Source organism: Streptomyces sp. CC208A (assembly GCF_030010625.1).
GTDB lineage: Bacteria > Actinomycetota > Actinomycetes > Streptomycetales > Streptomycetaceae > Streptomyces.
This window is the reverse complement of the sequence record NZ_JASCXN010000034.1, coordinates 1-55,917: the sequence shown is the minus strand read 5'-3', so window position 1 is coordinate 55,917 and position 55,917 is coordinate 1. Positions and strand designations below refer to the sequence as shown.

55 protein-coding genes and 3 pseudogenes (1 of these 58 only partly in view) are annotated in these 55,917 nt (G+C 71.6%); 35 read left to right on the top strand and 23 right to left on the bottom strand.

Annotation, left to right across the window (positions count from 1 at the left end):
- A protein-coding gene (locus QK442_RS29465; protein WP_282697132.1) for a thioredoxin domain-containing protein crosses the window boundary here: on the bottom strand, positions 1-2,050 show its 5' portion. 11 nt of this gene lie to the left of the window's left edge; only the first 2,050 of its 2,061 coding nucleotides appear in the window; it begins with the start codon at positions 2,048-2,050; its stop codon lies off the left edge, out of view.
- 188 nt (positions 2,051-2,238) lie between these two features.
- Here QK442_RS29465 and QK442_RS29460 point away from each other — a divergent pair, with 188 nt between their 5' ends.
- Positions 2,239-2,805: a Uma2 family endonuclease gene (locus QK442_RS29460; protein ID WP_282697131.1), complete on the top strand. Its 567-nt coding sequence runs from the start codon at positions 2,239-2,241 to the stop codon at positions 2,803-2,805.
- Positions 2,806-2,870: 65 nt separating this feature from the next.
- Here QK442_RS29460 and QK442_RS29455 read toward each other — a convergent pair whose 3' ends face one another.
- Complete coding sequence (locus tag QK442_RS29455; RefSeq protein WP_282697130.1) at positions 2,871-4,523, bottom strand: hypothetical protein; 1,653 nt, start codon at positions 4,521-4,523, stop codon at positions 2,871-2,873.
- 216 nt (positions 4,524-4,739) lie between these two features.
- Between QK442_RS29455 and QK442_RS29450 the strand changes: the two genes are divergently transcribed.
- Genes QK442_RS29450 through QK442_RS29440 form a run of 3 tightly spaced genes read left to right on the top strand, consistent with a single transcriptional unit; the run spans position 4,740 to position 7,374 of the window.
- A complete protein-coding gene (locus QK442_RS29450) occupies positions 4,740-5,831 on the top strand; it encodes an NAD-dependent epimerase/dehydratase family protein (protein ID WP_282697129.1) in 1,092 nt (363 codons plus the stop codon).
- A gap of 59 nt (positions 5,832-5,890) precedes the next feature.
- Positions 5,891-6,385, top strand: a complete 495-nt coding sequence (locus QK442_RS29445) for an NUDIX domain-containing protein (protein WP_282697128.1) — start codon at positions 5,891-5,893, stop codon at positions 6,383-6,385.
- A complete protein-coding gene (locus QK442_RS29440) occupies positions 6,382-7,374 on the top strand; it encodes a galactokinase (protein ID WP_282697127.1) in 993 nt (330 codons plus the stop codon). The genes QK442_RS29445 and QK442_RS29440 overlap by 4 nt, the downstream gene beginning before the upstream one ends.
- Here the strand turns inward: QK442_RS29440 and QK442_RS29435 are convergent.
- From QK442_RS29435 to QK442_RS29420, 4 genes are all read right to left on the bottom strand, one after another.
- Positions 7,356-8,453 carry a radical SAM protein gene (locus tag QK442_RS29435; RefSeq protein ID WP_282697126.1) on the bottom strand — a complete coding sequence of 366 codons (1,098 nt, stop codon included), beginning with the start codon at positions 8,451-8,453 and terminating at the stop codon, positions 7,356-7,358. The genes QK442_RS29440 and QK442_RS29435 overlap by 19 nt on opposite strands.
- 82 nt (positions 8,454-8,535) lie before the next feature.
- A complete protein-coding gene (locus QK442_RS29430) occupies positions 8,536-9,402 on the bottom strand; it encodes a carbohydrate ABC transporter permease (RefSeq protein ID WP_282697125.1) in 867 nt (288 codons plus the stop codon).
- A complete protein-coding gene (locus QK442_RS29425) occupies positions 9,399-10,265 on the bottom strand; it encodes a sugar ABC transporter permease (protein ID WP_282697124.1) in 867 nt (288 codons plus the stop codon). The genes QK442_RS29430 and QK442_RS29425 overlap by 4 nt, the downstream gene beginning before the upstream one ends.
- A gap of 67 nt (positions 10,266-10,332) precedes the next feature.
- The gene (locus QK442_RS29420; RefSeq protein WP_282697123.1) at positions 10,333-11,631 is read right to left on the bottom strand and encodes an extracellular solute-binding protein; all 1,299 of its coding nucleotides are present in this window, start codon (positions 11,629-11,631) and stop codon (positions 10,333-10,335) included.
- 313 nt (positions 11,632-11,944) lie between these two features.
- Between QK442_RS29420 and QK442_RS29415 the strand changes: the two genes are divergently transcribed.
- Positions 11,945-13,135 (top strand): serine/threonine protein kinase, encoded by a 1,191-nt coding sequence (locus tag QK442_RS29415; protein WP_282697122.1) that lies wholly within the window; start codon positions 11,945-11,947, stop codon positions 13,133-13,135.
- A 14-nt stretch (positions 13,136-13,149) separates the two neighbouring features.
- Positions 13,150-13,875 (top strand): HAD family hydrolase, encoded by a 726-nt coding sequence (locus tag QK442_RS29410; RefSeq protein WP_282697121.1) that lies wholly within the window; start codon positions 13,150-13,152, stop codon positions 13,873-13,875.
- On the opposite strand, the gene QK442_RS29405 is transcribed toward QK442_RS29410, so the two are convergent.
- Positions 13,844-15,286 (bottom strand): N,N-dimethylformamidase beta subunit family domain-containing protein, encoded by a 1,443-nt coding sequence (locus QK442_RS29405; RefSeq protein WP_282697120.1) that lies wholly within the window; start codon positions 15,284-15,286, stop codon positions 13,844-13,846. The genes QK442_RS29410 and QK442_RS29405 overlap by 32 nt on opposite strands.
- A gap of 207 nt (positions 15,287-15,493) precedes the next feature.
- On the opposite strand from QK442_RS29405, the gene QK442_RS29400 reads away from it, so the two are divergent.
- Both QK442_RS29400 and QK442_RS29395 read left to right on the top strand, forming a co-directional pair.
- Positions 15,494-16,363, top strand: coding sequence for a class I SAM-dependent methyltransferase (locus QK442_RS29400; RefSeq protein WP_282697119.1), 870 nt, complete (start codon positions 15,494-15,496; stop codon positions 16,361-16,363).
- On the top strand, positions 16,363-17,106 hold the full coding sequence (locus tag QK442_RS29395; RefSeq protein ID WP_282697118.1) for a GNAT family N-acetyltransferase: 744 nt from the start codon (positions 16,363-16,365) through the stop codon (positions 17,104-17,106). Before QK442_RS29400 ends, QK442_RS29395 begins: the two co-directional genes overlap by 1 nt.
- 5 nt (positions 17,107-17,111) lie before the next feature.
- Here the strand turns inward: QK442_RS29395 and QK442_RS29390 are convergent, their stop codons facing one another.
- Positions 17,112-18,233, bottom strand: coding sequence for a hypothetical protein (locus QK442_RS29390; protein WP_282697117.1), 1,122 nt, complete (start codon positions 18,231-18,233; stop codon positions 17,112-17,114).
- Between the two features lie 112 nt (positions 18,234-18,345).
- A complete protein-coding gene (locus tag QK442_RS29385; RefSeq protein WP_282697116.1) occupies positions 18,346-18,633 on the bottom strand; it encodes a hypothetical protein in 288 nt (95 codons plus the stop codon).
- Between the two features lie 157 nt (positions 18,634-18,790).
- On the opposite strand from QK442_RS29385, the gene QK442_RS29380 reads away from it, so the two are divergent.
- From QK442_RS29380 to QK442_RS29360, 5 genes and pseudogenes are all read left to right on the top strand, one after another.
- Positions 18,791-18,967 carry a hypothetical protein gene (locus tag QK442_RS29380; RefSeq protein ID WP_282697115.1) on the top strand — a complete coding sequence of 59 codons (177 nt, stop codon included), beginning with the start codon at positions 18,791-18,793 and terminating at the stop codon, positions 18,965-18,967.
- A gap of 137 nt (positions 18,968-19,104) precedes the next feature.
- A pseudogene (locus QK442_RS29375) lies at positions 19,105-19,323 on the top strand (helix-turn-helix domain-containing protein); the annotation flags it as partial.
- 836 nt (positions 19,324-20,159) lie between these two features.
- The gene (locus tag QK442_RS29370; RefSeq protein WP_282697114.1) at positions 20,160-20,753 is read left to right on the top strand and encodes a hypothetical protein; all 594 of its coding nucleotides are present in this window, start codon (positions 20,160-20,162) and stop codon (positions 20,751-20,753) included.
- Positions 20,754-20,779: 26 nt separating this feature from the next.
- The gene (locus QK442_RS29365) at positions 20,780-21,178 is read left to right on the top strand and encodes a hypothetical protein (RefSeq protein ID WP_282697113.1); all 399 of its coding nucleotides are present in this window, start codon (positions 20,780-20,782) and stop codon (positions 21,176-21,178) included.
- A gap of 64 nt (positions 21,179-21,242) precedes the next feature.
- Entirely contained in the window at positions 21,243-22,031 is a 789-nt protein-coding gene (locus QK442_RS29360; protein ID WP_282697155.1) for a DUF4239 domain-containing protein, read from the top strand.
- A gap of 63 nt (positions 22,032-22,094) precedes the next feature.
- On the opposite strand, the gene QK442_RS29355 is transcribed toward QK442_RS29360, so the two are convergent.
- On the bottom strand, positions 22,095-22,376 hold the full coding sequence (locus tag QK442_RS29355) for a hypothetical protein (RefSeq protein ID WP_282697112.1): 282 nt from the start codon (positions 22,374-22,376) through the stop codon (positions 22,095-22,097).
- 53 nt (positions 22,377-22,429) lie between these two features.
- On the bottom strand, positions 22,430-22,705 hold the full coding sequence (locus QK442_RS29350) for a hypothetical protein (protein ID WP_282697111.1): 276 nt from the start codon (positions 22,703-22,705) through the stop codon (positions 22,430-22,432).
- 225 nt (positions 22,706-22,930) lie between these two features.
- On the opposite strand from QK442_RS29350, the gene QK442_RS29345 reads away from it, so the two are divergent.
- The 5 genes from QK442_RS29345 to QK442_RS29325 all read left to right on the top strand — a co-directional run bounded on the left by QK442_RS29345 (position 22,931) and on the right by QK442_RS29325 (position 26,196).
- Positions 22,931-23,245 (top strand): M20/M25/M40 family metallo-hydrolase, encoded by a 315-nt coding sequence (locus QK442_RS29345; RefSeq protein ID WP_282697154.1) that lies wholly within the window; start codon positions 22,931-22,933, stop codon positions 23,243-23,245.
- Positions 23,230-23,847: a peptidase dimerization domain-containing protein gene (locus QK442_RS29340; RefSeq protein WP_282697153.1), complete on the top strand. Its 618-nt coding sequence runs from the start codon at positions 23,230-23,232 to the stop codon at positions 23,845-23,847. The genes QK442_RS29345 and QK442_RS29340 overlap by 16 nt, the downstream gene beginning before the upstream one ends.
- On the top strand, positions 23,844-24,530 hold the full coding sequence (locus QK442_RS29335; RefSeq protein WP_282697110.1) for an urea transporter: 687 nt from the start codon (positions 23,844-23,846) through the stop codon (positions 24,528-24,530). Before QK442_RS29340 ends, QK442_RS29335 begins: the two co-directional genes overlap by 4 nt.
- On the top strand, positions 24,497-24,907 hold the full coding sequence (locus tag QK442_RS29330; RefSeq protein ID WP_282697109.1) for an urea transporter: 411 nt from the start codon (positions 24,497-24,499) through the stop codon (positions 24,905-24,907). The genes QK442_RS29335 and QK442_RS29330 overlap by 34 nt, the downstream gene beginning before the upstream one ends.
- 125 nt (positions 24,908-25,032) lie before the next feature.
- A complete protein-coding gene (locus QK442_RS29325; protein ID WP_282697108.1) occupies positions 25,033-26,196 on the top strand; it encodes a S8 family peptidase in 1,164 nt (387 codons plus the stop codon).
- 408 nt (positions 26,197-26,604) lie between these two features.
- On the opposite strand, the gene QK442_RS36425 is transcribed toward QK442_RS29325, so the two are convergent.
- The 6 genes and pseudogenes from QK442_RS36425 to QK442_RS29290 form a co-directional block, all read right to left on the bottom strand.
- Positions 26,605-27,708, bottom strand: a complete 1,104-nt coding sequence (locus QK442_RS36425) for an STAS domain-containing protein (RefSeq protein WP_349239691.1) — start codon at positions 27,706-27,708, stop codon at positions 26,605-26,607.
- 118 nt (positions 27,709-27,826) lie between these two features.
- Positions 27,827-28,903, bottom strand: coding sequence for a LacI family DNA-binding transcriptional regulator (locus QK442_RS29310; protein ID WP_282697107.1), 1,077 nt, complete (start codon positions 28,901-28,903; stop codon positions 27,827-27,829).
- Positions 28,904-28,963: 60 nt separating this feature from the next.
- Complete coding sequence (locus QK442_RS29305) at positions 28,964-29,758, bottom strand: helix-turn-helix domain-containing protein (protein WP_282697106.1); 795 nt, start codon at positions 29,756-29,758, stop codon at positions 28,964-28,966.
- 146 nt (positions 29,759-29,904) lie between these two features.
- Positions 29,905-31,410 (bottom strand): SpoIIE family protein phosphatase, encoded by a 1,506-nt coding sequence (locus QK442_RS29300; protein WP_282697105.1) that lies wholly within the window; start codon positions 31,408-31,410, stop codon positions 29,905-29,907.
- A gap of 345 nt (positions 31,411-31,755) precedes the next feature.
- A complete protein-coding gene (locus QK442_RS29295) occupies positions 31,756-32,100 on the bottom strand; it encodes an alkyl sulfatase C-terminal domain-containing protein (protein WP_282697104.1) in 345 nt (114 codons plus the stop codon).
- Positions 32,101-32,246: 146 nt separating this feature from the next.
- A pseudogene (locus tag QK442_RS29290) lies at positions 32,247-32,330 on the bottom strand (hypothetical protein); the annotation flags it as partial.
- 222 nt (positions 32,331-32,552) lie between these two features.
- Here QK442_RS29290 and QK442_RS29285 point away from each other — a divergent pair.
- From QK442_RS29285 to QK442_RS29265, 5 genes are all read left to right on the top strand, one after another.
- Positions 32,553-33,110, top strand: coding sequence for a DM13 domain-containing protein (locus QK442_RS29285; RefSeq protein WP_282697103.1), 558 nt, complete (start codon positions 32,553-32,555; stop codon positions 33,108-33,110).
- 717 nt (positions 33,111-33,827) lie between these two features.
- Positions 33,828-34,208, top strand: a complete 381-nt coding sequence (locus QK442_RS29280; protein WP_236240235.1) for a hypothetical protein — start codon at positions 33,828-33,830, stop codon at positions 34,206-34,208.
- 181 nt (positions 34,209-34,389) lie between these two features.
- The gene (locus QK442_RS29275; RefSeq protein WP_236240236.1) at positions 34,390-34,632 is read left to right on the top strand and encodes a hypothetical protein; all 243 of its coding nucleotides are present in this window, start codon (positions 34,390-34,392) and stop codon (positions 34,630-34,632) included.
- Between the two features lie 83 nt (positions 34,633-34,715).
- Complete coding sequence (locus QK442_RS29270; RefSeq protein ID WP_236240237.1) at positions 34,716-35,150, top strand: hypothetical protein; 435 nt, start codon at positions 34,716-34,718, stop codon at positions 35,148-35,150.
- A gap of 36 nt (positions 35,151-35,186) precedes the next feature.
- Positions 35,187-35,609 carry a hypothetical protein gene (locus QK442_RS29265; protein WP_236240238.1) on the top strand — a complete coding sequence of 141 codons (423 nt, stop codon included), beginning with the start codon at positions 35,187-35,189 and terminating at the stop codon, positions 35,607-35,609.
- 559 nt (positions 35,610-36,168) lie between these two features.
- On the opposite strand, the gene QK442_RS29260 is transcribed toward QK442_RS29265, so the two are convergent.
- Positions 36,169-36,318 carry a hypothetical protein gene (locus QK442_RS29260; protein ID WP_236240239.1) on the bottom strand — a complete coding sequence of 50 codons (150 nt, stop codon included), beginning with the start codon at positions 36,316-36,318 and terminating at the stop codon, positions 36,169-36,171.
- A 57-nt stretch (positions 36,319-36,375) separates the two neighbouring features.
- A pseudogene (locus QK442_RS29255) lies at positions 36,376-36,534 on the bottom strand (DUF255 domain-containing protein); the annotation flags it as partial.
- Between the two features lie 442 nt (positions 36,535-36,976).
- On the opposite strand from QK442_RS29255, the gene QK442_RS29250 reads away from it, so the two are divergent.
- Positions 36,977-38,179, top strand: a complete 1,203-nt coding sequence (locus tag QK442_RS29250; RefSeq protein ID WP_282697102.1) for a transposase — start codon at positions 36,977-36,979, stop codon at positions 38,177-38,179.
- Positions 38,180-38,209: 30 nt separating this feature from the next.
- Entirely contained in the window at positions 38,210-39,730 is a 1,521-nt protein-coding gene (locus QK442_RS29245; RefSeq protein ID WP_282697101.1) for an FAD-dependent monooxygenase, read from the top strand.
- 56 nt (positions 39,731-39,786) lie between these two features.
- Here QK442_RS29245 and QK442_RS29240 read toward each other — a convergent pair whose 3' ends face one another.
- The 4 genes from QK442_RS29240 to QK442_RS29225 form a co-directional block, all read right to left on the bottom strand.
- A complete protein-coding gene (locus tag QK442_RS29240; RefSeq protein ID WP_282697100.1) occupies positions 39,787-40,368 on the bottom strand; it encodes a TetR/AcrR family transcriptional regulator in 582 nt (193 codons plus the stop codon).
- Positions 40,369-40,492: 124 nt separating this feature from the next.
- Positions 40,493-42,160, bottom strand: a complete 1,668-nt coding sequence (locus QK442_RS29235) for an FAD-binding protein (RefSeq protein ID WP_282697152.1) — start codon at positions 42,158-42,160, stop codon at positions 40,493-40,495.
- Between the two features lie 89 nt (positions 42,161-42,249).
- The gene (locus QK442_RS29230; RefSeq protein WP_282697099.1) at positions 42,250-43,893 is read right to left on the bottom strand and encodes an FAD-binding protein; all 1,644 of its coding nucleotides are present in this window, start codon (positions 43,891-43,893) and stop codon (positions 42,250-42,252) included.
- A 131-nt stretch (positions 43,894-44,024) separates the two neighbouring features.
- Positions 44,025-44,483 (bottom strand): AtaL-like protein, encoded by a 459-nt coding sequence (locus tag QK442_RS29225; protein ID WP_282697098.1) that lies wholly within the window; start codon positions 44,481-44,483, stop codon positions 44,025-44,027.
- Positions 44,484-44,783: 300 nt separating this feature from the next.
- Between QK442_RS29225 and QK442_RS29220 the strand changes: the two genes are divergently transcribed.
- The 10 genes from QK442_RS29220 to QK442_RS29175 all read left to right on the top strand — a co-directional run.
- Positions 44,784-46,193 carry an MFS transporter gene (locus QK442_RS29220; RefSeq protein WP_282697097.1) on the top strand — a complete coding sequence of 470 codons (1,410 nt, stop codon included), beginning with the start codon at positions 44,784-44,786 and terminating at the stop codon, positions 46,191-46,193.
- A 47-nt stretch (positions 46,194-46,240) separates the two neighbouring features.
- Complete coding sequence (locus QK442_RS29215) at positions 46,241-47,002, top strand: SDR family oxidoreductase (RefSeq protein WP_282697096.1); 762 nt, start codon at positions 46,241-46,243, stop codon at positions 47,000-47,002.
- A 360-nt stretch (positions 47,003-47,362) separates the two neighbouring features.
- Positions 47,363-47,617 (top strand): helix-turn-helix transcriptional regulator, encoded by a 255-nt coding sequence (locus QK442_RS29210; RefSeq protein ID WP_282697095.1) that lies wholly within the window; start codon positions 47,363-47,365, stop codon positions 47,615-47,617.
- Between the two features lie 37 nt (positions 47,618-47,654).
- A complete protein-coding gene (gene asnB, locus QK442_RS29205) occupies positions 47,655-49,505 on the top strand; it encodes an asparagine synthase (glutamine-hydrolyzing) (protein ID WP_282697094.1) in 1,851 nt (616 codons plus the stop codon).
- 187 nt (positions 49,506-49,692) lie between these two features.
- Positions 49,693-50,853: a 3-deoxy-7-phosphoheptulonate synthase gene (locus tag QK442_RS29200; protein ID WP_282697093.1), complete on the top strand. Its 1,161-nt coding sequence runs from the start codon at positions 49,693-49,695 to the stop codon at positions 50,851-50,853.
- Positions 50,854-50,914: 61 nt separating this feature from the next.
- Positions 50,915-51,688, top strand: coding sequence for a 2,3-dihydro-2,3-dihydroxybenzoate dehydrogenase (locus QK442_RS29195; protein WP_282697092.1), 774 nt, complete (start codon positions 50,915-50,917; stop codon positions 51,686-51,688).
- A 55-nt stretch (positions 51,689-51,743) separates the two neighbouring features.
- Positions 51,744-52,358 carry an isochorismatase family protein gene (locus QK442_RS29190; RefSeq protein WP_282697151.1) on the top strand — a complete coding sequence of 205 codons (615 nt, stop codon included), beginning with the start codon at positions 51,744-51,746 and terminating at the stop codon, positions 52,356-52,358.
- A gap of 62 nt (positions 52,359-52,420) precedes the next feature.
- On the top strand, positions 52,421-54,307 hold the full coding sequence (locus QK442_RS29185; RefSeq protein ID WP_282697150.1) for an anthranilate synthase family protein: 1,887 nt from the start codon (positions 52,421-52,423) through the stop codon (positions 54,305-54,307).
- Positions 54,295-54,627: a hypothetical protein gene (locus tag QK442_RS29180; RefSeq protein ID WP_282697091.1), complete on the top strand. Its 333-nt coding sequence runs from the start codon at positions 54,295-54,297 to the stop codon at positions 54,625-54,627. The genes QK442_RS29185 and QK442_RS29180 overlap by 13 nt, the downstream gene beginning before the upstream one ends.
- 102 nt (positions 54,628-54,729) lie before the next feature.
- A partial coding sequence (locus tag QK442_RS29175; RefSeq protein ID WP_282697090.1) for a 3-hydroxybenzoate 6-monooxygenase occupies positions 54,730-55,917 on the top strand: 1,188 nt, incomplete at its 3' end.

The window sequence follows — 55,917 nt, the reverse complement described above, 5'->3', positions numbered from 1 at the left end:
CGCGGAGTTCGGCCGGGTCGGTGACCGGTGCGTCGCAGGTGAAGTGACGGCAGACGTACGCGGCGGCCGAGCCGGCCACCAGGGGGCGGTCGCGCAGGAGCGGGAACTCCTCGCTGTCGGGGGCTCCGGCGGCGAGGACCGCTCCGGGGGTGGTCGCCCTCAGGGCCGTACGGCGCAGCTCCTGGAAGACCGGGTCGGCGGTGTTGCCGACGACGGCGATCTCGCGGGGGCCGTCGAGCAGGGCCTCGGCGACGGCCAGGCCCCAGCCGATGAAGCGGGGGGCGCGCGGCCCGAGCGCCGCGACCACGCCGAGGGCTCCCTCGGCGGCGGCCCGGTGGGCCCCCGAGCCGGTGTGGGCCGCGTACGAGAGCAGTGCTCCGGCGGCGGCGGTCCAGCCGGAGGGGGCGGCGTTGTCGGTGGGGTCCTGGGGGCGCCGGATGAGGGCTTCGGCGTCGTGGGCCGTGTCGTACAGCGCCCCGTCCTCGGCGGTGAAGCGGTCGAGGACGTGGTCCAGGAGGATGCCGGCGAAGTCCAGCCAGGCGCCTTCGCCGGTGACGGCGGCGAGGGCGAGGAAGCCTTCGGCGACGTCGGCGTAGTCCTCCAGGACGCCCGCGTTGGCGCCGGCCCGCCCGTCCTTCGAGGTGCGGGTGAGCCGGCCGCCGTCGTCGAGGTGGAGGCGGACCAGGAGGTCGGCGGCCTCGGTGGCGCGCTCGACCAGGTCGGGCCGGTCGAAGAGGGCTCCGGTCTCGGCGAGGGCGGCGATGGCGAGCCCGTTCCAGGCGGCGACGACCTTGTCGTCCCGGCCGGGCCGCGCGCGTCGCTCGCGGGCGGCGTGCAGCCGGGTGCGGACGGAGGCGATCCGCCCGGCGTCGGCCGGGCCCGCCTCCTGCGGCAGCTGGAGGACCGAGGCACCGTGCTCGAAGGTGCCCTCCTCGGTGACGCCGTAGTGGGCGGCGGCGAGGGCCGCGTCCTCCGCGCCGAGGGCCTCCTCCAGCTGGGCGGGGGTCCAGACGTAGTAGGCGCCCTCGACGTGCTTGCCGGTCCCTCCCCCAAGGCCTTCGGCCAGGGGGTGCCCCCATCCGTCTTCGACGGCGGAGTCCGCGTCGAGGGCTGAGGCGAAGCCGCCCTCGGGGGTGCGCAGCTCGCGGACCATGAAGTCGGCGGTCTCCAGGGCGACCCGGCGGGCGAGTTCGCTGCCGGTGGCCTTCCACAGGTGGGCGTAGACGCGGCAGAGCAGCGCGTTGTCGTACAGCATCTTCTCGAAGTGGGGGACGATCCAGGCGCGGTCGACGGAGTAGCGGGCGAAGCCGCCGCCGAGCTGGTCGTAGATGCCGCCGCGGGCCATCGCCTCGCAGGTGTCGGCGGCCATCTGGAGGGCGCCCTCGGAGCCCGTACGGGCGTGGTGGCGGAGCAGGAACTCCAGGACCATCGACGGCGGGAACTTGGGGGCACCGCCGAAGCCGCCGCGGGTGGCGTCGTACTCGCGGGTGAGCCCGAGGAGCGCGGCGGCCAGTTCCTCCTCGCCGGGCAGCCCGTCGCCGGCGAGGGCGAGGGAGCGGCTCGCGAGGTCCTTCACGATCCGGTCCGCGACCTCGTCGACCTCGCCGCGGCGGTCGGCCCAGGCGGCCCGGACGCCGTCGAGGACCTCGGGGAAGGACGGCATGCCGTGGCGGGGCTCCGGCGGGAAGTAGGTGCCGAAGTAGAAGGGGGCCGCGTCGGGGGTGAGGAAGACGGTCATGGGCCAGCCGCCCTGGCCGGTGGCGGCCTGGACGGCCTCCATGTAGACGGCGTCGACGTCGGGCCGCTCCTCGCGGTCGACCTTGACGGCGACGAAGTGCTCGTTGACCAGCGCGGCGACGGCCTCGTCCTCGAAGGACTCGTGGGCCATGACGTGGCACCAATGACACGCAGAGTAACCGACCGACAACAGAACGGGTACATCGCGCCGTTTCGCTTCCTCGAACGCCTCCGGCCCCCACGGCCACCAGTCGACCGGATTGTCAGCGTGCTGAAGCAGATAAGGCGAGGTCACACCAGCTAGCCGGTTCATGCGACCAGCCTCTCACGCTGCCCTGCCCTTGCGGCCCGGCCCGCAGTCCTCTGCCCCCGCTTGGCTCATTTACTCTCATGTGCCATCACGTGGTGGACACGGATCGCCCCATTTGCACCCGGATCGCCCTTGTGGACGCCGGGGCTTCTGGCGCCGGACCTGACGAGCGTCCCCGGAGGAGGTACACCATGTCCGCCGAAATGGTGGCGCCCGCGTGGATGCATTCGCAGATCAGCGCGGAACAGTACGACTCCTGGTCCGAGGAGCAGTGCGCCGGCATCGAGATCGTGGACGGCATGGTCGTCGTGACCCCGAGCGCCTCCAAGCGGCACAGCCGGCTGGCGCGGATCCTGGCCAATGCCCTGGAGGCGGCCGCGGGCCCGGACTGGAACGCGGACACGGACTTCGACGTCCGCTTGCAGGACGTTCCGCTCACCAACCGCCGTCCGGACGTCATCGTCTACCGGGCGGACACCATCGACCTCACACCTACCCGTCCCAAGCACGTGCTATTGGTGGTCGAGGTCGTGTCGCCCGGTTCGGAGACCACTGACCGGGTCGTGAAGGTGGACCAGTACGCCAAGGCCGGCATCCCCTTCTACTGGCGGGTCGAGCAGACCACCACCGGGGTCCCGATCGTCTACAGCTACGTTCTCGATCCCGCCACCAGGACCTATCGGGACGGCGAGGCGTTCACCGGCACGGTGAAGGCCACCGCGCCCTTCCCTGTCACGGTCGATCTTGGGGCCCTGTAAGCAACGAGGAAGCCCTACCTCCGCACGCAGCCCGTCCGTGACGAGGTCCAGAAGCCGCGCGACGGTCAGCTGTCCGAGGTCAGCAGAACACCCTCGTAGGCGAGCCACTGGGCGTGGGCGTGCAGACCGCGGCGGAGAGACGTGGCCGGTGTCCAGCCGGGCGGGCGGGCGCCGTTCGGTGGAGCTGCAGGTCCGGACGTGGCGGTGGGGTCCCCGTGTACGGGCACGGGGCGGACGGCCTCGTGAACGGCCTGCGCCAGTTCGGCGGTCGTGCACGGCTTCTCGGGCGCCACGACGAAGTCGCGCCGCCGGGGCCGGGTGCGCAGGACGGTCTCGATGGCGTCGGCGAGGTCGTGGACGTACAACGGGTACCTCTCGGTGGCCGGGGCGCCCTCGACCGTGACGGGCAGGCTGCGCAGGGCGTCCCATACCAGGCGGCCGATCGGGGTGTGGTGCGGGCAGCCGGGGCCGTACAGCTCACCGATGTACAGAACGTTTGGCGCGGGCTCTCCCGCCCAGCTGATCGTCACCCGCGGCCGGTCGGGGTCCTCAAGCCTGGTGAGGTCGATCTCTGCCTCGACGGCCACGCCCCGGTCCGCGAGCCTCCGCAGGAGGTGTTCGCCGAGCGGGGTCGTCTCCTGGCGCGGCATGCGGGTGCGGCGGCCCGTGCCCGGGGTGCGGTGCTCTGCGGCGGCCTCGCGCCCGGATCGGAGTGCCCGTCGCGCCAGCGCGGCGAGGGGAGCGCGGCGGCGTGCCAGGTGCTCCTCCGTGGAGTCGTTGCTGATGCCGCCGGTTCCGATGGTCGCGAGGGCTTCTTCGTACGCCCGCGTGCCGGCGGGCGGGCCGGCGGGGAGTCCGGCGCGGGCCGCCTCGAAGCCCATCGCGAGGGCGGTGAGCCAGGTGCCGCGCTCGTCAGACTCGGCGCGGCGCGGCCCGGGTGGGCGGAGCAGTGATTCCGGGAGTCCGGCTCCGACGAGGTACTGGTCGGCGTCGAGGTGGAGGCGCCGTTCGGGGCCGGGACCGGGGAGGCGTACGGCGACCTGGGCGACACCGTGCTTGAAGAAGGGGACGACGGGCAGGTTGGTGAGGGCGGGGGCTTCGGAGGTGACGGGGTCGTGCGGCAGGAAGCAGACGGAGCGGCGCGGCCCTCGGAAGGCGTTCCCGGAGATCGAGCCGCGGTCCTGGTGCTCGGCGAGGTTCGGCACGGCGACGTACCGGGGCACACCCTCGGCCCTCAGGTAGCGGTGCATCAGGATGTCGTCGGGCCAGCCCCCGAGCCGTTCACGGCCGTACGTGACGAAGCCCTCGGCGACCCGGCGCGGGAGCACGATCGCCACGCAGGGGAAGTACTCGTTGACGGCACCGACCCAGCGGGCACCGGCCATCGCGCCGAACCGTACGGCCGCGCCGTTGCGGGAGTCCCAGAGCGCGAAGAGGGCGAGGGCGGCGTCGGGGCGTTCCTCGATGGCGGCACGGACCCGGTCGAAGAAGGATTCGGACAACACCATGTCGTCCTGGACCACCAGTTGATGCGTGGCCCCGTCCTCGATCGCCGACCAGGCGGCGAGCGCGGTGCGCAGCACCGACGGAGTGCCTGTGGGGTCGGGGTCCATGACGACCCGCAGCAGGCCGGACGGCGCGCTCAGAGACAGTTTTTCCGCCGCCTCGCGGCGCCGGGGATGGGTCATGACGACCGCGCTGAGCCGTTGCCGCGCCATGCGTTCTCCTTCGCTCGCGGGCCGCCCGGCCCCCGGTGAGGGAGGCCCGGGGTCCGTGCCGACCAGCCGGATCCGGACAGTACGGAGCGCCCAGGCGGCCCGCAAGAGTGCCGAAATGGCCCCCTGGCAGGGGGACGACGGATCCGAGGATGCTGGAGCCCGACACCCGGTAGAGCCGAGTGCCGCGTGCTTCTTCGATGCCGGAAAGAGGCCTCCATGCCCGGATTACCCCGCCCCGCCGTCACCTCCGCGCCCGCCGAGGAGACCGTACGGTCGCGCCTCGACAAGCTGCGCGACGCCCGGATCGTCGTGACCGGCGGCGGCGGTCTCGTCGGCAGCCGGCTGGTCGCGCTGCTCCTCGACGCCGGCGCGGCGGTCACCGTACTGGACCGCATGGACGCCTATCCGGAGTCCGGTCACGAGACGTTCGGGGTGGCGCGGGGCGGGGCCCGGCTGGTCGTGGGCGACGTCCGGGACGCCGACACCGTCGGCGCGCTGCTCGGCGAGGCCGACTACGTGGTCCACGCCGCCGCGTACGCGGATGTCGCCGCCTGCACGCGCCGCCCGGACATCGCGTTCCGCGCCAACGTCGAGGGCACGCAGATCGTCCTGGAGCAGGCGACCCGCCACCCGGTGCGCCGCCTCGTACTGGTCTCCTCCGCCTCGGTGTACGGGGACGGGGCGCCGGGCATCGAGGGGCCCCAGGTGTTCCACGAGGACCAGCCGCTGTTCCCGATGTCGGTGTACGCCAACGCGAAGCTGTGGGCGGAGCACCAGACGCGGCTGATGCTGGGCGCGTCCAGCGGAACCGAGTACGCGGTGGTGCGCTACTTCTCCGTGTACGGCGAGCCGCAGATCCCCAAGCCCGGCAGCCACTCCTGGATGGTTCCCTGGCTCTCGCTCCAGGCACGGCTCGGCCGGCCGATGCGGCTCAACGGCGGCGGGGTCCAGGTCCGCGACCTCGTCCACGTCGACGACATCGCCGAGGCCACCGCGCTCGCGCTGATCGAGGAGCAGATGGCCGAGCAGACCGTCAACATCGGCACCGGCCGTCCCACGTCGGTCCGCGAGGTCGCCGATCTGATCGCCCCGTACTTCCCCGGTGCCCGACGGATCGTCACTCCTCGCCCCGAGGGCGACCCTCTGGGCGGGTACGCCTCCACCGAGCGCTCCCGCGACCTGCTGCGCTGGCGGGCCCGCATCCCGGTCGAGGAGGGCGTTGACCGGTACGTACGGTGGCTGCTCGCGACGCCGGACGCCACGCCGCGCTGGCTGGCCGAGGAGCACGACCAGGCGGCCGGGGCGTGACACGCTGCGCCGCGAGAGGCCCGAGGGGCACGGACGGCGGCGAAGGCGGTACGCGCGCGATGGCATACACCGGTTCCTACATCTGGTCGCTGCGACAGCGGGTCGGCCCGCGCAAGCTGCTCGTGCCCGGCGCGCAGGTGCTGCTGCTCGACGAGGCCGGGCGGGGGCTGTTCCAGCAGCGGGTGGACACCGGGGTCTGGGAGCTGCCGGCCGGGTCCTGTGAGGAGGACGGCGACTTCGCCGACGCGGCCGTCCGGGAACTGGCCGAGGAGACGGGGCTCCGGGTGGAGCGGGAGGATCTGGAGGCGTTCGCCTCGCTGTCCGATCCGGGTGTGCACACGCTGACGTACCCGAACGGGGACGTGACGCACTGCTTCGCGCTCTGCTTCGTCGCCCGGCGCTGGTCCGGGGCGCTCGCGCCGGGCGCCGACGAGGTGCGGCGGGCCCGGTTCCTGCCGCTGGACGCGCCGCCCCGGCCGCTGCACCCGCCGACTGCCGTGGTGCTGTCCTTGTTCGAGCGGTTCCGTACGGAGGGAAGGTTCCAGGCACGGTGAACCCGACACATGGCATACGGGCGGCGGTGCCCTGCCGGGCGTGCCTGTCCGGTGAGGATCTGGACTGGCTCGGCGGCGGCCGTTCGGTGAGCCTGGCGCTCGGCCTGATGACGACTGTGGAGGTCGTCCCGGACGCGGAGCGCGGCGCGGCAGGGTCCGTGCCGCCGGCGGCCGAGGGCTGGCAGCGGGAGGTGTGGGCGTTCTTGCGGGAGCGGCTGCCGCATCTCGCCGCCCGCCCGCCGGCGGTGACCGTACGCAGCGAGGCTCCGGAGGCCAGCGGCCTGTCCTCGTCGACGGCGCGGATCGTGGCCCTTTTCCGGGCGTACACGCGGGCGGCGCACGAGCGGCCGCTCACGGACGAGACGCTGACGCAGTGGGCGTACGAGTTCGAGTTCGCCGTCTTCCGCGGAGGCGGCATGGACCACCGGGCGGTCGTGGAGGGCGGGGCACTGCTCCTCGACGGCCGAGAGCGCGGGCTTCCCGTCGTACGGGACCGGCTGGAGTTCCCGGCGGAGTGGCGGGTCCTCGTGGTGGACTCCGGGACGCGGAAGGACACCGGGCATCACATCCGGGACGTGCGGGGGCGGCTCGCGGCGGGTGACCCCGCGCTGGCGGCGTACCGGGCCGAGGCCGACGAGGCGTCGGGGCGGGTGTGGGAGGCGCTGCTCGGCCGGGACCTGGAGGCGCTCGGGGCGGCGATGACCGCCGCCCACGTGGCCATGCGGGACCACCAGCGGATGTCGACGCCGGTCCTGGAGGAACTGAGGGAGGCCGCGCTGCGCTCCGCCGGTCTGCCACTGAAGCTCAGCGGGGCCGGCGGAGGCGGTGCGCTGGTCGGCGTCTGCCCGACGGCGGAGGTGACCGCGACCGTGGCGCGGCTCTCTCGGAGCCTGCGTGTCTCCCATCCGGCGGCCAGGGTCGTTCCCACGTCAGCCGCGCCCGGCGCCCGGCGGGAGCCGGTGGCCGGGGGTCAGAGGAAGGGGTCGTAGTCCTCGGCGAGCGGGAGGGCGCCGGTTCCCTCGGCGATGCGCTCCAGCTCCAGGTTGGAGCGGTGGCGCGCGCAGTGGAACCGGCAGTCCCGGCTCGGGTCGACGATGCCGCGGTCGGACTTCTCCCAGATGGTGGCGAGGTCGTCGGTGACGGCATCACCGATCCGGGCGAGCGGGTTGCCCCGATGGTAGGCGCAGACGTACACCCCGGACGGGGTGATGAGGGTGCGGAGTTCGGCGACCCGGCAGCGGTCGTACTCCTTGGGCTGGACGGGGCCCACGTGGCCGCGCAGGGAGGTGAGGGTGGAGGAGTTGACCAGCTGGAAGCGGTCGCTCTCCAGCCGGGCGGCCTCGGCGAGCTGTGCGTCGACGGAGTCCAGCATCGCGCGGGGCACCTGCACGATGTGGTGGTCGTCGTCGAACATCGCCTTGGTCTCGAAGTAGTCGCAGCCGATGTCGTGGGCGAGCTCGGCGGCCCGCAGCACCTCGTGGTGGTTGGTGACGGTGGCGCCGTCGGGCTCCTGACGGGACATCACGAGGAAGGAGTAGCCGAGGGCTCCCTTCTTCTCGGCGGCCAGCAGCCGCATGTTCTCGATCACCTTGTCGAAGACGCTGCGGCCCTTGCGGTCGGGGCGGAACCGGCCGTACGTCTCGGCGGTGCCCGCGTCGACGGAGACACGGACCCAGGAGGCGTACCGGGCGAGCTCGGCGAGGTTCTGCCTGATCATCGTGCCGTTGGTGACGACTCCGACGGCCAGGCCCGCTTCGCCGAGGATGCGTAAGACCCTGCGCGTGCCGCGATGGGCGAGGGGTTCCCCGCCGCCGATGAGGACGACGCCGCGTACGGAGAGGGTGACGAGTTCCTCGGCGAGCTCGGCCAGGCGCTCGGGCGTGAAGCGGCCCTGGTTGAGGAGCTTGCCGCTGATGCACTCGGGGCAGGCCAGGTCGCAGAAGGTGGTCGGGTCGAGGTCGACGACGAGCGGGGCGCGGGAGGGCGAGCCGGAGGCGGCCTGGAGGATCCGGGGCCAGCCGGAGGGCTGGTACAGCTTGGAGACGAGGTCGAGGCGGTCGTGCGTCACGAGGCGCTCCTGAGATGTCGTGGACATGAGTGGTGGAGGCCGTGCCCCTTCGTCGGGTCACGGCCGTTCGGGCCGGGCATGGTCAGCCCTTGACCGCGCCGGTGGCGAGACCGGCGGCGATCTTGCGCTGGACGGCGAGGAAGAAGACGACCACGGGCAGGGCGGTGAGCGTGGCGCCCGCCATCAGTCCGCCGTAGTCGGTGCCGAAGCTGGTCTGGAAGGAGACCAGCCAGATGCTGAGGGTCTGCCTCTCCGGGGTGGAGAGCAGGACGTAGACGAGGACGTACTCGTTCCATGCCTGGACCATCGCGAAGACGGAGGCGGCGACGAGGCCGGGGGCGAGGAGCGGCAGGACGACGCGGACGAAGGCGCCGAGCCGGCCGCAGCCGTCGACCATGGCGGCCTCTTCGAGCTCGACCGGGATCGCGGTGATGAAGCCACGCAGCATCCAGACGGTGAAGGGGAGGGTGAAGGCGAGGTAGACGAGGATGACGCCGCCGAGGCTGTCGGTGAGCCCCGCCTCGTTGAGGAGGAGGTACACGGGGATGACGAGGGCGGCGAGCGGGATCATCTGCACGGTGAGGATGACCAGGACGAACGCCTTGCGGCCGGCGAAGCGGAAGCGGGCCAGGGCGAAGGCGGCGAGAGTGCCGACGACGAGGGAGACGAGGACGGTGCCGAGGCCGATGACGGCGCTGGACCGGACGTTGGCCCAGAAGGTCTCGGTGCCCATCGCACGGCGGAAGTTGCCCAGGGTGGGGCTGCTCGGCCAGAACTCGGGCGGCAGGCTGAGGATCTCGCTGGCCGGGCGGAAGGCGGTGAGGACCATCCAGTAGACGGGGAAGCCGACGGCGGCGGCGACCAGGAGTCCGAGGACGTCGTACCTCCACCGCGGTGTGCGGCGGGGCCTCCGCCGTGTCGGTGGAGCCGTACCGCGCGACCGGCTCATCCGACCTCCCCCGTCCGCAGCATCTGCCTCAGGTACACCACGGCCCCGGCGAGGAGGAGCAGGACGGTGACGACGGCGATCGCCGCGCCGGTGCTGTAGCGGTTGACGGCGAAGGACTCGGTGAAGGAGTAGACACCGAGGAGGTAGTACTCGCGTTCGGGCTGGCCGCCGCGCATCAGCCAGATCTGGTTGAAGACGCCGAAGTCCCAGATCGCCATGAGGGTGGTGACCATCACGAACACCGCCCTGATGCCGGGGAACGTGACATGGCGGAAGACCTGCGAGGGGCGTGCTCCGTCGATGCGGGCGGCCTCCTCCAGTTCCGGCGGGATCTGGGCGAGCGCCGCGCGCAGGGTGATGGCGGCGAACGGCAGCGAGCCCCACACCACGACGGCGGCGATGACGGCGAATCCCTGCCAGGGGTCGGTGAACCAGTTGTGCCGGGCGAGGTCGATCCCGGGCAGGGTGGACAGCAGCCAGTTGACGACGCCGTAGTCCGCGTCGAAGAGCCAGCGGAAGACGGCCGCGGCGACCATGACGGGCATCGCCCAGACGGCGACCAGTACGCCGGCGAGGACGGCCCGCACCCAGGGGGACGTGCGGCGCAGCAGCAGGGCGACGAGCAGCCCGAGGACCATGGTGAACAGGACGCAGACGGCGGTGAAGAGGGCCGTGCGGGCCACCACCTGCCAGAAGAACGGGTCGCCGAGGATGGTCCGGAACTGGTGGAGGCCGGCCCAGGGCGGGGCGGTGCCGCTGAACAGCTCCTTGCGGGTCATGTCCTGGAACGAGAGGGTCACCATGTCGACCAGGGGATAGCCGAGGACGGCGACGAGGGTGAGCAGCGCGGGCGCGATCAGCACAAGGGGCAGCAGGGACCTCGGCCGTCGCCCTCGTACGCCCCGGCCGCCGCCGGCCCTCGCGGACGGTTCAGCGCTCATTGATCACGGCGTCGATCCTGCGGTCCGCCTCGCGCGCCGCGTCCTCGACGGATGCCTTGCCGGTGGCGATCCGTTCCAGCATCTCGGGGAGGATGTTGGACTTCTCGACGGAGGTCCAGCCGGGGGCGAGGGGGGTGACCCAGCCGCGGGTGGCGGCCTGGGCGGCCGGTCCGTTGATGCCTCCGGCGGCGACGTCGGCGAGCTGGACGGTGTTGTTGGGGAGGGTGTTGGCGGCGATGAGCTGCCGCTGGGACTCCCGGTCCGTGAAGAGCCGGATCCAGTCGGCCGCGAGGTCCTGGCGGGGTGATTTGGCGGGGACGGCGAGGGTGGATCCGCCGAGGAACGGTGGGAGGAGCTGCCCGGAGGGCCCGGGGAAGGCGAAGGTGGCGAACTTCCCCTTGAGGCGGGGGTCACCGCCGGACCGGGCGTCGGCGGCGGCCTCGGCCTCCCAGGTGTTGCCGTAGAAGACGCCGACCTTGCCCTGGCCGACGACGGCCGGCTGGTCGCCGTTGTCCTTGGCGCGGTCGCCGACGTAGTAGTCGTCCAGGAGCTTCTTCCAGGCGGTGAGCCCGGCGACGGACTTCGGCGACGAGAGAGCGCCGTGCCAGCGGCCGTCCTGCTCGACGGCCATCTCCCCGCCGGTGTCCTTCACGAAGCCCATGGCCGCGTACCAGTACCGGCCGGGCATGTAGAAGGCGGAGAACCCCGGGTCCTTCGCTCCGTACCGCTTCTTCAGCCGGTCGAGGACAGTGACCAGCTCGGGGTAGGTGCGGGGGGCGGTGGTGAGCCCGGCGTCGGCGAAGAGGTCGGTGCGGTAGACACCGACGCGCGCTCCCGCGTAGTAGGGCACGCAGTAGGTCCGGCCGTTCAGGCGGCAGGCGTCGGCGAGGGCGGGCAGCCACTCGGCGGACCGGTCGAAGCTCGCCGGGTCGAGGGGGGCGAAGGCGTCGTTGACGAGGTAGTTGGTGGTCTCGCTGTTGCCCATCTCGACGACGTCCGGGACGTTCCGGCCGGCGAGGACGGCGTCGAGCTTCTGGTTCTTCGTCGTCCACTGCTGGTACTGGACGTCGACCGTCACCCCCGGGTGCTGTTTCGCGAACCGGGCGTTGGCGGAGGCGACCAGCTCCGGCCAGCTCTCCCGGGCGTCCACCGTCAGCCACACCGTCAGCCGGTCGCCCCGCCCGCCGTCCGGCGCGTCCCGGTCGCCTCCGCCCGACCCGCAGCCCGCCACCGCGGCCAGCAGGACTGTTCCCAGGAGCGCGGTACGGCGGGACGGACGCGGTGCCATGGATTCCTCCGTGCGGATTCGGCGGTGACCTACGGGGCTTCGGCGACGGTGTTCTCCCTACCCCGCCGCCCCCGCGTCTCCGCCGCGCCACGGAGTTTCGGCCGGAAGTCGGCGGGGCGCGTCCCACGGACGGCCGAGCGCTCCCCGGCTGAGCTGTGGAGATGCCGTTCGGCCTGAGAGGGGGCGGGGTCATGGTCAGGCCAGCCTGACCCGAACAGCACGGTGTGTGGCGTGGTGACTCTTGACGGTGACCACCCGGTGCCCGCACGTTGGCCCCTGCGGCACTCCACGTCCCCCATCGAAGGGCTTGTACGTGACCGAGCAGAGGACGACCACCGCGAACCCCTCCGACTCCCCCGCCCCGCCCCCCGCCGAGCAGCGGCCGGTACGGGTCAACGCGTGGAACGGCTGGGATCCGCTGCGGCATGTGATCGTCGGCCGGGCCGAGGGCACGGTGGTGCAGGCGCCCGAGCACGCGGTGCGCCGGGACTACCCCGACGACGGATTCCCGCTGGGCACGTACGGCCCCATGCCGGCGGACATGGTGGCCGAGGCGGACCAGCAGCTCGACGACTTCGCGGACATGCTGCGGCGGCGCGGCATCCGGGTGGACCGGCCCACGCCGGTCGACTTCACCAAGGAGGTGTCCACGCCGGAGTGGACCCACGAGTCCATGTTCGGCTGCATGCCGCCCCGGGACCTGCTGCTGACCGTCGGCAACGAGGTCCTCGAAGCGACCATGTCGTACCGCAGCCGCTGGTTCGAGTACCTCTGTTATCGGCCCGTGCTCCAGGACCTCTTCGACGCCGACCCCCGGATGCGCTGGGAGGCCGCACCGAAGCCGCGCCTCACGGACGCCTCGTACAACAAGGGGTTCTGGGACACGTACAACGAACTGCCCACCGAGACGCAGCTCGCCCGGGTCCGTGACTACGACCTGGTGCTGACGGAGGCGGAGCCGCTGTTCGACGCGGCGGACGTGGCACGGTTCGGCAAGGACCTGTTCGTGCAGCTGTCGTTCGTCACCAACAGGAGCGGGTACGACTGGCTGCGGCGCCACTTCCCCGACCACCGGGTGCACGCGGTCACCTCGACCAACACGCATCCGCTGCACATCGACGCCACATGGGTGCCGCTGCGGCCCGGTCTCGTGCTGCACTGCGGGGAGCGGCTCGCGGACGCGGAACTGATGGAGTTCTTCAAGCTGAACGACTGGGAGATCGTCGAGGCGGTGCAGCCGGCGAGCTGGGACCATCCGCCGAAGCTGTCCTTCTGCAGTCCGTGGCTCGCCGGGAACATGCTGAACCTGGACGCGAACACGCTGTGCGTCGAGGAGAACGAGGTGCGGCTCGCCGAGCAGCTCTCCTCGTACGGCTTCGAGATCGTGCCGGTGCCGTTCCGCGCGGTCGGCCCGTTCGGCGGCGGGCTGCACTGCGCGACGGTCGACATCGAGCGGGACGGCGTCCTGGAGGACTACTTCCCGCGCCGGTACGGGCGGTTCTAGGAGGTCTCACGGTGGTGCCGGACGGGATCGGCGCGGTCGTCCTGGACTTCTACGGGACGCTCGTACGGATGGTGGAGCCGCTCCCTCCGGACCACCGGGACGTCTTCGCCCGCCGGGGCCTTGCGGCCCAGGGCGAGCTCTGGGGCGACCAGTGGTCGGTGGGGCCGGCCGAGGGCGAGGAGCACGCGGCGCAATCGGTGGACGAGACGACGTACGTGGCGTGGGAACGCGACCGGCTGCGGCGCCGTGCGCGGGGCTGCGGGGTGCCGGAGGAGGCTCTGGACGGTCTTGTCGACGAGTTGGACCGGGCGATGAAGGCGGTCCGGCTCGCGCTCTTCGCGGACGTACGGGAGTCGCTCGCGGCGCTGCGGCGGCGCGGGCTGCTCGTCGGGGTGTGCTCCAACTGGTACTGGGACCTGGAGGACCGCCTCGCCGAGGTGGGGCTCGGTGGGGCGGTGGACCTGGTCGTGGGCTCCGCCCAGGCTGGGGCGCGCAAGCCGCATCCGCTGATCTACCAGGCCGTGCTCGACCGGTGCGGACTGCCACCGGAGCGGGTGCTGTTCGTCGGGGACATGTGGGTGCCCGACGTGCTGGGCCCGCTGGCGGCGGGGATGCGGGCGGTGCACCTGTGGCGTCCGGACCGCGCGGTGGAGGGTGTCGCGCCGCCCCTGCCGGCGGGGGCGGCGCGGATCGCCGGGCTGCCCGAGCTCATCGGGCCCGGTGGCGCAGCCGGTCGATGAGGTTGCGGGTGACACGGACGACGGCCGGGTCCTGTTCGTGGCCGCAGACGACGGGCCAGTCGGTGGTACCAGCGGTGAAGACCGTTCCGCCGGAGGGACCGGGGAAGGTGTGGAGGCCCATCGTGGCGGCGTGGGGGCTGGTGATGTGCGGCTCACGCACGACGGTGTTCCAGTGTCCCCACTTGGGGTGGTGGAAATCCTCGTGCACCGGTTCGAGGACGTGGATACCGAGGATGAGGAAGGATTCCGGGGTGCCGTCCTCGCCGGTGGGGCGGGCGATTCCGTTCTCGTCGTAGGAGTAGGCGGCGCCGTCGCATTCGTAGCCGATGAGGGGTGTTCCCGCGCCGAGCCGGTCGGGGGTGCCGCCGTCGCTTCCGTCGCGCAGTCCCGTGCCTTCGTAGATCCAGTGGTCGGCGTGCTGCACGGTGTATCCGTGACGGGGCCGGTCGCCAGGCCATCCGCCGGCCGCCGGCCACATTCCACCGTTGCGGAAACTCACTCCGGTGAGGGAGTTCTCGGGTTTCCCGACACCGCCGGGCGCGGGGGTCCACCATTGGTCGGTGGCGGGAAGGTGGGGATATTCCTCGCCGACGTGGTGGTCGGTGTCGGAGACTAACGCGGTGTTCCCGTCGGTCGGATGGACACGCCACCAGCAGGTGTTGGCGCTGAGGAAGGCGATGTTCCCGCCGTCGCGGACGAACGCTTCGGCGTGGGTACGCATCCGCCCGCTCCAGTATTCGTCGTGGCCGACGCTGAGGAGGAGGTCGTAGGAGTCGAGGAGGCCGGGGTCCTCGTGGAGGTCGAGGTCGGTGGCGTACTCGACGGGGTAGCCGTGGCGCTCCAGCCAGCCGATGAAGGGGGCGTCCCAGTAGGCGAGGTCGATCACTCCGCCCGGCCTGTGCATCGACACCTTGTGGCCTGCGGGTTCACCGGCCGTGGCGGGGCGGTGGACCGGGTGGTCGTAGAGGCTGACGGCGCGTTCGAGACCTGGCCGGTCGGAGCGGTTGTAGGCGTGCCGGGTGAAGGTGGACTTCTTGTAGAGGATGCGGGAGTGGCTGCCGGGGACTCGTGGCCGTACGACGAAGAACTCGCGGGCATGCCCTTCGAGGTGCTCCAGGTCGAGCGGCGGTGGATTCTCCTCCCCATCCGGTTCCCTGCATTCCATGAATTCGACGAGATGGATCCCCTGGGTCCACTCCTCGGGTACCGGGAGCGTCAGCGGGGGCCAGTTCCAGTCGTCGGACGGGGAGACCCGCCCCGGTAACCCGTCGGGATGGGCGGGGGCCGCGTGGAAGGCTCCTGGATGTTCCCCGGATTCCCCCACGGGGACGAGATCGGCGCCGAGCCGGTAGAAACGGAGCCGGAATCGTGGGGCATCGGTCGAGATGTGCAGGGTCAACTCGCCACCCATGGTGACGCTTTCCTTTCCCACATATCCTTCGATCATGCCGGTCATGTTAGGAAGCGGCCCGTTCGAGCGACAACGGTGCCTCCAACCGGCCATCCGGACCCGTTTTTCAGCCAGGGGGCGACTGCTTCGTATTTCGGTCCGCTCGACTGGGTAGGGCGGAACCCGTCACAGCGAACACGACCGGCCACCGATCGGTGAGGGGCTCGAATGAGCGGTGAATTCCGCGTACGGGAACTGGTACTGGGAATCGAAGGGCTCGCGCTGCTGCGCAATGCCGTGGACGGCGACGAGGCGTTCCTGCGCGAGCGGGTGGCGGACATCCGCCGCTTCGTCCTCGACGACTCCGGCGAGGAGAAGCTGCCGGACGGCGGCGCCGCCGTCAGCGAGCTCGGCGCGGCCGAAGGATACGCGGCCTGGTCGGCGGTGTACGACTCCCTGCCGAGCTCGTACATCGAGGTGGAGGAGCCGGTCGTCGGGCGGATCCTGGACGGTCTCGCGCCGGGCGTGGCCCTCGACGCGGCCTGCGGCACGGGCCGCCAGACCCGGGCGCTGGCCGCGCGCGGCCACCGGGTCATCGGGGTGGACCAGTCCCCGCACATGCTGGAGAAGGCGCGCGAGCACACCCCGACCGCGGAGTTCCGCGTCGGACACCTGGAGCGGCTGCCGCTCGACGACGACTCCGTCGATCTCGCCGTCTGTTCGCTCGCCCTGACCCACCTGGCCGAGCTGGATCCGGCGGTCGCGGAGTTGGCGCGCGTGGTGCGGCCGGGCGGCCGGATCGTCGTCACGGACATGCATCCGTTCGTGATCGCCCTCCAGGGGCAGTGCCTCTTCGTGCGCGGCTCGGACGAGCTGGCGTTCGTACGCAACCACGTTCATCTGCCGAGCCGGTATCTGGACGCCTTCGGACGTGCCGGACTGCGCGTGCGCGGCTGCCAGGAGCCGCTGTTCAACGGCCGCCTGGCGCCCGGTGGTTACGAGGAGTTCATCGCCGACGCGGCCCGCGCCGCCTGGGACGGCCTCCCGATCGTGGTGGTCTGGGACGTCGAGGTGCCCGACGGGCGGGGGGCGCGCTGATGGCCCTGGTCCTGGTCCGTCACTCGGAACGGCCCGAGCTGTGGGACCTCATCCCGGAGCGGTTCGCCGGCGTGGTGCCGGAGTACAACCTCCACGGCGACATCAACGGCGACTACTGGAACCGGCTGTTCACGGACTTCCCCGCGTACCAGTTCGTCCTCTACGACGAGGAGCGGCAGGTGATCGCGGGTGCCGGCCGCTCGCTCCCGCGCGGCTGGGACGGCACTGCGGCCGATCTGGGCCCGGGCCTCGACGACTCGATCGCGCGGGCCTTCGCCGACCGGGACGCCGGGCGCGCCCCGGGGGCGCTGTGCGCGCTCGGCATCGAGGTCGCCGAGGACCACCAGGGGCGGGGTCTGTCGAAGGTACTGCTCGACGCGATGACGGAGACCGCGCGCCGCGCCGGCCTCGGGACGGTCCTCGTGCCGGTCCGGCCGACGTGGAAGGAGCGGTATCCGCTGGTACCGATCGAGCGGTACGCGGCGTGGGCGCGGGACGACGGCAGCCCCTTCGACCCGTGGATCCGGACGCAGGTCGGCGCGGGCGGCACGATCGCCGGCGCTTCGGAGCGTTCCTCCCGGATCACGGGCACGGTCGCGGAGTGGGAGAGCTGGACGGGGCTCGCCTTCCCGGAGGACGGGGAGTACGTCTTCCCCGGCGGCCTTGCCCCGCTCCACGTCGACCGGGCCCGCGACCTCGGCGCCTATTGGGAGCCGGGGGTCTGGATCACCCATCGGGCCTGAACCCGTCAGGCCATGTCCGCGCCCGCCCGTACGGCGGTGCGGGCGAGGGCGGTCATCGTACGGACCTCGTCCGGGCCCGCCTCCGGACGACGCTCGGGTGGGAGTCCGGCGGGCCCCGCGGTGGCGAGGGCCGATTCCCGCATCCGGGCGAGGACGCCCGGTGGGAGGGCGCCGCGCGGGGGCCCCAAGCGGTGTGTGGCGCGGGCGGCCTGCCGGCCGAGGAGGAGGCAGTGCGTCCACAGCTCCTCCGCGAACGCCCGGCCGAAGGTACGGGCCACGTCCCCCGCGAGCCCTTCCGGCAGATGCGCGGCACGGGCGGCGTGGACGGCCTCCTCGGTGAGCCCGGTCGCGGGCAGTACCTCACGCCAGCTGTGGTGGCCACGTCCGCCGTCGTAGTCCCGCTCCTGCCCGACGAGCCGGATGTATCCCTCCCCGTACCGCATGTACGGGATCCAGCCCGGCTCCTCCAGGACGGACCCGGAGGCCAGGAGGGGAGCGGCATCCGCTGCGGAGGTGGGGCAGACGGCGACGCGGATGCCCTGAGCGGCGTGGCCGTTGATGCTGCTGGTGCCGATGTGCTCGACGATGTTGGGAACGGCCAGCAACGCCATACGGCCCCGCGCGCGGTCGCGGAAGAATGCCGTGAACAACTCGTCGTCATGCCGTTGGGAGCTCCCCCGGGCGTAGGCGCGGAAGGCGGCGGCGGTCGCGACGGGCAGGCAGACACCGAGCGACGGCGTGAACTCGTCGGGCACGGCCCGGACCCAGGCTGCCCCGGCGAGAGCCGCGAGCCGCGCGGCGGCGCCGTTGCGGGCGTGCCAGTTGGTGTAGAAGACGAGGGCCTCGTCCGGGAAGCGCGCGGCGGCGCTCGCGACGATCTCCACGAGCTCGGCGGGGGCCTCCACGTCGTCCTGGACGACGAGATGATGACTGGCCCCGGGTGCGGCCGCTGCCCACGCGACAAGAGCGGTCCGCAGAGCGGAAGGCGCCCCCTCAGGATCCGGATCGAGAGCGAGACCGCCAAGCCGCAGACGGGCGGCAAGGTCACGCGCCTGAGCGAGACGGACGGGGTGGGTCATGACGGCCGAACTCACGTCGATCTCGGTCACGTTGGTCACCTCGGTCACACAGCGCTCCTCGGCAGGAGTCCTCGCCGGTCATGCTGGCAGAGGGCGGGCGAGCGCGGAGCCGTGCCTGCGGAGTTTGGCCGGATCGCTCATGCCCTCACTCGCGATGCCCTCAGCGGCGGCCGTAGTGGGAACGGGCCGACGGCTCGCCCTCCACGGTGTAGCGGACGGCCTGGTGGTGCTTGCCCCCGGCGCCCGAAGCGTCATCCGGCGCGGGCCGCTCGCGCCGCCGGAGGAGCAGGCCGGCGAGCAAGAGCCAGCCGAGGCCGATCGCGGCGTCGGCGTACACGACGACGGCGAGCGGGAACCGGGCACTGTGCACGGCCACCACCGCGAGCCCGGTGAGCCCCGCCCCGGTCAGGAGCAGCGAGTACCGCACATACCAAGAGCTTCTCCGCACGTCCGCTCCTCCCTCGTAGGGCTTCCGAACAGTGAACGGCAGTACCCCGGTTCCTGTGATGCCTTCTTCAGGCCAGTTTGGACCCGCCACCCCTTGTGCCTGACCGGGATCCGCGCCCTGTCCACCAGCGCCACCCGCATTCGCCGGAGAGTCGTCGATGCCGGGGAACGTCGTCCGCAGCCGGCCGTTCCTCCTGCTCGCACTCGCCTTCATGCTCTCGGCGCTCGCGATGCACGCGGTCGTCGTCAGCCTCGTCCCGCTCCTGCTGGAACGCGACTGCACCACCAGCCAGGCCGCCTGGGCCCTCGGCACGACGGTCCGCACCCACACCTGAGCGGGCCGGCGGCCGGGGAGGGGGCAGAAGCCGCCCTGGGAGCAGACAGCGCATTGCGTACGCCACGGCGTCCGTCGCCGGAGCCCGCCCTGACGGTCGATCCGCGTCAGGCCCCAAGCCGTGTCCGGGCAGTCGTGGCCGACCTCGCCGACCCCCTCGGCGTCTCACGGACCCGGCTGTCAAACCACCTCGCATGCCTGCGCGACTGCGGCCTGGTCGTCACCTTCCCTGACGGCCTCCGCACCCGCTACGAGCTCGCCGACGACCGCCTCGGCCACGCCCTGGACGCCCTGCGCACCGTCGTGGTCGCCGTCGGGACCGACCGCCCGGACACCGACGAGAGGGTCTGCTGCTGACCATGATCGCGGGCATATCCGTATCCCTCGCCCCACCCCGGCCCGGCGCGCTCACCCGCCGGATACGGCGGCTGGTCGCCTCGACAACGGCGCTGGTCGGGATGAGACAGATCGGCGTCAGGATCGGTGGGCCGGGCCACCCGGGACGAGAAGGCTTCCCTGGACACACGTCTCCTACCTGCAGGGCACCCCGAATCCGGGCGCACACCGATCGCGAGTAAGGACCGTCGGCGGCACGGGCACCGCGGTTCGGATGCGGCGGGCCCCACCGCCGCACGGCCGTCACCGACGACGCGCCGCCGTCACCGAGCGCACCGACGGCCGCCCGCGAATCCGGTGCAGGCGCCCCGCCGGGGGTACGAGGGGAATGCTCGGTGAGCACGCTGACAGTTCTCGCCCTCCTCGGCGGCCTACGGTCGGGATTCCGGCCGCGTATGTTCTCCGGTCGGATCGAGAGCCGCTGATCAGGTGACCTGGCGAGGTGGGACGGAGTGTCCGAGGGGGGCGGTGCGAGGCGGCCGGTAGGTTTCGGGCGCGGGGTTCGGGTCGCCTCCCTGACAAGTCGCGGCCAGGGCTTTTCTCTGGAAACACGAAGGGCTGGACTTGTGGGTCCAGCCCTTCGTGTTCGTCCGTGGCGGGGTCGGTCCGGGATGGGAAGCGGGATCTATGGGTGGTCTGGAGCGGTAGGGCTCGGTGCCGGTCTGGATCAGGGTGCGGCGGAAAGGGATCCGGTCGGCGTCCCCCACAGGAGTGGACTCCTCACGGCTGGCGTGCGGCCGACCGGCCGCACGGCCATGCTCCCCTCGGATGTCCCCGTGGGCGGAGGTGGTGTGCGGATGGCGGTGAGCTCCTGCGACGAGTGGAGCGGACTGCGCGAGGTCGTCGTCGGTACGGCGTACGGGGCGATGTTCCCGGCGGAGTCGCGGCGCATGGTCGAGGCGACGATGCCGGCCGAGCACTGGGACGCGTTCCGGCCCGGGCACGCGTTCCCTCCCGGGATCGTGGCCGGCGTCGAGGAGGAACTGCAGGGGCTGGCCGAGTTCCTGGAGGGGCTCGGTTGCCGGGTGCACAGGCCGCGCCGCGTTCCGTGGTCGGCGCTGGGCGGGTACTGCGCTGCGATGCCCCGGGACGCCTTGTTCGTCATGGGCGACCGGGTGATCGAGGCGCCGATGGCGTGGCGGAGCCGTCGGCACGAGCTGCTGGCGTACTGGCCGCTGATGGTGGCCTGGCGGCGGGCGGGCGCCCGTTGGGCGCCGGCCGAGGTGGATTTCGACATCGATCCGGGCACCTCCGATTCGCCGTGCCGGGATTCGTGGGCGGTGGGGGAGGCACGCCCGGCCTGGGACGCCGCCGACTTCCTGCGGTTCGGGCCGGGGCGGTCGTCGGCCAGCTCAGCCATGTCACCAACCGTTCCGGCGTCGAGCACCTGAGGGCCCGTCTCGGGTCGGACGTACGGGTGCACGTCCTGGCCCCCGAAGACCCGCACGCCATGCACATCGACGCCACCCTCTGCCCTCTGCGGGAGGGACTCGCCCTCTACAACCCGGAGCGGCTCCAGCCGTCAGCCCTGGCCGGGACGCCGCTCGACGGATGGGACCTCGTCCCCGCCCCGTGGCCCGACCCCGCGCCAGGTCCTCCGCACTACATGACGAGCCCCTGGCTGAACATGAACCTCCTCGTCATCGACGGACACCAGGTCGTGGTCGAGGCCGGTGACGAGAAGCTCCAGTCGCTCCTGGTCTCCCTCGGGCTGACGCCACTGCCCCTGCCCTTCCGTCATGTCCAGGCCCTCGGCGGGTCCTTCCACTGCGCCACGCTCGACATCCACAGGGACCGGCGCCGTCCGTCCGCGTGATCATCGCCGTACCGTCGGAGAGGCGGTAGGACGGATCGAGCCGGCGAGCCTAGTGTTCGTGCGCGTGGCTCTCTGGCTGCTCAACCACTTCAGCACCTTCACTCTCACCCTGGTCGTCGTCGGCGGGACCGTCGTCCTGGCGGTCGCCGGCAGCCTGTTCGCCCGGCGAAGATTTCCGTCGCTCGCCGACGGGGAGCACAACGACATGGTCGGGGTGACGCTCGGCATGTTCGGTGCCATCTACGGCATCATCCTCGCCTTCGTCATCGTCACGCTGTGGACGCAGCTGGAGTCGACCCAGACCGTGGTTGCCGCAGAGGCCACGGACCTGGCCCTCGTCGCCCGCGACTCGGCGGCCTTCCCGCCGTCCGTCCGTGCCGAGGTGGACACGGCTCTGCGCGGCTACCTTCATGCCGTGGTGGAAGGCCAGTGGCCGCTGATGCGCGAGGGGAAGCCCAGTCATGGCGCGACGGCCGGAAGCCTGCAGGCGGTGTTCGACGTCCTTCAGCGCTACGAGCCCGGCACGGTGAGGGAGGAGGTGTTCTACGCGGAGGCGGCGGACAAGCTCAACGACGTCGCCGCGCAGCGCCGCGCGCGGCTGACGGCGGCGACCCAGCAGCTTCCGCCGCTCCTGCAGATCCTGGCGTTCGGCGGCGCGCTCGTCCTGATCCCGCTCACCTTCCTGTACGGGATGCGCAAGGTGCGGATCCAGCTGCTCTTCGTGGCCTCGGTGGCCGGCCTGATCGGCTTCAGCCTGCTGCTCGTCCTCGTCCTCGACCGGCCCTTCGCCGGCGAACTGAGCGTGAGCCCCGCCCCGTACATGGAAGGAACGCTGGCCCGGTACTGGGAGTGAACCCCAGAGCGGCAGGCAGACGGTCCTTCCGCCACTCCGAAGATGTCTATCGCCCCGGCTGGGCTACGGGATCAGGGTGTTGTCGACTTCGACGACCGTCGTGGCGAAGGGCGGGGCTCCGATCTCCTTCGCCGCAGGGATGAGCGTGTCCTCCAGGAAACGCCGGAAGGCGTCCTCCGACTCCCAGACATCGACGACCTGCCGGCCGCCTGCCTTGCCCGGCGCGCCGATGTGGGCGAGGAGTCCGGCGGGCGGGTTGGCTCGGTCCGGGATCACGCGGTCGACCGTCTGCCGGTAGAGCTCCTGGTTCCAGTCCGCCCCTTGGCTGTGCACCAGAACAGTCATGGCTGAGTGTCTCGATTCCTTCACATGGGAAGGATGTTCCCCTTCTTCCGACGCTACGCCGGTGCCCCGGGGGCGGCGAGCGGCAGGTAGAAGAAGCCGGTGCCGATCCGCGGGTCCCAGCCGGGAATGGGCCGTCCGGGCTTGAGGATCGAGAGGGTCGGTACGCCTCCGACGCCTAGCCGGAAGTGCATGTTCCAGATGCGGCCGTGCTGGATGCCCGGCGGGCAGCGCGCGGGGGCGCACTCGCCGGGCAGGATGGGCAGGGCGTTGGTTTCCTGACCGGGGAAGTCCTCGCCGAGGAGCGGGGGGGGACGGCGATGTTCTGCCACGTGTCGAAGGGGTGGATGTTGCGCTGGTGGACGAACCAGTCGGCGCGCACCACGCACCTCAGTTCCGTCGGCACGCGGGAGTAGTCGTAGGCGCTCGGCCCGTATGCGTACCCCACCAGGGCGTATGGGAAGTCCGGGCCATCCGGACCGATCACGCTCTCTGCCTCGACCGGCCTGCCCTACGCCAGCCGGACCGACGGCGTCATGCACGCCTGCGGTCACAACATGCACGTCACCTGCCTCCTGGGCGCACTGGACCTGCTGGCCGACGGCCGGGCGCACTGGGCGGGCACCGTCACCGCCGTCTTCCAGCCCGCCGAGGAGATCGGCGCCGGGGCCCAGGCCATGGTCGACGACGGTCTCTTCGACCAGACCGGCAAGCCGGACATCGTCCTCGGCCAGCACGTGGGACCGTTCCCGCCGGCACGGTCGGCTGCCATGCGGGCCCCGCGCTCGCCGCCACCGACGCCCTCAAGGTCACACTCCACGGCAAGGGCGCCCACGGCTCACGTCCCGAGGCAGCGATCGACCCGGTGGTGATGGCCGCGTCGACCGTGATGCGGCTCCAGACGATCGTCTCGCGGGAGATCGCGGGCGGCGACACGGCCGTCGGCGCGCTCAACGCCGGGACGAAGGACAACGTCATCCCGGACACCGCCGAGCTGAAGCTCAACATCCGCACGTACAGCGAGGACGTACGCGGCACGGTCCTGGCCGCCGTGCGGCGCATCGTCGAGGGCGAGGCGGCGGTGGCCGGCGCCACCCGAACCCCGGACATCGAACCCATCGACACCTTCCCCGTCCTCGTCAACGACACCGACGCCATGGCCCGGACAACCGCCGCCTTCCGCGAACACTTCGGCGAGCGACAGGTCTTCGACCCAGGACCGGCGACCGGCAGCGAGGACTGCGGCATCCTCGGCACCGCCTCGGGCACCCCGGTCTGCTACTGGTTCTTCGGCGGCACCGACCCCGACACGTATGAGAAGGCGGCCGCGGCCGGGACGACCGCACGCGACATCCCCTCCAACCACTCCCCGCACTTCGCCCCCGTCATCGAACCCACCCTCTCCACCGGCGTCGAAGCGATGACCACCGCCGCCCTCACCTGGCTCTCCGCCGACCCGGAGCGACGCCGATGAACTGGTCCGAAGCGGCGGAGAACAACAAGGTCCTCGGCTTCGCCGACATCGTGCTGCGCAGTGCCGGCCAGGTCATCATCCAGAACAACCCGCTGTCCGGGGCGATCGTCATCGCCGCGCTCTTCGTCGGCTCATGGAGGATCGCCCTGTTCTTCCTGGCGGGCTGCGTCCTCGCGACGCTCGCCGCGTACGTGCTCAAGGCCGAGGAGGGCCTGCTGCGCGCCGGCGGGTTCGGCTTCGCCGGCGGATACGCGGCCATCCTCTTCGGCGGGTTCCGCGAGGCCCATCACGCGGGCTACACCCCCGGTCTGTGGATCGCGCTCGTCTTCGGCGTCCTCTTCACCGTGCCGCTCATCAGCGGCTCCACCTGGCTGCTGACCAAGATCGGCCTGCTGCCGCTGGCCCTGCCGATCATCGTGGTCTTCTGGATCATGGTCGCCGGAGCGCTCTACGACGACCTGCCCAAGCTCGCGGAGGCGCAGATCCCGCAGCTGGTCCCGGCGGCCACGGACACGGCGACCGCGTACACCTGGGGAACCGCCTTCGACAGTCTCGGCAACGGCTTCTCTGGGATGTTCTTCATCACCGAACCCCTGACCGGCTACCTGATGCTGCTGGCCGTCCTGGTCAACTCCCGGATCATGGCCCCATGGCCGTCCTCGCCGCCGGCCTGTCCTTCCTGATCTCCTGGCTCATGGAGTACGACGCCGAGACCGTCGCCGACGGCCTGATCGCCTTCAACCCGATCCTCACCGCGATGGCGCTGGGCGGCTTCCTCCGCCGAAGACGGCGAGGACGCGGGTTCGCCGTCCCGCCCCGGGGCCAGGTAAACCTGGACCGCTTCGCGGCCCGTCCGGTTGCCGGTATCACGAGGCGGACGCGCCGGCTTGGGGGTACGGGACGGGGCTGCCATGTCCTTCGCGCGGGTGGATTCGCGAAGGCGGCCGTACGGGGGGCGCGACGCGTTGCGCTGGACGGGAGTGATCGTTTCCGCAGTGGGAGTGTGTCCGCCGTTTGGCGTCGGCCAGGCGGCGGCGGGCGGCTCAAGCCGCTTCCGTGAGCGGTCCGATGCAGACGGAGGACGTGGCCCGGGCGTTCTCACCCGCGCCTGATGCGGCACGTCCCTTCGCCCCGTCCCCACCCTTTCGGGAGTCCTTCGTGCGTCTGTTCGTCACGGCTGCGGGCTTGACCGCCGCCGCAGCCCTCGCCCTGAGCCCCGTGGTCGCCGGCAGTGCTTCCGCCTCGGCTCCGGAACCGCCCCCGGCTCCGCTGCTCACGTCCTCGGATGCCATTCCGGGCCGCTACATCGTCTCCCTCAGCAAGTCCCTGGACCCGAAGAGGTTCGCCGGGCCCCTGGGAGTGAAACCGACGTTCACCTACACCGACGCGTTCACCGGGTTCGCCGCGGCCCTCACGCCGAAGCAGCTCGAAGCCGTCCGGCAGACCCCTGGTGTGCGGTCCGTGCAGGAGGACGGCTGGGCGAGCGGCCTGCCGTTCTCCGCGGGCAAGAGCCTGCCGCAGGCGCCGGCCACGTCCTGGGGGCTGGACCGGATCGACCAGCGTTCCCTTCCGCTCGATGGCGACTTCACCGCCCACGGCAGCGGTCAGGGCGTGACGGCGTACGTCATCGACACCGGCATCGAGTTCACCCACGGGGACTTCGGGGGCCGCGCCCGGGCGGGCTTCGACGCGATCGGTGACGGCCGTAACGGCGCGGACTGCAACGGACACGGCACACACGTCGCCGGCACCGTCGGCGGCACGACCTTCGGTGTGGCGCGGAAGGTGAACCTGGTCAGCGTCCGGGTCCTCGACTGCACGTCACGAGGGGCGTGGTCGGGGATCATCGCGGGCTTCGACTGGGTGGCGCGCAACGCGCAGCAGCCGGCCGTCGTGAACGCTTCCCTGGGCGGCGACCGGTTGCCAGCGGTCAACGACGCCGCCACAGCGCTGTCCGACCGAGGTGTCCTGCCGATCATCGCAGCGGGCAACAGCAACGTCGACGCCTGCGGGATCTCGCCCGCCTCCGCCGCCCGGGTGCTCACGGTCGGCGCCACGGACCGCTACGACCAGGAGACCAATTTCTCCAACTGGGGCCAGTGTCTCGACATCTACGCCCCGGGCAAGGACATCGTCTCCGCGAGACTGGGAGGCGGGAGCGTCGCGCTCGACGGGACCTCGATGGCCGCCCCGCACGTCGCGGGGGTGGCCGCCCTCTACAAGGCCGAACACCCCAACGCGATGCCGGCCGAGGTCTACGCCTTCCTGACGGGCAAGTCCACGAAGGACGCTCTCGCCAACCTGAGCGGAGCGGGCCCGAACCAGATGCTGTTCACCAACGGACTCTGAGCCGCCTCTGGCGCGTCCGACCCGTCCCGGCAAGAACTCCGGTGCGCTCGTCATCCTCGGGGTACGGGTCTCCCCGCTGACGAATCCGGTCCTGCCGATGCTCGTTCCAGACGGTGGCTTCACACCCTCCGCGTACTTCTGGGTGCTCCTTCGCAGGCACCACAGGGGTTCGGCACACCCGTCGAGTGTCGCCTGGCACCGACCGCGACGCCGGGCGGGGAGGAGCGGCCGGGCCGGACGGCGTCTCCGCGTCCGGCCGGCATGGTCACCTCGATCATTCGGCGGGCCCCGCCGGGAACGTCGTCCGGGGAGCCGAGCCGAGGACGCCCTCGCTCAGCCTGTGCCACTCGTCGCAGGAGCCCACCGCCATCCGCGATCACCGCGAAGGGGCTCTTGTGACTGTCAGGGTCAGGAGGTGGGTGGCGCCGTTGTCCGGGCCGCTGTCTCCGCGGGTGTGGTGCCGTCCGGGGAGACCGCGTCCAGGGCGAGGAGGGCCGCGCCGAGGAGTGGGGGTGCCGTGACGACCTGGGGGGTATGCCTTCGGTGCGATGGCGGCGGCGAGAGCGGTGTCCGGGCCCCGTCCGTCCCAGGCGCGGGCGGCGTGCCAGATCTCCTCGTCGGCGAGTCCGCCGCCTCCGCCCCGGTCACCGGAGAGGCGGCCGATAACGGGGAAGCGGGCGGTACGGCCGTCGGGTGCCATCCCCGCACAGTTGACGCCGGCGCCGCAGACGACGCCGACACCGAGTGGCCCGTCCAGGCCTGCCCGCAGCAGCGCGAGACTGTCGTTGCGAACGTCCACTTCGGCCCCGCGCGTCCAGTCCGCCGTACGCGCCGGATGGCGAACGCGTCCTCCTCGAAGGGGAAGTCGGCGTTGGCGAGACAGGCCGTGACACGGCGGACGCGGATCTCCTCGCCGGCCTCGTCCCGCAGCGTCCGGGTGAGGTGGTCGAGTTCACCGAAGGCGGCCTCCTCCCCGTCATGTTGCGGCCGGAATCCGCCCCCGCGCGCCCGGGCGAGGACCCTGCCGTCCACCGCGACCAGTGCCGCGTCCGTCTTGCTGTTGCCGCCGTCGAAGCCGAGGACGGCGTCCCGGGTCGCTTCCCTCACGCCCACGGCAGGTGCTCCTTGTTGTGGGCGAGGAGGGCGTCGGTGAGGCGGTCGGTACGCCGATCGGCCCACGACCGGCCTGTCCGGGCTCAGGAGCGGGCCGAGTGCGGTGATCGCGATGAGGCGGAGGATGTGCGGCTGGTCGCGGTAGAACGTCCAGCCCGCTCCTCTCCCCTGCATCCGGCGCGCGCAGCACGTGAGCAGAGCGAGCCCTGTGGCGTCGCAGAAGGCGAGGGGGCGGATGTCGAAGGTCAGGGCCCGGGCGTCGCGGGTGAGGGTGTCGAGGTCGGGGCGTAGCCGATGGACGAGGCCGAGGTCGAGTTCGCCACGCAGGACGGCCATGACGTGGCCATCGCCCTGGTGACGGAGGGTGAGATGCGGGTTGGGCTGGAGGACGAGAAGCATGGCCACGATCCGCTGGTGGGTGTCGAGCTGTCCACAGCGTGGCGGAGCGGAGCGACGGTGGGACGTTTCATCGGGGCGGATTTCACCAGATCGGGTGAACATTCAGCCCGGCGTGCGTCTACCGGCGGATGGGTTGCGCGGGAACCGGCGACGCGACGGTGTCCCGTCGGCTGGAGGTGCGGATGACGAGCTCGTAGGGCATGAGGACGGAGTCGGGGTTGAAGGTGCCTTTGCCTTCGATGGCGTCGATGAGGAGCTGGACGACGGCCGTGCCGATCCTGCGGGGCTTGAGCGAGAGCGTCGTGATGGGCGGTTCGGTCGTCGCGTACACGGTGGACTCGCTGCAGCAGACCAGCAGCAGGTCCTCCGGGACGCGCAGCCCGTAGCGGCGCGCGGCCGCGAGGAGGTCGGTTCCGTTGGGGTCGAAGAGGCCGTAGACGGCGTCGGGTCGGTCCGGGCGGGCGAGCAGCCGGTCGGCCGCGACGGCGCCCGCGCACGGATCGTGCGCCGGATAGGCCTCGTAGACGGGGTCCTGGCCGACCCGCTCGCACCAGTTGAGGTACGCGGTGGTCGACAGGCGGGTGTACGTGTCGGTGGTGGTTCCGGTGAGGAGACCGATGCGGCGGGCGCCGGCGTCGGCGAGGTGGTCGAGCAGGTCGAGGACGGCGGCTTCGTGGTCGTTGTCGACCCAGGCGGTGACCGGAAGGGTGCCGGCGGGGCGTCCGTCGGAGACGACGGGGAGGCCCTGCCGGACCAGTTCGGTGACGACGGGGTCGTGGTCGGAGGGGTCGATGACGACGGTGCCGTCGAGGGCGACGTTCGACCAGACGTCATGGCGGGAGGTGGCGGGGAGGATGACCAGGGCGTAGCCCCGCGCGAGCGCCGCCGATGTGGCTGCCCTGGCCATCTCCGCGAAGTACGCGAATTCGGTGAAGGTGAAAGGTTCATCCCCGTACGTGGTCACGGTCAGGCCGATGAGTCCCGACTTGCCCGTACGGAGCGTCCGGGCCGCCGCGGATGGGCGGTAGCCCAGCCGGTCCGCGACCTCGCGGACGTGGCGGCGGGTGGCGTCCGGGAGTCGGCCCTTGCCGTTGAGCGCGTCGGAGACAGTCGTGATGGAGACCCCGGCGGCGGCGGCCACGTCCCGGATACTCGCCCGCGGCGGGCGGGGGCGGCGCTGAGGAGCACTGTTCATAGGACCCCGGAGGATAGGACGGCTCGTCCACTTCACGCCTCGCTCACGATCGGAATTGACTCATCCGGTCAGTGTGTCGGACGGCTCGGCGACGACGGCGAAGGAGCGCGACAGGAAGATCCTCTCGGCCTTCGTGCGCAGTGCCGTGGCGAGAGGTTGCAGTGACCCGCCCCGGGCGGCGGGAACCGACAGCGCCAACGTGCCTATCGCCGAGCCGACCGTGACCGGCACGGCAGCGCACGCGGAACCCAGCGCGTACTCCTGGTACTCCAGCACCGGCAGCCCGCGCGGAAGGCCGTCCAGACGCTCCTCCAGGGCCCTGAGGTCGGGCACCGTGTACGGGGTGAGCGAAGACCACGGGTACCTGGCCAGGTGCTCCGCTCGGCCGCCCGCGTCGAGTTGACGCAATAAGGACTGCCCGGCAGCGTGCGTGTGAGCGGTGGCCCTGAAGTCGGCCCACTCCACGACGGGCGGGGCGGCGGGATTCCCGGAGACGGCGCGGACCGCGATCTCCCCTTCGTCGTACTGCACGAAGTACACGGCGGCACCCAGTTCGTGGCTCAGCTGATCGACCCATCCCTGAATCCCCACGCCGACCTTCTCGTCGGAGGACTCACGCCGACGCAGAGCACGCGTCAACGCGTACACGCCCTTCTCGCTGCGCACCAGCCCCTCGTGAGCGAGAGTCCGCAGCAGGTGATACGTCGTAGGCAGCGGCAACATCACCTCCCGCGCCAGCTGTTTGGCCGGACCCGCTCCCCCGCGGCGCTCCAGCGCGTCGAGCAGCCGAAGCGCGCGCTGGACGGACTGGATGAGGGTCTGTCCCTGGCCCGGTGCAGGGTGAGCGTCGGCCATCAGCGGGTTCCTCTCGGAGGGCGATCACGGTCGGGAGCACGGTGCTCCCGACTGATCATCCAGCCGTCCACTCGCGCGTGAAGGCGTTTTCGGCGGCGCCGTCGGTCCGGGAACCACCCTGGCGTCACTGTGGGCCCCGAGCGGTCCTACGGCGTTGCTGGAGAGTCCTCGCCCACGTACTTCAGGACGAGGAGGCTCGCGTCGTCCTCCGGTGCCGGCGGGAGCAGTCGGCCCGCGACTGTGTCGGCGAGTTCCTGGACTGGGAGGTCGCTCGCGGCCTCAGCCTCCCTGAGCAGTTCGGCGACGCCCGTGTCCCAGTCGCGGTCGCGGCGCTCGACGAGCCCGTCGGTGTAGAGGAGGAGCGTGTCGCCCTCGCGGAGGGGGAGGTCGACGGCTTCGTAGGTGGTGCGGGGCAGGACGCCCAGGATCAGGCCCGTCGGGCCGTCGAGGGGGCGGGCCCGGCCGTCGCGGATCAGGACCGGGACGGGGTGGCCCGCGCTGACCCAGCGCAGCAGCCGCAGATCGGCGTGGTAGCGGCAGATCACGGCGGTCGCCGTGTCCTCGGGCTGGGTCTCAGTGGCCATATGGTTTAGCCAGGAAGCCAGGACGTCGACCCGCTGCTCGGTGTACGCCAGGCCCGCGAGGCCGCTGCGGAGTGAGGCCATACGGGTGACGGCGTCCAGGCCGTGGCCCGAGGCGTCACCGAGCGCGAACAGCACGCGGCGCTCGGGCAGCGGCAGCACGTTGTACCAGTCGCCGCCGATCTGCGCCGCGCTCTCGGCGGGCCGGTAGGCCAGGGCCGACAGCATGCCCAGGGACATGGCACCGGAGCTGCAGGCGCTCGTCGGATGCGCGGGCAGCAGCGCCTCGCGCAGCCTGGCGACCAGCCGGGCCTCGGCCCGGGCCTCCTCACGGCGCCGGTCCGCCTCACGCAGCGCCGCGTCCAGCCGCGAGCGCACCCGGTGCACTTGGGTGACGTCACGGACGAACCCCCGCACGCCCCACACCGCGCCCTGCCCGTCGCCGTCGCGCATCGCCCCCAGCGAGAACCGCAGCACGCGTTCCCCCGCCGGAAGCCGCACGCGAAGGTCGGCGTCGCTGGACTCCCCCTGACGCAACACCACCTCAAGGGCCGACACGAGCAGCGGAGTGTCCTCCGGGGCGACCAGCGGGACCAGGCCGTCGAGCGGCAGGGACGCGTCACGCGCGCGGCCGAACATGCGGTGCAGACCGTCCGACCACTCCACGAAGCCCGACGCCAGATCCCACTCCGCCCAGCCACCGAGCCCGCTGTCCTCAAGCCTCCGCAGGACACGCTCGTACCGTGAGACGTCCGGGTCGAAGACGACCACGACGTGGTCCCGGTGGGGCGTGATGGTGGTCCAGGACGTGACCGGGCGCAGCCGCCCGTGGACGAGCAGCACGCTGGTCGTGCTCTGCGGAGGCAGCGGCCGGCCCGTCTCCACCGCCCGCCGCATCAGGTCGATGACGCCCGACGCCCGCACCTGCGGCTGGGCGACGCTCAGCAGGTGCCCGACGGGAATGTCGGGCTGCGGCGAGTAGCGACGCGCCGCGTCGTTCGCGGCCACGTCGACGAAGTCGACCACACGCCCCGCCTCGTCCCGCACCGGCGCGAACACGAGCGTCGGCACCGAATGCGCCTCCACCAGCGCCGGCGCCCACTCCGGAACCACCCGGGTGTGGTACGGCTCCGAACGCGCCGCCGCATCCAGCGCTGCCGCCCCGACCCGGTCCACCATCACGGACCCGGCGGCCGTGGCGGCCTCTCGGAGCAGAGCGCGGACCCTCGCCGCAGGATCGGACGGCCCAGGCCCGGTCGGCTGGATGCCATTGGCCCTCCGGGCCTCGTCGGGTACGCCGGACTGGTGCATGGAGCACGTTCCCTTCCATGGACAACGAGAGGGCGAGAACGTCTTCCAGTACACCCTCACCCCCGCGTCTCCGCAGGTCGGCACGGTGGGTGTCGACCCTCTGCCTCACGGAGTGACGATCGGGAAGCCGGGGTCGAAGTCGTCGAGGAGGCCGGCGAGGGTCTGCAAGGCGGCCTCGTCCCCTTCGAGGGTGATTATTTCCGCCTGGGCGAGCGGCGGGGCGCTCGCGGGCTTCAGGAGCGTGCCGACCAGGGCCGCCTTCGATCCCGCGACGGCGAGGCGGGCGTCGGGGGGCTCCGCGCCGGGCGTGGAGGACGCCTCGGCGACCCACATGGTCCAGGTCTCGTCGCTGTGGTCGGTGAAGCGGAAGTCGATGCGCAGGTCGGCGTCGGCGGCCTTGTCGCCGATGAGGTGGACAGCGGCGAAGTCGAAGAGGATGTCGATCGGCATCGCCAGGATCGTGTCCGGGCTCGCGCTGGCGCAGTGCGCCGGCTCGACGCCCTCTCAGAGCTCCTTGGCGGCGGTGAGGAAGATGCCGCGCTACTGGGGGCCTCGGCCAGGATCTTCTCCGGCCCGACCCGAGCGGTGAGCCTCCGGACGGTCGCGACGGGGGTGTGCGGGTTCAGGGAGACGGAGTCACCGTCCCGCATGGCGAGCTCCTTGTGGAAGACGGCGCGCACGTCGTGGTGGAGGGTGCCGTGGTAGTCGCGTACGGGGTGAACCCGCGCTCCCGCTTGGGAGCGACCGCGGACGAGCTCACCCGGACGGTCGCGGTCGCCCTCGGCGCCGCCACCGGTCGGCAGCCGTAAGGAAGTCGTCACCGCCCCGCCCGGGACAGGCGCGGGCGAGGCCGCGTTGAATGAGATCCGCACGGTCATCGGAGCGATCAGGGGGCAGGCGGCATGGGCAAGGCTTCGCGTCGGGGAATCGTCATCACGGTGCTGACCGCGGTGGTACTCGCTCTTGGCGTCGGCCTCATCTGGTTCCAGCCGTGGAAGCTCTGGGTGGACGAGACCATGAGCGAGGCCCTGCCCACGACACCATCCCCCACGGCACCGGCCTCGGCACCGCCTCCCACCACCTCCGCCGATCCCACACCGGCCGTGCCCCGAACGGTGGCGTCCGGCGAGCTGATCAGCCACGAGCACAGCACGTCAGGCACCGTGAAGGTCATCCGCCTCCCGGACGGCACGCACATGCTCCGGCTGGAGAACCTGGACACCGGCAACGGTCCGGACCTGCGGGTCTGGCTGACCGACGCGCCCGTGAAGCAGGGTGAGGCCGGCTGGCACGTCTTCGACGACGGCCGCTACCTGAGCCTCGGCAAGCTCAAGGGCAACAAGGGCGACCAGAACTACGCCCTGCCCGAGGGCACCGACCTCACGAAGTACACCAGCGTCAGCATCTGGTGCGACCGCTTCGACGTCTCTTTCGGCGCCGCCGAGCTGACCCGGATCTGAGCGGGGCCATTCGACTCCGGCGAACCGGCCCGTGGCCTGCCTCGACGCAGTCAGCCCGCCATCCGTCCTCTGTACGAGCCTGAGCGGGCAGACCACCATGACCACCCACACCACCGCGAAGGACCAGAGCACGGCCGGATACCCGTTCCGCGACGACTCGGCTGCCTCCAAGCGCACCCTTGCCGCGCGCGAGAGGGGTTTCCGGTGTCTGCCACCTCCCACTTCGCGAAGACCGCGAACGTCACTCCCGCGGCGTCGTCGACCTGGGTCGCCGAGGGCCGACCGCTGGTGCTGACCGGGACACGTGCCGTCTCCTGGCTCGACGGCCGAAGGAGGAAACGGGTACGAGCCCCCGGGCGTTTCTTGAAACCGCTTTCGCCTTGGTACTCGCCGGGGCCGGTCCACCGCTCGTCGGCCTGGGGGAGAGCGAGCCTCCGCCAACTTGAAGCCGCAGGTCAAAGAGCTGGTATGTCGGCTTGTCGGGGTACTCACGCTGGTCGCGGACGGCGGTCTGCGGGGAAGATCGTCCGTCAGCAGCTGGCTTGACGGGATACGTCACCCATCAGTTCGAGGTCGGCTGTCGGAGTGGATCACGTGCGCCACGTGAGCGTGTTTCGAAATGTCGTCCGAAGGTTTGGTCAGGTACGGCGATACACCTGGGGCGGCTCACACCCGGTGTGACGTCTTTCCTGTATCCGAGCGAAAGCAGGGCATCTCGTGCTGAAGAAGTGTCTCGTAGCCGCCGCGGCCGCGGCGATGGTGATGGGGCCGGCCGCTGTGGCCCAGGCCGACGACATCGTGCGCGTCGTGGAGAACGAGGTGACCATCCCGGTCGCCTCCGGCGGCTTCCCCGGCCGGGCTGCGGCCCAGGCCGTCTGTCCGCCCGGTGAGACCCGGACGGGCGGGGGCGCCAGCGTCATCGCGGGCAACTCCCATGCCGAGCGGTACCTGCTGCACTCGACCCAGCCGATCAGCGGAGAGGCATGGTGGGCGTTCGCCACGAACACCGACACCACCAACCCCGGGAAGCTGAAGGTCTTCGCCATCTGCGCGAGGGTCGTCAGCACCCCCACACTGACCACGCCCGTCAGCTCTTGACCCCGGTGCCCCCTCTCGTGGGGATCTGAGCAACCGGTGGACGTGCTCGGCTGGGTGTCCCAGCCGAGCACGTCCACGGACGGTGGTTCGGTTCGGCGGTGACCTGAACCGCTACGTGAACCGGTGACCCACCCGGGGACCGGCCGGCTCGCTGGTTCGCACCTGCTGCGGCTGGGCGGTGATGCTGATCCCGCACCGCGAACCGGGCGTGGAGGAGACGACGCTCCCGCCGGACTACCAGCGCATCCTCACCGCCGTGCGGCAGGCCACCAGGCCCGCCATGGCCCGGCAGGTCGGCGAGATGCCGGGAATGGACATCAGCGCGAAGAGCAAGCTGGAGCTGCTGCGCGGGAAGCTACTCAGCCTGACCGATCGCGGCTGGCTGCGTAAACAGCCCAACGTCCAGTTCACCACCCGGCTGTGACCACGGAAGCCATTGCCTGTGGGCGGTTCCGAGCAGGCGCAACCGGGGTGCCTCCGGAGGTCGTTCACCAGAGGGTCTGGCTCATGCTTCGACGACTTACCGCGACAGCGGCGCTGTCCGCTCTGGCTCTGCTCGCCCCCGTGGGGGCACACGCGGCGGAGCCGGGAGCTGTCGGCCACACGGACGGGGACGGGAACTGGGCCGACTTCCACTTCCGCTGGACCGGCGAGTTCAGCTTCGACAGCGGTGTCCTCAAGGTCCACGACGGTGACACCGACGGCCGCAGCGTCTACGTACAGCTGCGGGGCCGCAAGGGCAACTCCGGCTGGCAGCCGCTGGTCAGCGACAAGCTGTACTGGAACACCAACGGCTCCGGCACCACGCGCACGTACGACGGCATCCGCTTCTCAGGAAGTCTGCCCCTGCTGGAAGTCGGGTTCGCACTGTGCGAGGACCGCACCGGCGTCGACGTCTGCTCCCATCCCGGAGTCGTCGCCGAGAACCCCTACGCCCGCTGACCGACCGCACCCCGCCGCTCACGTCCGGAAGACTCCATGCGCCTTCGTTCCGTCCTCGCCGCGGCCGCCATGTCGGCCGCCGTCCTCCCCCCGCTGCTCGCCGCACCCGCGCACGCCGCAGCCGGGGACTTCACCGTCACGGGCAGCTTCGCGAACCTTTCCGGAAACCTCAAGTGGGTCAACGGTTACCGCTTCGAGCTGCCGCGAATGACCCTGCGCGACACGGTCTGTGACGACAAGTCCGTCTACTGGTACCTGACCGTCGACATGGGCTGGACAAGCGAGTGGTCCAACAAGGCGCGCTGGGCCGAAGAAGGGTGCGGCACCGAGAACTCCTGGACCGGGATCCATCTGGAACGGACGATCCCGATCCACTCGCTCCGTTTTTGGATCTGCCGCGACGACTGGGGCGCGGACACCTGCGAGAAGGCGGATTACCTCAATCCGCACGCGGACTGAGGTAATCCGCCCAGGACGCCCACAAAGGCCCTACGAGGTCACGCATTGCCCCTCGGCCGTTCCGGTCGACCGGACGGCGGGGGTGTCCGTAGCGGCCAGGGCCGCCTCGCCCCGGACTGACCCGTCGTGGACAGACACCGGAGAAGGCCCTGGCCGCAACTTGTCAGGGAGGCGCCCCGGACCCGCACCGTGACGCGCGTGCCGAAGCACACCGGGAGGCTCTCCGGGAAGACCAGCGCAGGGTGCTGGATCTGATCGGCGGCTTACGGGTGTTGCGCAACCAGGCGGCATCGCCGACCGCACCGGCAACCGCCGATGTCGCGGCCCTTCTGGAGAGCGGCGCCGCCGACGGCGACTCGCGCGAACCCCTCCTTGCCGGCGCGGCTGCTCAACGCAGCCCTGCTGACATGGCCGCCGCGATGACACCCGACCGCACCTGGACACTCCGCAGGCGCAGATCCACGAGCGCTTCCCCGAACCCCCCACTTCGCCGTAGCTTCGGAGCATTCGCTCACACGCACAGCGCCACCCTGTGAACCGCGCCTGCGGCTCCACCCCACTACTTCTCAGCGGCGACAGCGGGTGCGCCGCCCTCCAAGCGCTCGCGGATGCCGGCGATCTTCTCGGGCCCCCACTCGGGCGAAGCGGCCGGCTCAGCCTCCACCCAGGCGTCGATACTTGCGTCCAGTTCCTCGTCGTACGTATCCATACGGCTACCCTCTGACAACACCCCAGGTCGTGACTACCCGGTTGTTCACATGCACTGGCACCAGTGGCACGAGCTGTACCCGACGCTGAGCAGCACGGGGACGTCACGGCGCCGGGCCTCCTCGAACGCCTCCGGGGACCAGGGCCACCAGTCGACCGGATTGTCGGCATGCTGGAGGAGGTAGGGGGAGGTCTCATGGGCCAGTCGGTTCGCCATGGGGCCCATCCTGCCGGACGCGACGCGCCCGGGCGCGCGGCGAGGCCGGGGCGGCGGGGGACGGGTCCGTCGGTCGACTCTCGGACACGGGGTTTACCACGACGTGAATCCTGTTGCTACTTGAACGGTCGGTTTGGTATCGAGAGGTTTCAACGCCCCTTCCACCCCTGCCGGGCACGCTCCCGGGCCACCACAGCCCTGCGGAGGACAGGGCAAGGTCAGTAGGGGAAGGGCCCTGAGCAGCCACTATCCGGGATGGATGATCGAGCGGTCCGGAATCGCGGGAAGGTTGAGGGCCGCATCAAAGGCGTCCTGTGATCTGGATGACCATGGCCTAAAACTAAAACGTGTGTTCAACTAGGAAGCGCCAACGGACAAGTGGACTCCTGGTCCGGCTGCGGTGGGCTGACCGGACCAGGTGTCCAACGGAGGGATTGCCGTCGTGGTCGCACACCGTGCTCATCGCACGCACGAGATCGTCTGGAGTGGGGTCGCCGAGGACTTCGTCACCGAGTACAGCCGACGGATGCTGATGTCGTTACCTCGTCGCAACCAGCGGGAGAACGGCGAACTGTACGTCTCCGGACTGCTGTCGCTCACCAGCCGCAAGTCGATGCGCTCGATCGCGTCGATGACCGGAGACGGCGCGGCCGAGCAGCGGCTGCATCACTTCATCAGCAAGTCGTCGTGGAACTGGGTGCCGGTGCGCAAGGCGCTGGCCGCGGACCTCGACCAGGCGCTCGACCCGCTGGCGTGGGTGGTGAAGCCGATGGTGGTCCTCAAGACGGGCGAGCACAGCGTCGGAGTGACCGAGTCGTTCGTTCCGCAGCTCGGGCGCGTCGTCAACAACCAGCGTTCGTACAGCGTCTGGCTGGCCAACGGCCGGCAGAGCGCGCCGGTCAACTCTCGGCTGAGGCTGTCCGGGGAGTGGCTCGCCGACACCGAGCGCAGAAGGCGCGCGGAGATCCCGGAGTGGGTGGACGCCGACGACGGGGGCGTCCCGCCGGCGGCGGCGGCCGCGCTCGAACTGACCCGGGGGTGGGGGCTGCGCCCCCGTCCCGTGGTCGCGGAGGCTCCCGGGACGGACGCGGGGGCGCTCGTGCGGCATCTGTCGGCGGCGAAGCTGCCCTTCGTGCTGCGGATCGGTGGTGCCACGCGGCTGATCCCGCGGAGCGCGGTACGGGAAGGGCGGGCGATCCGTCTGATGACGGCGCAGCACGTCGCCGAGGGCGCGGACCTCGGCGAACGTCCGGTCCGCTGGGTGGGCCGCACCGGTCTGGCGGGGCGGTCCGCCCTGGTCACCAGCACCGACGTCATACTGCCGCCCGGGTCCGGCACCCCACCGCTGCGGCTGGTCGCCGCGCAGCGCCCCGGGGAGCGCAGGGCGCGGGAGCTGTGGCTGTCGAACATGACCGACGTGCCGCCCGCGCACATCGTGCGCCTGGGCCGCCTCAGTGACCGTGTCGACCAGGACTTCGCCGAGATCAGCACCAAGGTCGGCGCGATGGACTTCGAGGGCCGCACCTTCAACGGCTGGCACCGGCACACCACCCTCAGTGCCGTGGCGCAGGGCATCGTGACCCTGTCCGCCATACCTGACCAGGCGGTCTGGCTGCCGAGCGGCGACCATCTGCAGATCGCCTGAAGGACCGAGACGCCCACAGGGAGGTGCCCCATGGAGAGGAGCCCAGCGGCCGTGGACGCGGACGTGGTGATCGTCGGTGGTGGTCCGGTCGGCATGCTGCTGGCCGGTGAGCTGGCCCTGTACGGGGTCCGTACGACCGTGCTGGAGAAGGAGCCGAACCCCTCGGGCGAGTCGAAGGCGGGGACCCTGCACGCCAGGACCGCGCAGTCGCTGCACCGGCGCGGGCTGCTGGAGGCCGTGCAGCCGGGCCGGTACGTGGCCGGACGGGCGCCGCGGCGGCACGTACCGTTCCACTTCGGCGGTCTGCCGCACCTCGACCTGGCCCCGGTGATCGAGGAGTTCCCCGCGATGGTCGGCAGTCCGCAGGCCTACGCGGAGGCGGTCTTCGCCCAGCGCGCCGTCCGGCTGGGCGCGCGGGTGGTGCGGGGCGCCGAGGTGACCGAGGTGCGGGAGACCGGTCAGCGGGTGGAGGTGACGGTTCGTCGGGAGGACGGCGGCGAGCGGGTGGTGCGGACCGGGTGGGTCGTGGGGTGCGACGGGGCCCGCAGCACGGTGCGGCGGAAGACCGGCATCGCGTTCACCGGCACGCTGCCGACGATCTCCTGTCTGATGGGGGACGTCCGGCTGGCCGACCCCGCCGGCGCGCCGAGCGGCTGGAACCGGACCCCGCGTGGCTGGACGATCTTCTGGGTGAGCCCCGAGGGCCACAGCCGCGTCGGGACGTACGACTTCCGCGGCCCGCATCCCGATCGCAAGTCCCCTGTCACCTTCCAGGAGTTCAGGGCGGAGGTCGAGCGGATCACCGGCCACCCCGTCGAGATGGACGCGCCGCGCCATCTCTCCCGGTTCAGTGACGCCGCGTTGCAGGCGGAGCACTACCGCGCCGGGCGCGTCCTGCTGGCCGGGGACAGCGCGCACGTGCACTTCCCGGCCGGCGGCCAGGGGCTCAACACCGGCCTGCAGGACGCGCTCAACCTGGGGTGGAAACTGGCCGCCTGTGTGCGGGGGGAAGCGCCGGCCGGGCTGCTCGACACGTACCACGCAGAACGGCATCCCGTCGCCGCACGGGTGCTGGAGAACGTCCGCGCCCAGGTGGCGCTGATGCACCCGGGCCCGTCCACCGACGCCCTGCGCCGACTGTTCGCCGACCTCATGAGCATGGACGAGGTCAACGCGTACCTGGCCGGCATGGTCAGTGGCTCGGACATCGTCTATGACGTCGGACGGCCCGCGGACCCGCTGGCGGGGCGGTTCGTGCCCGAGCTGCCGCTGAAGACGGCCGATGGAACGACCGGTCTGGCGGAACTGCTGCACGCCGGGCGGCCGGTGCTGCTCGATCTGGCGGACAGGGCGGATGTACGGCGGGCCGCCGCGGGCTGGGCCGGGCGCGTGGACGTCGTGACGGCCTGGGCGGAGGAGGCGCTGCCCGTGGACGCGATCCTGTTGCGCCCCGACGGGTACGCGGCCTGGAGCGCGCCGGCCGACGGGGCCGGTACCGAGGGGCTGCAGGCGGCGCTGCGGCGCTGGTTCGGGGGCCCCGACCCGGAGTGAGGGACCGCGCGCGACGGGGGCCCGCCGAGCGGTCGGCGGGCCCCCGTCGCGCGCGGTCAGTCCAGGGCTGCCAGGGCGAGGCGGGCGGCGGCCCGGAGCCGTTCGGCCTCCGGCGCGGCCCGCGCGATCACCCGCATCCCCTGCATCACCACGAGCAGGAAGTGGGTGATCTCGTGCGGGTCCTTGTCGGCGGCCAGCTCGCCCTGGGCCTGCGCCCGCAGCAGGGAGGAGACCAGCGCCGTCTCCACGACGCTCCAGCTCACCTCCACCTGGCGGGTGACCTCGGGGTCGCGGGGGGCCAGCTCCACCGCCGCGTTCACCACCATGCAGCCCCGGCGGTTCGGGTCGGTCAGGGCCTCGGTGACCCAGCTCTCCACGAAGGCGCGCACGGCCGGCAGAGCCGGTCCCGGCTGGGCGAGCGCGGTGACGAAGCCCGCCTCGCTGCCCCGCAGGTACCGCCGCATGGCGGCCAGGTAGAGGTCGTGCTTGCTGCCGAAGGTGCTGTACAGGCTGGCCCGGCCGATGCCCAGGTGCTCGACGAGGTCGGCCATCGAGGTCGCCTCGTAGCCCCGTTCCCAGAACAGGTCCATCGCGAGTCGGAGCACCACATCGGGATCGAATTCCTTGGTTCTGGCCATGTTCCGAGGCTAACAACAAACAGACCGAGCAATCCAGAAAAGCCCGCCCCCTGGGTGGGGCGGGCTTTCCGGGTGCCGGGCACCGGTGGGCGGCGTGTCCGGCACCGGGGCCGGGGCGCGGAGGTCAGCGCCCCGGCAGTCGGATGGACTGGCCGTGCCGGAAGAAGTCGGCCGGGTCCCAGGCGGCCTTCACCCGCTGCAGCCGCGGGTAGTTCTCGCCGTAGTAGAGCGTGCTCCAGGGCACGCCCGACCGGTTGCGGCCCGGGTCGCTCAGGTCGATGTCCGGGTAGTTGACGTAGCAGCCGTCGGTGTTCTCGTCGGACACCGGGACGCCGCCGGTCCCGGCGTACACGTCCTCGTAGATCTCGCGCAGCCAGGTGATGTTGGCGGCGTCGTCGTCGGCCGCGTTCCAGTACGTCTGGTACAGCAGCTTGAACGCCGAGTCGCGGTGGACGGAGGCGGTGGCGGTCCGCGACACGGAGTTGACGGCCGCCCCGTAGGAGCTGAGCAGCACCATCGCGTTCGGGTTGGCGAAGTCGGTGCGGGTCAGATGCCGGTACATCGTGGCGATCTGCCGCTCGGGGATGTTGCGGCGCTGATAGGCCGACTTCTGGTCGCCGCGCAGGGTCGGATCGACCAGGACCGAGTTGGTGACGCCCAGGTAGCGCGTGGCCTGGAGCCAGGGCAGCCGCCGCGGGGTGGCGAACTCCGGCATCGGTCCGTGCTCCCCCATCGCGCTGGTCAGCGCTCCGTGGGGCACGTCCACGCCGTCGGAGACGGCCCGCAGGAAGGCGTCCAGCAGGCCGCGCGCGTCCGGGACGGTCGCGTCCAGCTGGGTCAGCAGGCCGATCTGGCCGTTGGAACGGTGGTTCAGGCTCAGGTTGGCGACCAGCCCGTCGTACGGGCCGCCGGCCGTGGCGTGCGCCTCGTGCCAGGCGCCGTAGTTGCGCACCAGGCGGGTCACGGCCTGTTCCGTCATGCTCTCCCAGGGCCAGGAGACCGCGCTGAGCAGGACCTCGGCCGGGGGCTTGGGCAGCAGCGTGTCGGGGGTGGTGCCCGTCGCGCCCGGGGAGCGGAACCAGTACCGCGTCACCACGCCGAAGTTGCCCCCGCCGCCGCCGGTGTGCGCCCACCACAGGTCGCGGTGGGGGTCGTCCGGCTCGCGGGTGGCGATCACCGCGCGGGCCTGGCGCCGGGCGTCCACGACGACGACCTCAACGGCGTACAGGTGGTCCACGATCAGACCGTCCCGACGGCAGAGCATGCCCCAGCCGCCGCCGCTGACGTGCCCGCCCACGCCGACCGAGTAGCACACTCCGCCCGGGACGACGACTCCGTACGCCTTGTAGAGGCGCTCGTAGACGTCGGTGAGCGTGGCGCCGGCCTGGACCTCGAAGGCGCCGCGCCGCTCGTCGTAGCGCACCGCGGTCATCTCGGAGAGGTCGATGACCGTCTCGACGGCGTCGTTGAAGACGAAGTCCTCGTAGCAGTGGCCGCCGCCGCGCACGGTGAGCCGCTTGCCCCCGTCGACGGCCCGCTGGACCGCGTCGCGCACCTGCTCGGTGGAGGCGACCAGGTGGACGCTGCCCGGGCGGGCCGTCCAGCGCTGGTTGGTGCCGCGCACCAGGTCGGGGTAGCGGGCGTCGCCGGGCCGGACGGAGACGGCCGGGAACGGCGCTCCCTCCGCCGCCCCGGCCGTGCCCGCCGCCGTCGGCGCGGTGGCGGGGGCGGCGGCGGCACGGCCGGCGGCGACCGGGACCGCGGCGCCGGCCAGGGCGGCCGCGCCCGCCATCAGGCGCCGTCGCGACCAGCCGGCCGCCGGGGTGTCCCCGGCGCGGTCGTCGGGGGAAGGAGTACGGGAGCCGGTGCTGGAGGCCATGGTCAGCCCGCCTTGATCGACAGCGAGTGGCGGAAGAGGTTCTTGGGGTCCCACTGGGCCTTCACCGTCTGCAGCCGCCGGTAGCCGGACTTGAAGTACAGCTCGTGCCACGGGATGCCCGAGAGGTTGTACCGGGAGTCCGCGAGGTCCGCGTCGGCGTAGTTGACGAAGCAACCGTCGGTGTCGGCGTTGGAGGCGGGCACGCCGCCGGAGGCCGCGTACACGTCCTGGTAGAAGGTGCGGACCCAGTTGAGGTGGACGGCGTCCTCGGCAGGGTCGGTCCAGAAGCTCACGTAGTGGAGCTTGAGGATCGAGTCGCGCTGCGGGACCGCCGTGGCCGCCGCCGGAACGGTGTTCGTCCTGCCGCCGTACGCGGTGATCATGACGAGCGACGCGGGGTGCGCGTAGTCGGTGCGCGTCATGTGCTTCCAGAACGCCTTGAGGTTGGCGTCGGTGAACCCGCGCCGCATGTAGGCCGACTTGCCCTTGAATCGCGTGGTGGTGTCGGTGCCGGTGAAGCCGGGCCACTGGGTGACCGCGTGCAGCCAGGGGATCGTGCGGCGGTCGTCCACCCGGTAGCTGACGCCGGTTCCCTCGTTGACGGCTGCCAGGTAGGAGTCGAGCAGCGCGGCGGCGTTCGGCACGGACGCGTCGATCTGCGTCGTCATGGAGAACGAGCCGGCCGACTTGTGCTGCGGCTTGAGCTGGCTGAAGAGCGCGGCGTACGGCGAGTCGGGCGAGCTGTTGTTCTCGTACCACGTGCCGAAGTTGCGCAGCAGGCGGGTGAACGCGGCCTCGGTCATGTCGCTCCACGACCAGGTGACGTTCGCGACGATGACCTCGGACGGCGGCTTGGGCAGTTGGTCGGCGGGGGCGGTGCCGGTGGCGCCGGGCGAGCGGAACAGGTAGCGGGTGACCACGCCGAAGTTGCCTCCGCCGCCTCCGGTGTGGGCCCACCACAGGCTGCGACGGGGGTCGTCCGGCTCGCGGGTGGCGACCACCTTCGACGCCTTGCCGGCCGCGTCGACGACGACCAGTTCCACGCCCCACAGATGGTCGACGATGAGGCCGTGCCGCCGGGACAGCGGGCCGTACCCGCCGCCGGCCACATGGCCGCCGACGCCCACGGTCGGGCAGCTGCCGCCGGGCAGGGTGACGCCCCACTGGCGGTACAGGGTCCGGTACACGTCGCCGAGGCGGGCGCCGGGTTCGGCGTAGAACACCCTGCGGGTCTCGTCGTACCCGACCGCGTTCAGGCCGGACAGGTCGATGACCGTGCGGACGCCTCCATGGGTGACGAAGTCCTCGTAGCAGTGGCCGCCGCTGCGTACCGCGAAGCCCTTGCCCCCGCTGACGGCCTGCTGGACGGCGGCCAGGACCTGGTCCGGCGTGCTGACCAGCCTCACCTGGTCCGGGGTGCCCACCCAGCGCTGGTTACTGCCCCAGGTCAGGTCGGGGTAGCGGCGGTCCCCGGGCGTGACCGTGACGACGGCCGATCCGGCTTCCCTGGCCGCGACCGCCTCGGCGGTCCGCGACGGCTCGGTGGCGGCGACCGCCGGTGCGCCGGTGACGGCGGGCAGGGCGGCCGTCACGCCGCCTGCCAGCGCGACGTTTCTGACGAACGAGCGACGGGAGTGGCCTGACATGGTGGTGTGCTCCTCTTTCGGGTTCCTGGCAGGTCAGCGTGGGGGGCGTGCGGTACGCGGAGGCGGGGCCACGGGGCGCCTCCTCCGGTGCCCTGGGGGGGAAAGGAACGGGGAACCGGTCGGCGCGGCGGTCAGCGCGTGGAGCGCTGGACGAGGCCGTCGACGATGAACTGCAGCGCGTCCGAGAAGTAGCGCTTCGTCTCGTGCAGGAAGTAGCGAGTCCGCTCGGCCTTCTCGACCCCGGCGGGGCTGAGGGTGACGCGCAGGGTCAGCGTGGGCCGGCCCGTCTCGTCCTCGCCGAGTTCGTTGACGATCTGCTCGATGCAGGGGTCGTCGACCGGCCGGAAGACCACGCGCTCGCGGTGCTCGAACCGCACGCGCTCCTGCACCCGGTCGGTGTCGCGGACGGTGATCTCGCGGAGGAACCCGTCGTCGTAGCGTTCCAGGACGCGGCAGGCCGTCACCGCCGGTACGTACGGGCTGGGGTTCTCCGCCTTGTGGACCAACCCCTCCCAGATCTGGTCGGCGTCCGGCCCGACCGGGTTTTCGCCCGGACCGACGACAGGGAGCGTCCAGCTGAAGATGGCCATATGACAGTGCCTTCCTGATCCGTGGGTCAGCCCGGAGTCTGGTCGGCCCGCAACGCCGGGACATCGCATGAACATGCGATCTCCTAGGTTGCGCGGCCCCGCAGCATGGGCGCCGCGCGCGTTCCGCGTCCGTCTGGCGGCGGCTCGCCGCTGACCGGAAAGCGACGGCGCGCACCGCGGTCCGTCCGGATTGCCCCCCTCGATTAAGACCGCTCATTCAAGTACGTGATAGCTTCTGATCACCGTAGACAAGGCGTGTTCGGCAGCAATACACCCCTATACTGGAATGAGCATTCGACTATGGGTACCGCCTCTGTGGACGTCCCATCCGACACCGCCCCGCCCCGGCAGCGGACCGGACTGTCCTTCGCGCTCCTGGGCGCCGTTCAGATCACCCTGATCGCGACGATCACCGTGATCACGGTGGCCCTGCCGGTGATCCAGCGAGACCTGCGCCTGACCGACACAGACCTCGTCTTCGCCACCTCCGCCTACAGCCTGTCGTTCGGCGGGCTGCTGGTCCTGGGTGGCCGGCTCGCCGACCTGCTCGGCCACCGGGCGGTGTTCGTCACCGGGGTGGTCGCCTTCGGCGCCGCCTCGCTCGCCGCCGCGGCCGCCACCACGCTGTGGGTCCTGGTGGCCGCCCGGTTCGCCCAGGGCGTGGGCGCGGCCCTCGCCGCCCCCGCCGCGATGGCGCTGCTCAGCTCGGTCTTCCCGGACCCGGCGCGGCGCACCCGGGCGCTGGCGGTCTGGGGGGTGCTGGCCAGCATCGGCGCCGGCTCCGGCAACCTCCTGTCGGGGGTGATCCTCTCCTGGGGCCAGTGGCGCTGGGTGTTCGTCGCGCCGGCCGTCGTCTCCGCGGTGATCGCCCTGTGCGCGCCCCTGCTGCCGACGGGTCCCGCACGCCGGCCCGAACGTCTCGACGTGCCGGGCGCTCTGCTCATCACCGCGGGGCTGACCGCGTTCATCTTCGGTCTGGGCGAGTCGGACTGGGTGTGGATCGGCGTCGGCGCCCTGGGCCTGGCCCTGTTCGCGGTGGTCCAGGCCCGGTCGTCCCGGCCGCTGGTGCCGCCTGCGCTGCTGGCGTCCACGCGCAGGCTGGCGGCGCTGCTCGCCATCGGTCTGACGGCCGCCGCGATGGCCACGTACTTCTTCATCCTCGCGATCTTCTTCCAGAAGTCGCTGGACTACTCACCGCTGCGCACCTCGGCGGCGTTCCTGCCGCCCGTCCTCGCGGTGCTGTTCACCGCGGCGGTCGGCGGCCGGGCCACGCGCCGGTTCGGGGCGGGTGTCCTGACGGCCGCCGGGCTGGCCCTGGGGGCGGCCGGGATGGGGCTGCTGAGCGGGCTCGACGCGGACTCGTCGTACTGGGGGCTGCTCGTGGTCGGGGTCACGCTCTTCCCGGTGGGCGCCGGCCTCACCTTCTCCGGGGCGACCGTATGGGCCGTGGAGCGCACCGCGCCCGAGGAGTCCGGCCTGGTCGGAGGGGTCGTGAACACGGCCATGGAGATCGGGCCCCCGGTCGGGCTGGCCGTCCTCGTGCCGCTCGCCGTCTCGCACGCCGCCGGGCACGGGGGCGGCGGAACCGCGGCGGACGCGAGCGGGTACGGCTTCGCCTTCGGCGTGGCGGCCGTCGCCCTGGCCGTCGCCGCCGGACTCGTCCTGCTCCAGCGCGCGGCGGGGTCGTCCAGGACCGCCGTACGCGACTGACACAGACCAACGCATCACATGATCACCATGAAGAAAGAGGAGTTCTCATGAACGCGCGTTTCACCGACAAGGTCGTTCTCGTCACCGGAGCCGGCGGCGTGCTGGGCCGGACCGCGGCGCTGTCCTTCGCCAAGGAGGGCGCGACCGTCGTCGTGGCCGACGTCAACAAGAGCGGCGTCGACGAGACGGTCAAGCTGATCGAGGCCGAGGGCGGCAAGGCGTCCGGCGTCGTCGTCGACGTCACCAGCTCCGAGAGCGTCAAGGCGATGGTGGACACCGCGGTCTCCCGCCACGGCGGTCTGCACGTCGCCTTCAACAACGCGGGCATCCTCGGCGGCGGCACACCGGTCGGCGAGCACGACGAGGACGTGTGGAACAAGGTGCTCGCCGTCAACCTCACGGGCGTCTTCCTCGCCCTGAAGCACGAGACCGCGCACATGGCGGCCAACGGCGGCGGCGTCATCGTCAACACCGCCTCCAACCTGGGCGCCCACTGGCGCCTGGCCACCATGAGCGCCTACTCGACCTCGAAGGCCGGCGTCAGCTTCCTGACCCGTACCGCCGCGCTGGAGTACATCAAGCAGGGCGTGCGCATCAACTCCATCAGCCCCGGCCCGATCGACACCCCGATGTCCTACCTCCCGGGCGAGACCCGCGAGCAGCGTGACGCCCGCCTGGCCCCGACCGTGCCGCTGGGCCGGGTCGCCGACCCGCAGGAGGTCGCCAACGCCGTCCTGTGGCTGGCGTCGGAGGAGTCCAGCTACGTCGTCGGGCACGACCACGTGATCGACGGTGGTGCCACTGCCTGACCACCGGCAGGCGCATCGCAGGTGAGGAGGGGGCCGCTGACACCGCGGCCCCCTCCTCGCGTACGCCCGCCCACGAGTCCTCCCCGCCGGACCTGACGAACTCTCTCCGTTCTGACACAACCGCCCGGATCTGACGGAGTTCTCCGACGGTGACAGAATCCGTCGAACCTGACGGGGCACCGGGTTCCTGACATTCTCCGGCACGTCTGACGATGTCCCGCGTTCCGCTTTGCCGTCCGGTCGGAAGTCAGGGCAGCCTCGTTCCCGTAACCACCCCCGGAAAACGTCGGAACTCACGTCTCCGCAGGGCGTGGCGGATATACGCCGACTTCGTAACGCAGTGATACGGAAAGCGAGTCGATGCAGACGCTCAAGGCGACGAGGAGGGCTCGTCCAAGCAGGTCACGATCGGGCTGGAACGCGCTGACGCCAGCCGAATTGCAGGTCGCCCGTCTGGTGGCCGCAGGACTGAGCAATCGTGCCGTGGCCGAAGAACTGATGGTGTCCCCGCATACGGTCAACACACATGTGCGGAACGCTTTCCTGAAGCTCGACGTATCCAGTCGGGTTCAGTTGACGCGACATGTGCTGATCCATGACGCAGAGGCTTTCTGACCGCCCGCCTATGTTCAATGAAAGGACCTGAATTCCCATGTGCGGACTGGCTGGATGGGTGAGTTACGGACGCGACCTGAGCGGGTCGGTCGAGGTGGCCTCCGCGATGACCGAGACCATGATCTGCCGGGGTCCCGACGCCGGCGGCCTGTGGACGTCGGAGCACGCGGTACTCGGGCACCGCCGGCTCGCGGTCATCGACCTGGAGGGCGGACGGCAGCCCATGACCGCCGGGGAGGACGACAGCCTCCCGGTCATCACGTACACCGGCGAGGTGTACAACTTCCAGGAGCTGCGGGACGAACTGGGCGCGCTGGGACACGAGTTCCGCACGTCCAGCGACACCGAGGTGGTGCTGCGGGCCTACCTGGAGTGGGGAGCCTCGTTCGCCGAGCGCCTCAACGGCATCTACGCGTTCGCCATCTGGGACCCGCGTACCGAGGAACTCCTCCTGGTCCGGGACCGGATGGGCGTCAAGCCCCTCTACTACTACCCGACCGCGGACGGCGTGGTCTTCGGCTCCGAGCCCAAGGCCATCCTCGCCCACGACGAGGTCGAGGCGGTCGTCGACGCCGAGGGCCTGCGGGAGATCTTCTCCATCGTCAAGACGCCCGGCCACGCGGTGTTCAAGGGCATGCGCGAGGTGCTGCCGGCCACCGTGATGCGGTTCTCGCGCGACGGCAGCAGCGTCCTGACGTACTGGAAGCTGGAGGCCCGCGAGCACACCGACGACCTGGAGACCACGGTGGCCCACGTGCGGGCCCTGCTGGAGGACATCGTCGACCGGCAGCTCATCGCGGACGTCACCGTCGGCACCCTGCTCTCCGGCGGTCTGGACTCCAGCGCCGTCACCGCGCTCGCGGCGGCCGCCCGCGCCCGGCGTGGCATCACCGAGCCGATCCGCGCCTTCTCCGTGGACTTCGTGGGACACGAGCAGCGCTTCGAGTCGAACGTCCAGTGGGAGGACCCGGACACCCCGTTCGCCATCGAGGTGGCCGAGCGGGTCGGTGCCGAGCACATCATCGTCGAGCTGGACAACGACGACATCCTCGACCCGGAGGTCCGCGGCGCGGTGCTGCGGGCGCAGGACCTGCCGGTGTCCACCGGTGACATGGAGTACTCCCTCTTCCTGCTGTGCCGCGCGCTCAAGGAGCGCATGACGGTGGCGCTCTCGGGCGAGGCGGCCGACGAACTGTTCGGTGGCTACACCTGGTTCCACGACAAGGAGGCCGTGGAGCTCGACAGCTTCCCCTGGCACCACCCCTTCGAGAAGGCCGGTGGCATCGGCGCGCTGCGCGACGTCGGGCTGTGGGACCGTCTCGGCCTCACCGACTACGTCAAGCAGCGCTACACGGAGGCGCTGGAGGAGGTCCCGCGCCTGCCCGGCGAGAGCGGCCACGAGGCCCGGATGCGCGAGCTGACCTACCTCAACATCACCCGGTGGGAGAACTTCCTCCTGGACCGCAAGGACCGCGTCAGCATGGCGGTCAGCCTGGAGGTCCGGGTGCCGTTCACCGACCACCGACTGGTCGAGTACGTCTACAACACCCCCTGGTCGATGAAGAACTTCGACGGGCGGGAGAAGAGCCTGCTGCGCGCGGCGATGCGCGGTGTGCTCCCCGACTCGGTCCTGGACCGGAAGAAGAACCCGTACCCGTCCACCCAGGACGGCTCGTACGAACTCGCCCTGCGGCAGAAGGTCGAGGAGATCCTCACCGAGAACGCCCCGGTGCTGCGCATCGTCTCCGAGGAGGAGGTGCGTCGGTTGCTCGACCGGCCCGTGGGCTCCTTCGCGGTCGGCGGTCCCTGGAGCGCCCGCGCCGTCCTCGAGCGCCTGATCGAGTTCAACACCTGGGTCTCCGACTACGACGTCCGCGTCGAGCTCTGACCGGCGCCCATACCCACACCCACGCGGGCACGGCACCGCCACCGGCGTCGGCCGCATGCCCGGCCGCCGGCCGGCGCCGTGCCCATGCCCGTGCCCGTGCCCTCACCCCTACCACTCGCACCCGCTTCCCCGATGCCGTCCCAGAACGGTGTACCGGCCTATCACCCGTGGGGTTCCCGTGACCGACATGTCATCGCATCTGCGTACGCTGCCCGCCCCCCAACAGCCCGACTGGTCAGACGAACAGCGCGTGTCCCAGGTCCGCGACGAGCTGGCGCACATGCCGCCGCTGGTCGACGCCGAGGCCGTGCACCGGCTGAGCGACCTCCTGCTGGAGGCCGCCGCCGGGCACGTCCAGATCATGCAGGCGGGTGACTGCGCCGAGGACCCGGCCGAATGCAACCCGTCGGACATCGCCCGCAAGGCCGCCCTGCTCGACGTACTGGCGGGCACCATGAAGCTGGCCTCGCCGAAGCCGGTGCTGCGGGTGGGCCGGCTGGCCGGCCAGTTCGGCAAGCCGCGCTCCCGGCCCACCGAGATCGTCGGCGGCGTGGAACTGCCCGTCTACCGGGGCCACATGGTCAACCGCCCCGAGCCGGACCCGGAGGGCCGCCGCCCCGACCCGGCGCACCTGCTGTCCGGTTACCGCGCCGCCAGCGACGCGATGCACCACCTCGGCTGGCGCACACCCCGCAGGCACCGCCTCGAACCGCCCGTGTGGACCAGCCACGAGGCCCTGCTGCTCGACTACGAGCTTCCCCTGCTGCGCCGGGAGCCGGACGGCTCCCTGCTGCTGACCTCCACGCACTGGCCGTGGATCGGGGAGCGCACCCGGCAGGTCGACGGCGCGCACGTCGCGCTGCTCGCCGCCGTCAGCAACCCGGTCGCCTGCAAGGTCGGCCCCGGCATCGCGGTGGACGAACTGCTCGCCCTGTGCGAGAAGCTGGACCCCGGGCGGCGGTCCGGCCGGCTCACCCTGATCGCCCGGATGGGCGCGGAGGCCGCGGCCGAACGGCTGCCGGAACTGGTCCGGGCCGTCGCCTCGGCGGGGCATCCGGTCATCTGGCTCAGCGACCCCATGCACGGCAACACGGTCAGCGGCCCGAACGGGCTGAAGACCCGGTTCCTGGAGACCGTCGTACGGGAGATCGACGCGTTCCAGCAGGCGGTGCGCGAGAACGGCGGCACGGCCGGCGGGCTGCATCTGGAGACGACGCCGGAGACGGTCACCGAGTGCGTGCGCAACGCCTCGTACCTCGACCGCGTCGGCGAGAAGTACCTGAGCTTCTGTGACCCGCGGCTCAACCCCGCACAGGCCGTCGAGGCGGTCTCGGCCTGGCGCGGCTGACGGGCACCGGCATCCCGGCGCGGCACAGCACACACCACCACGTACCCCGTACGGAGGAAGCATGGAAGACAGGATCGCCCTGGTCACCGGGGCGGCCGGGGGGATCGGCGAAGCCGTCGCGCGCACCCTCGCGGAGCGCGGCGCCCGGGTCGCCGCCGTGGACAGGGACCCCGCCCGGCTGACGGAGTCCGTGGACCGGCTGACGGCCCAGGGGCTGCGGGTCACCGCCGTCCCCGCCGACGTGACGTCGAGCGCGGACGTCGACCGCGCCGTCGGCACCGTCGAGGACACCGTGGGACCGGTCGACCACCTGGTCAACGCGGCGGGCGTGCTGCGACTCGGCGAGGCCCGCAAGCTCACCGACCAGGACTGGGCGGACACCTTCGCCGTCAACGCCACCGGGGTCTTCCACATGTCCCGTGCGGTGGTGAACCGCATGATGGCCCGGGGCGGCGGGGCCGTCGTCACGGTCGCCTCCAACGCGGCCGGCACCGCCCGTACCGAGATGGCCGCGTATGCCGCCTCCAAGGCCGCGGCGACCGCGTTCACCAAGTGCCTGGGCCTGGAAGTGGCCCCGTACGGCATCCGCTGCAACGTGGTCGCCCCCGGCTCCACGGACACCCCGATGCTGCGCGGCATGCACGAGGGCGACACCGCCATACGCACCTCCGTGGCCGGAACGCCCTCGGCGTTCAAGACCGGCATCCCCCTCGGCAAGGTCGCCCGGCCCGAGGACATCGCCGAAGCGGTCGCCTTCCTGCTGTCGGACGAGGCCGGCCACATCACTCTGCACAGTCTGACCGTGGACGGCGGGGCGACTCTCGGTGTCCAGTGAGGAGAACACAGTGACCGCGCCCGCTCCGGGCATCCCGCCCATCGAGTCCTACCCGATGCCCGCCGAGGGCGACCTGCCGCCCGGCACGGTGTCCTGGACCCCCGACCCACGCCGGGCCGTCCTGCTGGTCCACGACATGCAGCGCTACTTCCTCCGGCCGTTCGCGGCCGGCGACTCCCCCGGCGGTCCGCTGGTACGCAACGCGGCCCTGCTGCGCGAGCGGTGCGCCGCCGCCGGAATCCCAGTGGCGTACACCGCCCAGCCCGGCGACATGACCGCCGAACAGCGCGGTCTGCTGCGCGACTTCTGGGGACCGGGCATGCGCACGTCCCCCGAGGACCGCCAGGTGGTCGACGAGCTGGCGCCCGCGCCCCAGGACTGGCTGCTCACCAAATGGCGCTACAGCGCCTTCGTACGCACCGACCTGCTGGAGCGGATGCGGGAGGCGGGCCGCGACCAGCTCATCATCTGCGGCGTCTACGCCCACGTCGGCGTGCTGATGAGCGCGGTGGACTCCTTCACCCACGACATCCAGCCGTTCCTGGTCGCGGACGCGACGGCCGACTTCTCCGCCGCCTACCACCGGCTGGCCCTGACCTACGCGGCGGAGCGCTGCGCCCGCGTGGCCACCACCAAGCAGCTGCTGACCGAGCTGGAGGACGCCCGGTGACCGACCCGCGCCACGACGCCACACACCGCACCACGCACCACGACGCCACGCACCACGCCGACCTGCTGACGCGGGTCCTCGACGACCACCCGCCCGCCTTCGCCCTCCTGCACCGGCCGCACACCACCGGCCCCGGCGTCGTCGACCTCCTGCTCGGCGACATCACCGCATGCGACTCGCTGGCGGACATACCGCTGGAGGACACACCGGCCGGAGACGGAGCCGACGGCACGGGCGGCGGGCACGAGGTGCTCGTCCTGGTGCCCTACCGGCAGCTCGCCGAGCGCGGGTTCGCCGCCGCCGACGACGGCGAACCCCTGCTCGCCCTGAAGGTGGACGAGCAGGACACCCTGCCGCTCGGCGCGACCCTGCGCCGGCTGCCCGATCTGCCGGTGTCCCTGACGGACGGCCGCTTCGAACCGGACGACGACACCTACGCCTCGGTGGTGCGCCGGGTGATCGCCGACGAGATCGGCACCGGCGAGGGCGCCAACTTCGTCATCAAGCGCTCCTTCACCGCGGACATCACCGGATACACCCCCGCCGTCGCCCTGTCGTTCTTCCGGCGGCTCCTCGAACGCGAGACCGGCGCCTACTGGACGTTCCTGATCCACACCGGCGAGCGCACGTTCATCGGCGCGACGCCCGAGCGGCACGTCAGCCTGCGCGACGGCACCGCCGTGATGAACCCCATCAGCGGCACCTACCGCTACCCGGCCGGCGGCCCCGCCCTCAGCGGCGTACTCGACTTCCTCGGCGACCCCAAGGAGACCGACGAGCTGTACATGGTCGTCGACGAGGAACTGAAGATGATGGCCCGGATCTGCGAGACCGGCGGCCGGGTGACCGGCCCCTATCTCAAGGAGATGGCGCGGCTGGCGCACACCGAGTACTTCATCGAGGGCCGCACCACCCGTGACGTGCGCGACATCCTGCGCGAGACGCTGTTCGCACCGACCGTCACCGGCTCCCCGCTGGAGAGCGCGGCCAAGGTCATCAGCAGATACGAGCCCGCAGGACGCGGCTACTACAGCGGCGTCGCCGCCCTCATCGGCCGGGACGTCTCCGGCGCCCGCGCCATGGACTCCGCCATCCTCATCCGCACCGCCGACCTCGACCGCTCCGGCCGACTGCGGATCGGCGTCGGGGCGACGCTGGTGCGCCACTCCGACCCGGCGTCCGAGGTCGCCGAGACCCGCGCGAAGGCGGCCGGGCTGCTCGCGGCGCTGGACGGCGCGGGCTCCACCCGCCTCGCCACCGAGCCGCAGGTCCTCAGCGCGCTCGCCCGGCGCAACGAGACCATTGCCGACTTCTGGCTGACCGGCGCCGTCGAGGACGCCGCCGCGCGGGCCACCGAACTGGCCGGTCTCAGCGTGCTGGTGGTGGACGCCGAGGACACCTTCACCTCCATGATCGGGCACCAGCTCGCCTCGCTCGGCCTCACGGTGACGGTGCGGCGGTTCGACGAGCCGTACGACACCGACGCCCACGACCTGGTCGTGATGGGCCCAGGACCGGGCGACCCGCGCGTCACGGACGACCCCAAGATCGCGCATCTGCGCGGCACCGTCAGCCGGCTGCTGGAAAGCCGGCGGCCGTTCCTGGCGGTCTGCCTGAGCCACCAGGTACTCGCCACGCTCCTCGGCCTGCCGCTGGTCCGGCGGGACACCCCCAACCAGGGCGTGCAGCGCGAGATCGACCTCTTCGGGCAGCGGGAGCGCGTCGGCTTCTACAACACCTTCGCCGCGCGCTCCGACTCCGACAAGACCGAGCACCCCGTCCGCGGCGTCGTGGAGATCTGCCGCGACCCCGAGAGCGGCGAGGTCCACGCCCTGCGCGGCAGCGGGTTCGCCTCCCTGCAGTTCCACGCCGAGTCGGTGCTCTCCCAGCACGGCATGGCCATCACCGCGTCCCAGCTGACGGAGGTGCTGCGCTCGTGCACGCGGTGATCGTGTGGTGGGACCTCGCCGACTCCGCGCAGACGGTGCAATCCCTGCGCCCGTTCCTGCGGGACGAGGCCATGGACCGCTTCGCCCAGGTGCCCGGCCTGCGGCTGAAGTTCTGGATCTCGGACACGGCGCGGCAGCGCTGGGGCGCGGTGCTCCTGTGGGAGTCCGCCGAGGCCGCCGCGGTTCCGCTGGCGCCGCGGGCCGCCGAACTCATCGGCCGTCCCCCGACTTCCGTGTCCGCCTTCGACGTCGAGGCCACCGTCGAGGGGCTGTTCTCCACGACGGCCCTCACCGGCCGCGGACTCGCGCTGGAGGAGTGAGCGACGACGCCCACCGGCACCGCCTCCCGGCGGAGGCCCTGACCGCGCGCGTCCCGGGCTCCGAGCGCATCACACCGACATGGAAGGGACTGTTCACACATCATGGCGAGGATCATTGTCGCCGGGGGCGGCATCGGCGGGCTGGCCGCCGCGCTGAGCGTCGAGCGGCAGGGGCACGACGTCGTCGTGCTGGAACGCCGCCGGGCCTTCGAGGAGCTCGGTGCCGGCATCCAGCTGGGCCCTAACGCCTTCTGGGCCCTGGACCGCCTCGGCGTGGGCGCGGACGTCCGCGACAGGGCCGTCTTCATCGACGAACTGCGTTTCATGGACGGCACGTCGGGCGCGTGCGTGGCCCGCATGCCGCTCACCGAGTCCTACCGCGCGCGGTTCCGCAACCCGTACGCCGTCGTGCACCGCGGCGACCTGTACGAGCCGCTGCTGCGGGCCTGCCGCGCCGCCTCCCGCGTCACGCTGGTCGCGGGCGCGTCGGTGACCGGCTACACGCAGGACGCCGAGAGGGTCACGGTCGCTCTGGCGGACGGCACCTCGGTCACCGGCGACGCGCTGATCGGCGCGGACGGCATCCGCTCCGTGGTCCGCGCCCAGCTCGTCGGCGACGGCGAACCCCGGGTGTCCGGCCACACCATCTACCGCTCCGTGATCCCGATGGAGAAGGTGCCCGAGGACCTGCGCTGGAACGCCGTCACCCTGTGGGCGGGGCCCGCGTGGCACTTCGTCCACTACGCGATCGGCGGTGGCGAGTACCTGAATCTCGCCGCCACCCGCGACGACGGCGCGACCGTCGCCGTCGCCGGGGAGCCCGTCGACCGTACCCACGTGCTGTCGGAGTTCCCCGGCCTGGGCGACACCACCCGCCGTCTGCTGGAACTCGGCGAGGACTGGAGGACCTGGGTCCTGTGCGACCGTGACCCCGTCGGCGACTGGACGGACGGCCGGGTGACGCTCCTCGGCGACGCCGCCCATCCCATGCTCCAGTACGCCGCCCAGGGCGCGTGCATGGCTCTGGAGGACGCTGTCGCCCTCGGTGAACTCCTCGACCGCGACGCCATCGCCCCGAGCCTGCGGAAGTACGCCTCCGAGCGCTACGACCGCACGGCCAAGGCGCAGCTCGTCGCCCGCGAGATGGGCACCCAGCTGTACCACCCGGCCGGCGACGGGGCGAAGGCCCGCAACGCCATGCTGTCCGCTTTCTCCGAGACCGACCTGCACGACAAGGTCGACTGGTTGCACGGCTTCCCGGTCTCGGGCGGCCTCACCGGCGGGCCGGTC

Excerpts from the sequence above, each read along its gene's own strand:
- QK442_RS29345 (WP_282697154.1), top strand. The coding sequence starts at position 22,931 with ATGCACGTCACCTGCCTCCTGGGCGCACTGGACCTGCTGGCCGACGGC.
- QK442_RS29240 (WP_282697100.1), bottom strand. The coding sequence starts at position 40,368 with ATGGCCAGAACCAAGGAATTCGATCCCGATGTGGTGCTCCGACTCGCG.
- QK442_RS29460 (WP_282697131.1), top strand. The coding sequence starts at position 2,239 with ATGTCCGCCGAAATGGTGGCGCCCGCGTGGATGCATTCGCAGATCAGC.
- QK442_RS29260 (WP_236240239.1), bottom strand. The coding sequence starts at position 36,318 with ATGGATACGTACGACGAGGAACTGGACGCAAGTATCGACGCCTGGGTG.
- QK442_RS29270 (WP_236240237.1), top strand. The coding sequence starts at position 34,716 with ATGCTTCGACGACTTACCGCGACAGCGGCGCTGTCCGCTCTGGCTCTG.
- QK442_RS29200 (WP_282697093.1), top strand. The coding sequence starts at position 49,693 with ATGTCATCGCATCTGCGTACGCTGCCCGCCCCCCAACAGCCCGACTGG.
- QK442_RS29400 (WP_282697119.1), top strand. The coding sequence starts at position 15,494 with ATGAGCGGTGAATTCCGCGTACGGGAACTGGTACTGGGAATCGAAGGG.
- QK442_RS29405 (WP_282697120.1), bottom strand. The coding sequence starts at position 15,286 with ATGGGTGGCGAGTTGACCCTGCACATCTCGACCGATGCCCCACGATTC.
- QK442_RS29420 (WP_282697123.1), bottom strand. The coding sequence starts at position 11,631 with ATGGCACCGCGTCCGTCCCGCCGTACCGCGCTCCTGGGAACAGTCCTG.
- QK442_RS29310 (WP_282697107.1), bottom strand. The coding sequence starts at position 28,903 with ATGAACAGTGCTCCTCAGCGCCGCCCCCGCCCGCCGCGGGCGAGTATC.
- QK442_RS29195 (WP_282697092.1), top strand. The coding sequence starts at position 50,915 with ATGGAAGACAGGATCGCCCTGGTCACCGGGGCGGCCGGGGGGATCGGC.
- QK442_RS29190 (WP_282697151.1), top strand. The coding sequence starts at position 51,744 with ATGCCCGCCGAGGGCGACCTGCCGCCCGGCACGGTGTCCTGGACCCCC.
- QK442_RS29295 (WP_282697104.1), bottom strand. The coding sequence starts at position 32,100 with ATGCCGATCGACATCCTCTTCGACTTCGCCGCTGTCCACCTCATCGGC.
- QK442_RS29220 (WP_282697097.1), top strand. The coding sequence starts at position 44,784 with ATGGGTACCGCCTCTGTGGACGTCCCATCCGACACCGCCCCGCCCCGG.
- QK442_RS29395 (WP_282697118.1), top strand. The coding sequence starts at position 16,363 with ATGGCCCTGGTCCTGGTCCGTCACTCGGAACGGCCCGAGCTGTGGGAC.
- QK442_RS29430 (WP_282697125.1), bottom strand. The coding sequence starts at position 9,402 with ATGAGCCGGTCGCGCGGTACGGCTCCACCGACACGGCGGAGGCCCCGC.
- QK442_RS36425 (WP_349239691.1), bottom strand. The coding sequence starts at position 27,708 with ATGCTTCTCGTCCTCCAGCCCAACCCGCATCTCACCCTCCGTCACCAG.
- QK442_RS29335 (WP_282697110.1), top strand. The coding sequence starts at position 23,844 with ATGAACTGGTCCGAAGCGGCGGAGAACAACAAGGTCCTCGGCTTCGCC.
- QK442_RS29305 (WP_282697106.1), bottom strand. The coding sequence starts at position 29,758 with ATGGCCGACGCTCACCCTGCACCGGGCCAGGGACAGACCCTCATCCAG.
- asnB (WP_282697094.1), top strand. The coding sequence starts at position 47,655 with ATGTGCGGACTGGCTGGATGGGTGAGTTACGGACGCGACCTGAGCGGG.
- QK442_RS29225 (WP_282697098.1), bottom strand. The coding sequence starts at position 44,483 with ATGGCCATCTTCAGCTGGACGCTCCCTGTCGTCGGTCCGGGCGAAAAC.
- QK442_RS29210 (WP_282697095.1), top strand. The coding sequence starts at position 47,363 with ATGCAGACGCTCAAGGCGACGAGGAGGGCTCGTCCAAGCAGGTCACGA.
- QK442_RS29330 (WP_282697109.1), top strand. The coding sequence starts at position 24,497 with ATGGCCGTCCTCGCCGCCGGCCTGTCCTTCCTGATCTCCTGGCTCATG.
- QK442_RS29235 (WP_282697152.1), bottom strand. The coding sequence starts at position 42,160 with ATGGCGGGCGCGGCCGCCCTGGCCGGCGCCGCGGTCCCGGTCGCCGCC.
- QK442_RS29455 (WP_282697130.1), bottom strand. The coding sequence starts at position 4,523 with ATGGCGCGGCAACGGCTCAGCGCGGTCGTCATGACCCATCCCCGGCGC.
- QK442_RS29450 (WP_282697129.1), top strand. The coding sequence starts at position 4,740 with ATGCCCGGATTACCCCGCCCCGCCGTCACCTCCGCGCCCGCCGAGGAG.
- QK442_RS29285 (WP_282697103.1), top strand. The coding sequence starts at position 32,553 with ATGGGCAAGGCTTCGCGTCGGGGAATCGTCATCACGGTGCTGACCGCG.
- QK442_RS29215 (WP_282697096.1), top strand. The coding sequence starts at position 46,241 with ATGAACGCGCGTTTCACCGACAAGGTCGTTCTCGTCACCGGAGCCGGC.
- QK442_RS29230 (WP_282697099.1), bottom strand. The coding sequence starts at position 43,893 with ATGTCAGGCCACTCCCGTCGCTCGTTCGTCAGAAACGTCGCGCTGGCA.
- QK442_RS29370 (WP_282697114.1), top strand. The coding sequence starts at position 20,160 with ATGGCGGTGAGCTCCTGCGACGAGTGGAGCGGACTGCGCGAGGTCGTC.
- QK442_RS29245 (WP_282697101.1), top strand. The coding sequence starts at position 38,210 with ATGGAGAGGAGCCCAGCGGCCGTGGACGCGGACGTGGTGATCGTCGGT.
- QK442_RS29380 (WP_282697115.1), top strand. The coding sequence starts at position 18,791 with ATGCCGGGGAACGTCGTCCGCAGCCGGCCGTTCCTCCTGCTCGCACTC.
- QK442_RS29355 (WP_282697112.1), bottom strand. The coding sequence starts at position 22,376 with ATGACTGTTCTGGTGCACAGCCAAGGGGCGGACTGGAACCAGGAGCTC.
- QK442_RS29445 (WP_282697128.1), top strand. The coding sequence starts at position 5,891 with ATGGCATACACCGGTTCCTACATCTGGTCGCTGCGACAGCGGGTCGGC.
- QK442_RS29275 (WP_236240236.1), top strand. The coding sequence starts at position 34,390 with ATGCTGATCCCGCACCGCGAACCGGGCGTGGAGGAGACGACGCTCCCG.
- QK442_RS29265 (WP_236240238.1), top strand. The coding sequence starts at position 35,187 with ATGCGCCTTCGTTCCGTCCTCGCCGCGGCCGCCATGTCGGCCGCCGTC.